The sequence below is a fragment of the Mycobacterium sp. ACS4331 genome (genome assembly GCF_001667265.1).
Taxonomy (GTDB): domain Bacteria; phylum Actinomycetota; class Actinomycetes; order Mycobacteriales; family Mycobacteriaceae; genus Mycobacterium.
Map to the genome: position 1 here is coordinate 1 of NZ_LZHW01000042.1, position 57,139 is coordinate 57,139.

General features: G+C 69.0%; 57 protein-coding genes and 1 pseudogene (1 of these 58 cut by a window edge). 14 read left to right on the top strand and 44 right to left on the bottom strand.

Annotation, left to right across the window (positions count from 1 at the left end):
* From A5727_RS26910 to rimP, 4 genes and pseudogenes are all read right to left on the bottom strand, one after another.
* The coding region (locus A5727_RS26910; RefSeq protein WP_197507637.1) for a translation initiation factor IF-2 N-terminal domain-containing protein at positions 1-367 on the bottom strand (367 nt) is incomplete at its 3' end.
* A 78-nt stretch (positions 368-445) separates the two neighbouring features.
* Positions 446-691 (bottom strand): YlxR family protein, encoded by a 246-nt coding sequence (locus A5727_RS26915; RefSeq protein WP_353612251.1) that lies wholly within the window; start codon positions 689-691, stop codon positions 446-448.
* Positions 692-835: 144 nt separating this feature from the next.
* Positions 836-1,898 (bottom strand): annotated as a pseudogene (gene nusA, locus A5727_RS10340) (transcription termination factor NusA).
* The gene (gene rimP / locus A5727_RS10345) at positions 1,895-2,419 is read right to left on the bottom strand and encodes a ribosome maturation factor RimP (RefSeq protein WP_068248679.1); all 525 of its coding nucleotides are present in this window, start codon (positions 2,417-2,419) and stop codon (positions 1,895-1,897) included. The pseudogene nusA and the gene rimP overlap by 4 nt, the downstream one beginning before the upstream one ends.
* A gap of 172 nt (positions 2,420-2,591) precedes the next feature.
* Between rimP and A5727_RS10350 the strand changes: the two genes are divergently transcribed.
* Both A5727_RS10350 and A5727_RS10355 read left to right on the top strand, forming a co-directional pair.
* A complete protein-coding gene (locus A5727_RS10350) occupies positions 2,592-3,107 on the top strand; it encodes a hypothetical protein (RefSeq protein ID WP_157521322.1) in 516 nt (171 codons plus the stop codon).
* Positions 3,104-3,577 (top strand): ferritin-like domain-containing protein, encoded by a 474-nt coding sequence (locus tag A5727_RS10355; protein ID WP_068248573.1) that lies wholly within the window; start codon positions 3,104-3,106, stop codon positions 3,575-3,577. The genes A5727_RS10350 and A5727_RS10355 overlap by 4 nt, the downstream gene beginning before the upstream one ends.
* Positions 3,578-3,609: 32 nt before the next feature.
* Here the strand turns inward: A5727_RS10355 and A5727_RS10360 are convergent, their stop codons facing one another.
* The 8 genes from A5727_RS10360 to mqo are packed head-to-tail and all read right to left on the bottom strand — an operon-like array spanning position 3,610 to position 14,137.
* Positions 3,610-5,364, bottom strand: coding sequence for a proline--tRNA ligase (locus tag A5727_RS10360; RefSeq protein ID WP_068248574.1), 1,755 nt, complete (start codon positions 5,362-5,364; stop codon positions 3,610-3,612).
* A gap of 28 nt (positions 5,365-5,392) precedes the next feature.
* Positions 5,393-6,970, bottom strand: coding sequence for an MFS transporter (locus A5727_RS10365; protein ID WP_068248576.1), 1,578 nt, complete (start codon positions 6,968-6,970; stop codon positions 5,393-5,395).
* A 59-nt stretch (positions 6,971-7,029) separates the two neighbouring features.
* Positions 7,030-8,247 (bottom strand): uroporphyrinogen-III C-methyltransferase, encoded by a 1,218-nt coding sequence (gene cobA / locus A5727_RS10370; protein ID WP_068248578.1) that lies wholly within the window; start codon positions 8,245-8,247, stop codon positions 7,030-7,032.
* Between the two features lie 9 nt (positions 8,248-8,256).
* Complete coding sequence (locus A5727_RS10375; protein WP_068248580.1) at positions 8,257-9,615, bottom strand: cobyrinic acid a,c-diamide synthase CobB; 1,359 nt, start codon at positions 9,613-9,615, stop codon at positions 8,257-8,259.
* Positions 9,609-10,223: a cob(I)yrinic acid a,c-diamide adenosyltransferase gene (gene cobO / locus A5727_RS10380; protein ID WP_068248582.1), complete on the bottom strand. Its 615-nt coding sequence runs from the start codon at positions 10,221-10,223 to the stop codon at positions 9,609-9,611. Before cobO ends, A5727_RS10375 begins: the two co-directional genes overlap by 7 nt.
* A 25-nt stretch (positions 10,224-10,248) precedes the next feature.
* A complete protein-coding gene (locus tag A5727_RS10385; protein WP_068248585.1) occupies positions 10,249-12,090 on the bottom strand; it encodes a VWA domain-containing protein in 1,842 nt (613 codons plus the stop codon).
* Complete coding sequence (locus A5727_RS10390; protein WP_068248588.1) at positions 12,087-12,554, bottom strand: GNAT family N-acetyltransferase; 468 nt, start codon at positions 12,552-12,554, stop codon at positions 12,087-12,089. The genes A5727_RS10385 and A5727_RS10390 overlap by 4 nt, the downstream gene beginning before the upstream one ends.
* Positions 12,551-14,137 carry a malate dehydrogenase (quinone) gene (gene mqo, locus A5727_RS10395; protein ID WP_068248590.1) on the bottom strand — a complete coding sequence of 529 codons (1,587 nt, stop codon included), beginning with the start codon at positions 14,135-14,137 and terminating at the stop codon, positions 12,551-12,553. Before mqo ends, A5727_RS10390 begins: the two co-directional genes overlap by 4 nt.
* 139 nt (positions 14,138-14,276) lie before the next feature.
* Between mqo and A5727_RS10400 the strand changes: the two genes are divergently transcribed.
* Both A5727_RS10400 and mtr read left to right on the top strand, forming a co-directional pair.
* On the top strand, positions 14,277-15,299 hold the full coding sequence (locus A5727_RS10400) for an alpha/beta hydrolase (RefSeq protein ID WP_068248592.1): 1,023 nt from the start codon (positions 14,277-14,279) through the stop codon (positions 15,297-15,299).
* A 1-nt stretch (position 15,300) separates the two neighbouring features.
* Entirely contained in the window at positions 15,301-16,716 is a 1,416-nt protein-coding gene (gene mtr / locus A5727_RS10405) for a mycothione reductase (protein ID WP_068248595.1), read from the top strand.
* Between the two features lie 3 nt (positions 16,717-16,719).
* Here the strand turns inward: mtr and A5727_RS10410 are convergent, their stop codons facing one another.
* The 10 genes from A5727_RS10410 to A5727_RS10455 form a co-directional block, all read right to left on the bottom strand.
* On the bottom strand, positions 16,720-17,466 hold the full coding sequence (locus tag A5727_RS10410; protein ID WP_068248597.1) for an energy-coupling factor ABC transporter ATP-binding protein: 747 nt from the start codon (positions 17,464-17,466) through the stop codon (positions 16,720-16,722).
* Positions 17,463-18,239 (bottom strand): cobalt ECF transporter T component CbiQ, encoded by a 777-nt coding sequence (gene cbiQ / locus A5727_RS10415; RefSeq protein WP_068248599.1) that lies wholly within the window; start codon positions 18,237-18,239, stop codon positions 17,463-17,465. The genes A5727_RS10410 and cbiQ overlap by 4 nt, the downstream gene beginning before the upstream one ends.
* Positions 18,240-18,242: 3 nt before the next feature.
* The gene (locus A5727_RS10420) at positions 18,243-18,584 is read right to left on the bottom strand and encodes a PDGLE domain-containing protein (RefSeq protein WP_068248601.1); all 342 of its coding nucleotides are present in this window, start codon (positions 18,582-18,584) and stop codon (positions 18,243-18,245) included.
* On the bottom strand, positions 18,581-19,264 hold the full coding sequence (locus A5727_RS10425) for an energy-coupling factor ABC transporter permease (protein WP_068248603.1): 684 nt from the start codon (positions 19,262-19,264) through the stop codon (positions 18,581-18,583). Before A5727_RS10425 ends, A5727_RS10420 begins: the two co-directional genes overlap by 4 nt.
* Before the next feature lie 86 nt (positions 19,265-19,350).
* Positions 19,351-19,671 carry an ArsR/SmtB family transcription factor gene (locus tag A5727_RS10430; RefSeq protein ID WP_068248605.1) on the bottom strand — a complete coding sequence of 107 codons (321 nt, stop codon included), beginning with the start codon at positions 19,669-19,671 and terminating at the stop codon, positions 19,351-19,353.
* A 10-nt stretch (positions 19,672-19,681) separates the two neighbouring features.
* On the bottom strand, positions 19,682-20,416 hold the full coding sequence (locus A5727_RS10435; RefSeq protein ID WP_068248607.1) for a FadR/GntR family transcriptional regulator: 735 nt from the start codon (positions 20,414-20,416) through the stop codon (positions 19,682-19,684).
* Positions 20,417-20,421: 5 nt separating this feature from the next.
* Positions 20,422-21,204, bottom strand: a complete 783-nt coding sequence (locus tag A5727_RS10440) for a 3-oxoacyl-ACP reductase (RefSeq protein WP_231992028.1) — start codon at positions 21,202-21,204, stop codon at positions 20,422-20,424.
* Positions 21,204-22,577, bottom strand: coding sequence for an aldehyde dehydrogenase family protein (locus tag A5727_RS10445; RefSeq protein WP_068248609.1), 1,374 nt, complete (start codon positions 22,575-22,577; stop codon positions 21,204-21,206). The genes A5727_RS10440 and A5727_RS10445 overlap by 1 nt, the downstream gene beginning before the upstream one ends.
* Positions 22,574-23,344, bottom strand: a complete 771-nt coding sequence (locus A5727_RS10450) for a gamma-glutamyl-gamma-aminobutyrate hydrolase family protein (RefSeq protein ID WP_082949729.1) — start codon at positions 23,342-23,344, stop codon at positions 22,574-22,576. Before A5727_RS10450 ends, A5727_RS10445 begins: the two co-directional genes overlap by 4 nt.
* On the bottom strand, positions 23,331-24,695 hold the full coding sequence (locus A5727_RS10455) for a glutamine synthetase family protein (RefSeq protein ID WP_231992029.1): 1,365 nt from the start codon (positions 24,693-24,695) through the stop codon (positions 23,331-23,333). Before A5727_RS10455 ends, A5727_RS10450 begins: the two co-directional genes overlap by 14 nt.
* 193 nt (positions 24,696-24,888) lie before the next feature.
* Here A5727_RS10455 and A5727_RS10460 point away from each other — a divergent pair, with 193 nt between their 5' ends.
* The 3 genes from A5727_RS10460 to ngg all read left to right on the top strand — a co-directional run bounded on the left by A5727_RS10460 (position 24,889) and on the right by ngg (position 30,109).
* Positions 24,889-26,418 (top strand): amino acid permease, encoded by a 1,530-nt coding sequence (locus A5727_RS10460; protein WP_068248687.1) that lies wholly within the window; start codon positions 24,889-24,891, stop codon positions 26,416-26,418.
* Between the two features lie 104 nt (positions 26,419-26,522).
* Positions 26,523-28,337 carry an N-acetylglutaminylglutamine amidotransferase gene (locus A5727_RS10465; RefSeq protein ID WP_068248689.1) on the top strand — a complete coding sequence of 605 codons (1,815 nt, stop codon included), beginning with the start codon at positions 26,523-26,525 and terminating at the stop codon, positions 28,335-28,337.
* The gene (gene ngg, locus A5727_RS10470) at positions 28,334-30,109 is read left to right on the top strand and encodes an N-acetylglutaminylglutamine synthetase (protein ID WP_068248613.1); all 1,776 of its coding nucleotides are present in this window, start codon (positions 28,334-28,336) and stop codon (positions 30,107-30,109) included. Before A5727_RS10465 ends, ngg begins: the two co-directional genes overlap by 4 nt.
* A 1-nt stretch (position 30,110) precedes the next feature.
* On the opposite strand, the gene A5727_RS10475 is transcribed toward ngg, so the two are convergent.
* From A5727_RS10475 to map, 4 genes are all read right to left on the bottom strand, one after another.
* Positions 30,111-30,659, bottom strand: a complete 549-nt coding sequence (locus A5727_RS10475) for an alpha/beta hydrolase (RefSeq protein WP_502687671.1) — start codon at positions 30,657-30,659, stop codon at positions 30,111-30,113.
* Between the two features lie 89 nt (positions 30,660-30,748).
* Positions 30,749-31,399, bottom strand: a complete 651-nt coding sequence (locus A5727_RS10480; protein WP_068248617.1) for a hypothetical protein — start codon at positions 31,397-31,399, stop codon at positions 30,749-30,751.
* A gap of 10 nt (positions 31,400-31,409) precedes the next feature.
* Positions 31,410-32,900 carry a cobyric acid synthase gene (locus tag A5727_RS10485; RefSeq protein WP_068248619.1) on the bottom strand — a complete coding sequence of 497 codons (1,491 nt, stop codon included), beginning with the start codon at positions 32,898-32,900 and terminating at the stop codon, positions 31,410-31,412.
* Positions 32,897-33,754: a type I methionyl aminopeptidase gene (gene map / locus A5727_RS10490; protein ID WP_068248621.1), complete on the bottom strand. Its 858-nt coding sequence runs from the start codon at positions 33,752-33,754 to the stop codon at positions 32,897-32,899. Before map ends, A5727_RS10485 begins: the two co-directional genes overlap by 4 nt.
* Positions 33,755-33,851: 97 nt before the next feature.
* Between map and A5727_RS10495 the strand changes: the two genes are divergently transcribed.
* A complete protein-coding gene (locus tag A5727_RS10495; RefSeq protein ID WP_286150070.1) occupies positions 33,852-34,235 on the top strand; it encodes a PaaI family thioesterase in 384 nt (127 codons plus the stop codon).
* Between the two features lie 3 nt (positions 34,236-34,238).
* Here A5727_RS10495 and A5727_RS10500 read toward each other — a convergent pair whose 3' ends face one another.
* The 6 genes from A5727_RS10500 to dxr all read right to left on the bottom strand — a co-directional run bounded on the left by A5727_RS10500 (position 34,239) and on the right by dxr (position 41,330).
* Complete coding sequence (locus A5727_RS10500) at positions 34,239-34,823, bottom strand: DUF1707 SHOCT-like domain-containing protein (protein ID WP_068248623.1); 585 nt, start codon at positions 34,821-34,823, stop codon at positions 34,239-34,241.
* 54 nt (positions 34,824-34,877) lie between these two features.
* Positions 34,878-36,692 carry a penicillin-binding transpeptidase domain-containing protein gene (locus A5727_RS10505; protein WP_068248625.1) on the bottom strand — a complete coding sequence of 605 codons (1,815 nt, stop codon included), beginning with the start codon at positions 36,690-36,692 and terminating at the stop codon, positions 34,878-34,880.
* 138 nt (positions 36,693-36,830) lie between these two features.
* A complete protein-coding gene (locus A5727_RS10510) occupies positions 36,831-37,685 on the bottom strand; it encodes a GNAT family N-acetyltransferase (RefSeq protein WP_068248627.1) in 855 nt (284 codons plus the stop codon).
* 49 nt (positions 37,686-37,734) lie between these two features.
* The gene (ispG, locus tag A5727_RS10515; RefSeq protein WP_068248630.1) at positions 37,735-38,901 is read right to left on the bottom strand and encodes a flavodoxin-dependent (E)-4-hydroxy-3-methylbut-2-enyl-diphosphate synthase; all 1,167 of its coding nucleotides are present in this window, start codon (positions 38,899-38,901) and stop codon (positions 37,735-37,737) included.
* Between the two features lie 33 nt (positions 38,902-38,934).
* Positions 38,935-40,158: a M50 family metallopeptidase gene (locus A5727_RS10520; protein ID WP_068248631.1), complete on the bottom strand. Its 1,224-nt coding sequence runs from the start codon at positions 40,156-40,158 to the stop codon at positions 38,935-38,937.
* On the bottom strand, positions 40,155-41,330 hold the full coding sequence (dxr, locus tag A5727_RS10525) for a 1-deoxy-D-xylulose-5-phosphate reductoisomerase (protein ID WP_068248633.1): 1,176 nt from the start codon (positions 41,328-41,330) through the stop codon (positions 40,155-40,157). The genes A5727_RS10520 and dxr overlap by 4 nt, the downstream gene beginning before the upstream one ends.
* 102 nt (positions 41,331-41,432) lie before the next feature.
* Between dxr and A5727_RS10530 the strand changes: the two genes are divergently transcribed.
* From A5727_RS10530 to A5727_RS10540, 3 genes are all read left to right on the top strand, one after another.
* A complete protein-coding gene (locus tag A5727_RS10530; protein ID WP_068248635.1) occupies positions 41,433-42,509 on the top strand; it encodes an oxygenase MpaB family protein in 1,077 nt (358 codons plus the stop codon).
* The gene (locus A5727_RS10535; RefSeq protein ID WP_068248637.1) at positions 42,506-43,129 is read left to right on the top strand and encodes a TetR/AcrR family transcriptional regulator; all 624 of its coding nucleotides are present in this window, start codon (positions 42,506-42,508) and stop codon (positions 43,127-43,129) included. The genes A5727_RS10530 and A5727_RS10535 overlap by 4 nt, the downstream gene beginning before the upstream one ends.
* 96 nt (positions 43,130-43,225) lie before the next feature.
* Positions 43,226-43,891, top strand: coding sequence for a fasciclin domain-containing protein (locus A5727_RS10540; RefSeq protein WP_068248639.1), 666 nt, complete (start codon positions 43,226-43,228; stop codon positions 43,889-43,891).
* Positions 43,892-43,909: 18 nt separating this feature from the next.
* Here A5727_RS10540 and A5727_RS10545 read toward each other — a convergent pair whose 3' ends face one another.
* On the bottom strand, positions 43,910-44,281 hold the full coding sequence (locus tag A5727_RS10545) for an SDR family oxidoreductase (RefSeq protein WP_231992025.1): 372 nt from the start codon (positions 44,279-44,281) through the stop codon (positions 43,910-43,912).
* 12 nt (positions 44,282-44,293) lie between these two features.
* A complete protein-coding gene (locus tag A5727_RS10550) occupies positions 44,294-45,109 on the bottom strand; it encodes a MerR family transcriptional regulator (protein WP_082949731.1) in 816 nt (271 codons plus the stop codon).
* Between the two features lie 74 nt (positions 45,110-45,183).
* Here A5727_RS10550 and A5727_RS10555 point away from each other — a divergent pair, with 74 nt between their 5' ends.
* Both A5727_RS10555 and A5727_RS10560 read left to right on the top strand, forming a co-directional pair.
* A complete protein-coding gene (locus tag A5727_RS10555) occupies positions 45,184-46,491 on the top strand; it encodes a cryptochrome/photolyase family protein (protein WP_068248641.1) in 1,308 nt (435 codons plus the stop codon).
* Between the two features lie 34 nt (positions 46,492-46,525).
* On the top strand, positions 46,526-46,780 hold the full coding sequence (locus A5727_RS10560; protein ID WP_068248695.1) for a DUF2631 domain-containing protein: 255 nt from the start codon (positions 46,526-46,528) through the stop codon (positions 46,778-46,780).
* Positions 46,781-46,793: 13 nt separating this feature from the next.
* Here the strand turns inward: A5727_RS10560 and rlmN are convergent, their stop codons facing one another.
* The 5 genes from rlmN to pyrH form a co-directional block, all read right to left on the bottom strand.
* Entirely contained in the window at positions 46,794-47,885 is a 1,092-nt protein-coding gene (rlmN, locus tag A5727_RS10565; protein WP_068248643.1) for a dual-specificity RNA methyltransferase RlmN, read from the bottom strand.
* Positions 47,882-48,751 (bottom strand): LysR family transcriptional regulator, encoded by an 870-nt coding sequence (locus A5727_RS10570; RefSeq protein WP_068248645.1) that lies wholly within the window; start codon positions 48,749-48,751, stop codon positions 47,882-47,884. Before A5727_RS10570 ends, rlmN begins: the two co-directional genes overlap by 4 nt.
* 100 nt (positions 48,752-48,851) lie before the next feature.
* On the bottom strand, positions 48,852-49,718 hold the full coding sequence (locus A5727_RS10575; RefSeq protein ID WP_231992026.1) for a phosphatidate cytidylyltransferase: 867 nt from the start codon (positions 49,716-49,718) through the stop codon (positions 48,852-48,854).
* Between the two features lie 19 nt (positions 49,719-49,737).
* Positions 49,738-50,295, bottom strand: a complete 558-nt coding sequence (gene frr, locus A5727_RS10580) for a ribosome recycling factor (RefSeq protein ID WP_068248647.1) — start codon at positions 50,293-50,295, stop codon at positions 49,738-49,740.
* Between the two features lie 41 nt (positions 50,296-50,336).
* Positions 50,337-51,083, bottom strand: a complete 747-nt coding sequence (gene pyrH, locus A5727_RS10585; RefSeq protein WP_068248648.1) for a UMP kinase — start codon at positions 51,081-51,083, stop codon at positions 50,337-50,339.
* A gap of 138 nt (positions 51,084-51,221) precedes the next feature.
* Between pyrH and A5727_RS10590 the strand changes: the two genes are divergently transcribed.
* Positions 51,222-51,923, top strand: coding sequence for an SDR family oxidoreductase (locus A5727_RS10590; RefSeq protein ID WP_068248650.1), 702 nt, complete (start codon positions 51,222-51,224; stop codon positions 51,921-51,923).
* A gap of 6 nt (positions 51,924-51,929) precedes the next feature.
* Here the strand turns inward: A5727_RS10590 and A5727_RS10595 are convergent, their stop codons facing one another.
* From A5727_RS10595 to A5727_RS10615, 5 genes are all read right to left on the bottom strand, one after another.
* On the bottom strand, positions 51,930-53,897 hold the full coding sequence (locus A5727_RS10595; protein ID WP_068248652.1) for a primary-amine oxidase: 1,968 nt from the start codon (positions 53,895-53,897) through the stop codon (positions 51,930-51,932).
* 115 nt (positions 53,898-54,012) lie between these two features.
* Positions 54,013-55,524, bottom strand: a complete 1,512-nt coding sequence (locus tag A5727_RS10600) for an APC family permease (protein ID WP_068248654.1) — start codon at positions 55,522-55,524, stop codon at positions 54,013-54,015.
* 16 nt (positions 55,525-55,540) lie between these two features.
* On the bottom strand, positions 55,541-56,230 hold the full coding sequence (locus tag A5727_RS10605) for an ABC transporter ATP-binding protein (RefSeq protein ID WP_068248656.1): 690 nt from the start codon (positions 56,228-56,230) through the stop codon (positions 55,541-55,543).
* 4 nt (positions 56,231-56,234) lie between these two features.
* Complete coding sequence (locus tag A5727_RS10610) at positions 56,235-56,801, bottom strand: FtsX-like permease family protein (RefSeq protein WP_068248658.1); 567 nt, start codon at positions 56,799-56,801, stop codon at positions 56,235-56,237.
* A protein-coding gene (locus A5727_RS10615) for an ABC transporter permease (protein ID WP_068248660.1) crosses the window boundary here: on the bottom strand, positions 56,801-57,139 show its 3' portion. The gene runs 840 nt beyond the window's last position; only the last 339 of its 1,179 coding nucleotides appear in the window; the start codon falls outside the window, past its right edge; the stop codon is at positions 56,801-56,803. The genes A5727_RS10610 and A5727_RS10615 overlap by 1 nt, the downstream gene beginning before the upstream one ends.

A 57,139-nucleotide genomic window follows, 5' to 3' on the forward strand; every position in this document is an offset into this window, starting at 1 on the left:
GAGGGGGCGTGGGGGGGGGGGCGGCCGGCTTGGGGGCGCCAGGCTTGGGTCCACCGGGCCTGGGGCCGGGTGCCGCGGGAGCCGCCGCCGCGGGAGCGGACGGGGCGCTGACCTCGGCGGCCGCGGCGGGGGCTGCGGGTGCCGAAGGGGCGCCGTTGCCCGTCGGTGCGGGCGCGGGCTTGGCGGGAGCCTTCTTCTCGGGCTTTCCACCGCCGAACGATTCGCGGAGGCGGCGCGCGACGGGCGCTTCGACCGTCGACGACGCTGATTTGACGAATTCGCCCTGCTCACTCAGCCGGGCGAGTACTTCCTTACTTGTGACACCGAGTTCCTTGGCCAACTCGTGCACGCGGGCCTTACCTGCCACTACATCTCCTCGTCATGAGGCGGCAGCGGAGGTCGGCCGACGCCTCGGGTTTAGCTATGACGCATGGTCATCGGGACTTCACGGTGTGCTCATGTTCTTCGCTACCTGTTCTGTTGCCGCGGTGTAGTGCTCAACCACCGCGGAGGTGTCCGGTGAACCGGCGATGCGCAGCGCTCGGGTGAATGCTCGCCGTCGAAGAGCGTCCTGCAGGCACTGCGGGTTGGGATGCAGCCAAGCACCCCGACCTGGAAGATTACCGGTTCTGTCAACGATCACGACAGCGCCGCTGGGGCGGCCACCGGGATCGCCCGACAGGGCCACCATCCGAAGCAGATCGACGGCCAGCTCTCGCTTCCGGCACCCGATACACGTTCGCACCGGACCTTCGGTGCTTCGGTGCTCCCGTGGGATGGGTGCAGGACTCTCGCGCTGGATCACGGCTCAGTCTACCGTCATCGGCGCCCCGCTCTAAACCAGCGCCACACCGGTGGACCGTGGATCAGCCGGCGGGCGCCGCACCCCCGCCCTCGGGAGCGTCCACCGGCGCATCCGCGTCACTGCGGATGTCGATGCGCCAGCCGGTCAGACGGGCCGCCAACCTCGCGTTCTGCCCCTCCTTGCCGATCGCCAGCGACAGCTGGAAATCCGGCACCACGACGCGGGCCGCGCGGGTGTTGGGGTCGATCACCGTGACCGACACGACTTTCGCGGGCGACAGCGCGTTGGCCACGAACCGCGCCGGGTCCTCGTCGTAGTCGATGATGTCGATCTTCTCGCCGGACAGTTCGCTCATCACGTTGCGCACGCGCTGACCCATCGGCCCGATGCACGCACCCTTGGCGTTGAGCCCCGGCGTCCGGGAGGCCACCGCGATCTTCGACCGGTGCCCGGCCTCGCGGGCCACCGCGACGATGTCGACGGACCCGTCCGCGATCTCGGGCACCTCGAGCGAGAAGAGTTTGCGCACCAGATTGGGGTGGGTGCGGGACAGCCTGATCTGCGGCTCCCGCACTCCCCTGGTCACGCCGAGGACGAAGCAGCGCAGGCGGTCGCCGTGCTCGTAGCTCTCACCGGGAACCTGCTCCGAGGCGGGGATGACTCCTTCGGAGTATTTGGTCTCACTGCCCATCCGCAGCACCACCTCACCGCGTGCGTTGGCCCGCGCGTCGCGCTGGATGACGCCGGCGACGATGTCACCCTCGCGGGCCGAGAACTCGCCGTAGATCTTCTCGTTCTCGGCATCCCGGAACCGCTGCAGCATGACCTGGCGGGCCGTGGTGGCCGCGACGCGGCCGAATCCCTCGGGGGTGTCGTCCCACTCGCTGATCAACCGGCCCTCGTCGTCGTGCTCGCGGGCCATCACCTTGACCTCGCCCGACTTGCGGTCGATCTCGATGGAGGCGTCGGGCTGGTGACCGTCGGTGTGCCGGTATGCGGTCAGCAGTGCCGACTTGATGGTCTCGAGCAGTTCGCCTTCGGGGATGCCCCGATCCACTTCGATGGCGTGCAGTGCGGCCATGTCGATGTTCATAATCCGGCCTCCCTTCGGGTCTGGTCCAGGAATTCCTGCTCCTGCCGGCTTGGCCCGGAGAAGTCAACTTGGACAACGGCTTTGGCAATGTCAGTGAGTGGGATCCGGTGCACCGCCCAATCCCGGCCGGCGCGGATCACCAGGTGCAGAACTCCGTCTGCGACACCCACGATCCGGCCGCTGGCGCGGCCGCCGTCGGCGAGGTCGAGTTCGACCAGTCGACCCTGGGCGCGCCGGTAGTGCTTCTCGTCGGTCAGCGGACGGTCCACGCCCGGTGAGGTGACCTCGAGCACGTACGCGGCGTCCAGACCCGGAACCTCGTCGAGCAGTTGGGCCGCGGACCGGGAGAGGTCGGCGATGGTGTCCAGATCGAGGGGAACGTCGCCGTCGGCGGTGACGATGATCTGCGGCGGGCGCCGGTGGCCGTCGACCACCACGCCCTCGATCTCGTAACCGGCACGCTCGAATTCCGCACTGAGAAGCTCGATCACCTGCGAGGGAGCAGGCAGACCCGCGGGCATCTGCGTCACGGCGAAGCTCCTCATCTTGAGTTGTGCGGTCTCTCGGCGCGTGCGGATGGGGCACGCCACCAGGTACTCACGATACGCCAGGCTCGGAGTGGTTCCCGTCAATCTCCCGCGGCGGCACGCTCCTGCCCCGATCCATCGCCGCGGCCAATGGCAGGATGTGTCCGTGCGCAGGCGTGAGGTGTTGATGTCCGCCGGTCGCGGCGTGGTGGGCCTGGCGTTGCTTTCGGTGACCGCGGCGACGTCTTCGGCCTGCGGTTCAGGCGGTGACGACGAGATCGACCCGCTGCGGGAGCCCTACGAGGCGGCCGTCGCCGACGCCGAGATGGCCCGTTCTGCGGCCACCGCGGCCACCCCGGCGCTCGCCCGGGCATTGACGCAGATCGCCTCGGAGCGCGCGCAGCATGCCCAGGCCCTGGCCGAGGAGCTGGCGCGAGAATCGGGCCGACCCGCGCCGACCACCACGACGACGACCACCACGACGACGGCTGCGGACGCGACGGGATCGGCCCCGCCGCCGTCGCCCGCCGACGTCGCGACGGTGCTGCGTCGCTCCGGTGAGACTGCCGCCGCCGTCGCCGCGTCCCAGTCGGGGTACCGGGCCGGGCTGCTGGCGTCGATCGCCGCAGCGTGCACCGCATCGGTGACCGTGACACTGCCGCAGGAGAAGACCGGCCGATGACCACTGGACAGAACTCCCCCGACGCCGACCGGCCCACCGACCCGGCCGCCGCTGCGCTCTACGACGCCCTGGTCACCGAGCACGCCACGATCTACGGCTACGGCATCGTCTCGGCGCACTCGACCTCCGAGGACAACTACCTGGTGGCCCAGGCCATGGCGAGCCACCGCGAACAGCGTGAGGCGCTGCTGAGGATGCTGGAGCGCCGCTCGGTCACCGCCCCGCTCACGGCCCCCGGTTATGAGCTGCCGATGAAGGTCGACGACCCCGACGATGCCGCCAACCTGGCGCTGCGCATGGAGAACGACGCCGCAGTCGCCTGGCGGGCCGTGGCCGAACAGACCGACGACAGCGAGGAGCGCGCCTACGCGGTGACGGCCCTGACACAGAGCGCGGTGGCCGCCGCGCAGTGGAAACAGGTGCTGAAGATCTGGCCGGTCACGGTGCCGTTCCCCGGCGGCAGCGAGTAGCCGGTACTCACCGCGCGCCGGGTCCGCCCCGCCTAGGTCAGCGCGTCGGCGATCGCCGTCGCCGCGCCGTCGACCGCCAATTCGGTGGTCTCACCGGTGAACCGGTTGCGGAGTTCCAGCACCCCGTTGGCCCACCCGCGGCCCACCACGACGATCCAGGGCACACCGAGCAGTTCGGCGTCCTTGAACTTCACTCCCGGCGAGGCCGTGCGGTCGTCGAGCAGCACATCGAGCCCCAACCGGTCGAGGTCGCGGGCGAGCTCGGCGGCACCGGAGCGGGCCGCGTCGTCCTTGTTGGCGATCACGAGGTGCAGGTCAAAGGGTGACACGCTGGCCGGCCAGCGCAGGCCCAGGTCGTCGTGGTGCTGCTCGGCCAGCACCGCGACCAGCCGCGACACCCCGATCCCGTAGGAGCCCATGGTGAGCCGCACCGGCTTGCCGTCCTCACCGAGGACGTCGGCCGTGAACGCATCGGTGTACTTGCGGCCGAGTTGGAAGATGTGCCCGATCTCGATGCCCCTCGCACTGACCAGTGGGCCCGCACCGTCCGGCGAGGGATCGCCGTCGCGGACCTCGGCGGCCTCGATCGTGCCGTCGGCGGTGAAGTCCCGTCCGGCGACCAGACCCACGACATGCCGGTTCGGCTCGTCGGCGCCCGTGATCCAGGCCGTGCCGTCGACCACCCGCGGGTCGACCAGATAGCGGACTCCGTTGGCCTGCAGGGCTTTCGGACCGACATAACCCTTGACCAGGAACGGGTGCTTGGCGAAATCGGCGTCATCGAGCAGCGCGTACTCGGCCGGTTCCAGCGCGGCGCCCAGGCGCTTGTCGTCGACCTCACGGTCGCCGGGCACGCCGATGGCCAGCAGTTCCCACTCCCCGCCCGGTTCCCGGACTTTGAGCAGCACGTTCTTCAGGGTGTCCGCCGCGGTCACCGTGCGGCCCGCGAACTGCGGGAGGTCCGCGCCGTTGGCCCAATCGACCAGCGTCGCGATGGTCGGAGCGTCCGGGGTGTCGTACACGACGGCCTCGGCCTGACCGTCGATCGGCAGCGCATCGGGCACATGCGTGACGACGGCCTCGACGTTGGCGGCGTAACCCGACTCCAGGCAGCGCACGAAGGTGTCCTCGCCGACCTCACTCTCGGCCAGGAACTCCTCGGAGGCACTGCCGCCCATGGCCCCTGAGACCGCGGAGACGATCACGTAGTTGACGTCCAGGCGCGAGAAGATCTTCTGGTAGGCCTCGCGGTGCGCGTGGTAGGCGTTCTTGAGCCCACCGTCGTCGATGTCGAACGAATACGAGTCCTTCATCAGGAACTCACGACCCCGCAGGATGCCCGCGCGGGGGCGCGCCTCGTCGCGGTACTTGGTCTGGATCTGGAACAGGATCAGCGGGAAGTCCTTGTAGGAGCTGTACTCCCCCTTGACCGTGAGCGTGAACAGCTCCTCGTGCGTGGGCCCGAGCAGGTAGTCGTTGCCGCGGCGGTCCTGCAGGCGGAAGAGGTTGTCGCCGTACTCGGTCCAGCGGTTGGTGGCCTCATACGGCGCGCGGGGCAGCAGCGCCGGGAAGAGGATCTCCTGCGCGCCGATCGCGGCCATCTCCTCGCGGACCACCTGCTCGATCCGGCGCAGGACGCGCAGGCCCAGCGGCAGCCAGCTGTACAGGCCGGGGCCGATCGGGCGGACGTAGCCCGCGCGGATCAGCAGCTTGTGGCTGGGTACTTCGGCATCGGCTGGGTCGTCTCGGAGTGTTCGCAGGAACAGCTCCGACATACGCGTGATCACGGGAGGCCAGCTTACTGCTGGCTGCGAACTACAGTTCGCCCGCGTCCAGGGCGTCCTTGACCTCCTGCGCGTGCGCAACCTGCTTGGCGGTGTAGCCGATGAACAGCGCCGCGCCGCCGACGAGCACCGCGACGGCCGCCACCCACAGCAGGCCGTAGGTGTAGCCGGCGTCCAGGGCCGCCAGTTGCGCATCGTTCATGTTCTTGACCGGGCCGGTGGTGCCGCCCAGATACAGCGTCCGCGAGGTGATGACGGCCTGGATGATGGCCAGCACGACCGGCCCACCGAGGTTCTGCAGCATCAGCGCGATCGCGGTGACGGGACCGATCTCGTCGAAGCCCACCCCGGCGATCGCCGAGACGGTCAGGGGAACGACGATCATGCCGATGCCGAAACCACCGACGACGATCGGGATCACGAGGTTCGGGAAGTACGGGATGCCCGCATTGAGCGTCGACCCGTAGATCATGGCGCCGAGCACCAGGATGCCGCCGCCGATGACCAGCAGGCGCGGCGGGAACAGCGACACCAGGTGCGAGGACAGGCCCAGACCGACGCCCAGGGCGATCACGAACGGGATGAACCCGATGCCCGCCCGCAGCGCGCTGTAGCCCATGATGTCCTGCACGTACAGGCCGATCAGCACGGTCAGCGTGAACATCACGCCGCCGGCCAGGAAGATCGCGGCGAAGGTCGCCAGCCGGTTGCGGTCCCGGAACAGTGCGAACGGCACCACGGGGTTGACCGCCCTGCGCTCGACGAGGACGAACGCGGCGAAGGCCGCCAGGGCCACCGCGCCCGAACCGAGCGTGACCGGGGTGAGCCAGCCGTGCTCGGGCCCATTGGAGAAGCCGAACACCGCGGCCGTGCACCCGAGGGTGGCCAGCAGCGCACCGGCCGCGTCGAGCTTCATCCGCTCGCGGTTCGTCTCACGCAGCGTGTTGTAGGCCAGGTAGATGACGAGCAGGCCGATCGGCACGTTGACCAGGAAGGCCAGCCGCCAGGACACCTCGGTCAGCGCGCCGCCGCGCACGAGGCCCATGACGGAGCCGACGCCGGTCATCGCAGCGAAGACCGCGGTGGCGGCGTTGCGTGCGGGTCCCTTCGGGAATGTCGTGGCCACCAGCGCCAGGCCGGTGGGGCTCGCGATGGCCGCACCGACGCCCTGCAGCAGTCGCGCGATCACCAGCGTGGCCTCGTCCCACGCGACACCGCACAGGATCGAGGCGATGGTGAACAGCGCGACACCGACGATGAAGGTCCGCTTGCGCCCGATCGTGTCGCCGAGGCGGCCGCCGAGCAGCATCAGGCCGCCGAAGGTCAGCACATAGGCGGTGATGACCCAGCTGCGGCCGGCGTCGGAGAGCCCGAGCTCGTCCTGGATCTGGGGCAGGGCGACGATCGCGATGGTGCTGTCCATCGTCGCCAGCAGCTGCATTCCGCCGATCGCGACGACGGCGTAAATGAACCGACGCGACGGCAGCCAGGGCGGCAGTGACCGGCCGGAACGCTCGATCTCCGATGGTTCGACGCGCACCGGAAGTGCGCGGTCATCGGTGGGAGCAGCACCCGACTCTGCCCGCTCTGCATCATTGAGAGCCGTCATAGCGGCCTACCCTACAGTAATATTAAGAGTTGTTTAAGCGACCGAGGTCAGAGCGAGGCCTAACCGAGACCTTCGCCCACGTTAACGACCGGCCCGATCACGATGATCGCCGGCGGCCTGATTCCCTCGGCGCGCACGGTCTCGGCGACATTCCCCAGCATGGCGCGCACATGGCGTTCGGCCGTGGTCGTGCCGTGCTGGATCACGATCACCGGCGTGTCCGCCGGACGGCCGCCCGCAAGCAGCGCCTCAGCGAACAACTCGATGCGTTCCACCGCCATCAACAGCACCAGCGTCCCGCTCAGCGCGGCCAGGGCCGGCCAGTTCACCAGCGACTCGGGGTGATCAGGCGCCAGGTGGCCGCTGACCACCACGAACTCATGGTTGACGCCGCGATGGGTGACGGGCACGCCGGCCATCGCGGGAACGCCGATGGCGCTCGTCACGCCGGGCACCACTGTGACGGGGATCCCAGCCTCGGTGCAGGCGATGACTTCCTCATACCCGCGCGCGAACACGAACGGGTCGCCGCCCTTGAAGCGCACGACGAACTGCCCGGCCTTGGCCCGGTCGACCAGAACGTTGTTGATCGCCTCCTGAGCCATCGCACGGCCGTACGGGATCTTCGCGGCGTCGATGACCTCGACGTGGGCGGGCAGCTCGGCCAGCAGTTCGGCGGGCGCGAGCCGGTCGGCGACGACGACGTCGGCCTGCGACAGCAGTCGGCGGCCGCGGACGGTGACGAGTTCCGGGTCGCCCGGTCCGCCGCCCACCAGCGCCACCGTGCCCTTGAGCGCCGCCGTGCCCGCCTCGTCGCGTCCGGCGCCGATGACCCCACTGGAGAGTGCCTCGTGGATCGCGGTGCGGATCGCGGCCGACCGGCGGTGCTCACCGCTGGCCAGCACTCCCACCGCGAGCCCCTCGTGTTCGAACGTCGCGGGCGTGACGGCGGTGCCCTCGACCGCGATGTCAGCGCGCACGCAGAAGATCTGTCGACTGTCGGCTTCGGCGACGATGGCCGCGTTCACCGCGGCGTCGTCGGTGGCCGCGATGGCATACCAGGCGCCGGCGAGGTCACCCGCGCGGTAGTCCCGCAGCGTCAGCGTCACGCCGGCCATGGCCTCGACCGCTGGGGTGGCGGTGCGGGCGATGACGTGAACGTCGGCTCCGCTGGCGACGAGCAGGCCGAGTCGTCGCTGGGCCACTGTTCCCCCACCGACGACAACGACCTTCTTGCCGGCCAGGCGCAGGCCGACCAGGTAGGCGTTCTCGATCACCCGGCGAGCCTACGATGCCGCCGCGTGTGCGACGAACCGCCGCACCCCCTCGGGCGCCCCGGCCGGATGAGTGTGCAGATACGACGCATGCACCCCGCCCTGCACCGCACCGTCGCCGGCCACGGTGCCGTCGGCCCGCCGGAACCGCCAGGCGGGTGAGTACTCGCGCGCGAACTCGACTGTGGTCCGGTGGAATTCGTGACCGACGACGCGTTCGCCGGCGCGCTGCACCGGTGAGTCCGCCACCGCGACCGCCTCGCGGTAGCCCAGCGTCAGCCGCGAGGTGAACCGCGCCGAACCGTGCAGCACATCACACATCTGGTGCCCGTCGAGGTCGGTCATCAGATAGGTCAGGCCCGCGCATTCGGCGTGGACCGGGACGCGCCGCGCCAGATCCGCGATCTCCGCGCGCAGCGCGGTGTTGGCCGACAACTGCTCCGGGTACTGCTCCGGGAACCCGCCCGGCAGCACCAGTGCCGCAGTCCGTTCGGGCAGTCGGTCGATCAGCGGGTCGAACTCCACGACCTGCGCGCCCGCCGCACGCAGTAGTTCGGCGTGCTCGGCGTAGGCGAAGCTGAAGGCCCGCCCGGCCGCAACGGCGACCACGGGCGAACCGGCCACCGGCGTCCCGACGTCGTCCTCGGGCCGCCACGGAACCGCGCCGCCGGGAGCGGCGGCCAGGGCGGCCACGGCGGCCACGTCGACATGCGTGCCGACCAGATCGGCCATCGCCGCGACGGCGGTGCGGGCCGCCGCGCCGTGCTCGACGGCGGTGATCAGCCCCAGATGCCGCGACGGCACCTCGAGTTCGGCCAGGCGCGGAATCGCGCCCAGCACCGGCACACCGGCGGCCTCGCAGGCCTGGCGCAGCACCTCCTCATGGCGCGCGCTGCCGACGCGATTGAGCACCACACCGCCGAGCCGGGTTCCGGCGTCGAACGTCGAGAAACCGTGCAGCAGAGCCGCAATGCTGTGACTCTGGCCGCGGGCGTCCACCACCAGAAGCACGGGTGCGCGCAACAGCCCGGCCACGTGCGCGGTCGAACCCGTCGCCGGAATGGCGCCTGAAGGCTCGATCCGGCCGTCGAACAGGCCCATCACACCTTCGATCACCGCGATGTCGGCACCGGCGCTGCCGTGCGCGTACAGCGGCGCGATGAGCCGCTCCCCCACCAGCACAGGGTCCAGGTTGCGGCCGGGCCGGCCGGTGGCCAGCGCGTGGTATCCGGGGTCGATGTAGTCCGGACCCACCTTGAATCCGGCGACCCGCTTTCCGGCCCGCACCAGTGCGGCCATCAGACCCGTTGCCACCGTGGTCTTTCCGCTTCCCGAAGCCGGGGCGGCGACGACGACGGCGGGAGTCACCACTCGATGCCCCGCTGCCCCTTGCGGCCGGCGTCCATGGGGTGGCGGACCTTCGTCATCTCCGTGACCAGGTCGGCGGCGTCGATGAGCTCGGCGGGTGCATCCCGGCCGGTGATCACCACGTGCTGGCTGCCGGGCCGGTGCCGAAGCGTCTCCACGACCGCCTCGACGTCGACCCAGCCCCACTTGAGCGGATAGGTGAACTCGTCGAGGACGTAGAAGCCGTGCCGTTCCTCGGCGAGGCGGCGGGTGATCTCGGCCCAGCCTTCGGCCGCGGCCGCGGCGTGGTCGGCCTCGTCCCCCTGTCGGCGCGACCACGACCAGCCCGAACCCATCTTGTGCCATTCGACCGCGCCGCCGGTGCCGTGTTCGTCATGCAGTCGGGCGAGTTCGCGAAAGGCGTTCTCCTCGCCCACCTTCCACTTGGCGCTCTTGACGAACTGGAACACCGCGACGTCCAGTCCCGCGTTCCAGGCGCGCAGCGCCATTCCGAACGCCGCGGTGGACTTCCCCTTTCCGGGACCGGTGTGCACCGCGAGCACGGGCTGATTGCGGCGAGCCCGCGTGCTCAGCCCGTCGTCGGGCACTGCGATCGGACGACCCTGTGGCATGACCTGTGCTCCTGCTCTCGCTCGATCAGGCGGCGCTGCGCACCACGGCCGTCAACGCCTCGGCGCGCAACTGCTCCAAACGCAGCACGGGCGCATCCAGGGCGTCAGCCAGGGAACCGGCCAACCCGAGCCTGATGTAGGACGTCTCACAGTCCACCACGACCGCCGCCGCTCCCTCCGCGACCAGGCGTGCGGCGGCGATTCGGCTGCGACCCAACGGGTCCGGACCGCCGGTGGCCCGTCCGTCGGTCAGCACCACGACCAGCGGTCGGCGAGTGCGGTCCCGCACCTTTTCGCGCCGGACCAGATCCGCGGCGGCCAGCAGGCCCTGCGCCAGAGGCGTCCTGCCCCCGGTGTCGAACCGCGCGAGGCGACGCCCGGCGATGTGCGCCGACGTCGTGGGCGGAAGGAGAAGCTGGGCCTGATCGGCGCGGAAGGTGATGACCGCGACCTTGTCCCGGCGCTGATAGGCGTCGCGCAGCAGCGACAGCGCGGCGCCGCTGACCGCCGACATGCGGTCACGCGCGGCCATCGACCCCGACGCGTCGACGACGAAGATCACCAGGTTGCCCTCGCGCCCCTGCCGGACGGCCAACCGGATGTCGTCGATCTCGGGCCGAAGCCGGCCCGGCTGCCCCGAACGCGCGGCGGTCGCGAGCATCGTCGCGAACAGGTGCAGACCGTCACCGGTGTCGCCCGGGCTGACGCCCACCACGGCACCGGATCGATTGCGGGCCACCGATCGTCGGCCCGGGGCGCCCTCGCCCACGCCGGGTACGCGAAGGGTGCGGGTCCGGAAGGTCGGTGTCGGCGCGGCACTCTGCTGCGCCGGCGCCGGGGCGGGCGAACCCGACGACTGCCCCCCGGATTCCGTCTCGGCCGGCGGCGGCGTGCCGCCACCGGACGGATCTGGATCCGGGTTCGGGTCTGGGTCGGTTTCCGGGTCGGTGTCCTCGTCACCCAGGATCTCGTCGAGCGCGGCGGGATCCAGGCCGGGATCGTCGAACGGGTCACGCCGGCGGCGATGCGGCAGGGCGAGTTCCGCCGCGACTCGGATGTCTTCGGCTCCAACATGTTCGGCGCCGCGCCAGGCGGCGTGTGCGACGGCCGTGCGGGCCACCACCAGGTCGGCCCGCATGCCGTCGACGTCGAAGGCCGCGCACAGCTGCGCGATTCTGCCCAGTTCGTCGTCGCCCAGCACCACGCCCGCCACTCGGCCGCGTGCGGCCGCGATGCGGCGGGCCACGTCGGCGTCGGCGTCGGCGAACCGCGCCGCGAACCCGTGCGGGTCCGCCTCATACGCCAGCCGCGCCCGGATCACCTCGGTGCGCACCGCCACCTCGCGGGAGGCGCGGACGTCGACGGTCAGGCCGAACCGGTCCAGCAGCTGCGGGCGCAGTTCGCCCTCCTCGGGGTTCATCGTGCCGATCAGCACGAACCGCGACTCGTACGAGTGGGAGACCCCGTCGCGCTCGACGTGCACCCGCCCCATCGCCGCGGCGTCCAGCAGCACGTCCACGAGGTGGTCGTGCAGCAGGTTGACCTCGTCGACGTAGAGCACGCCGCGGTGTGCACGGGACAGCAGGCCCGGGGAGAACGCGTGTTCGCCGTCGCGCAGCACCCTCTGCAGATCGAGCGAGCCGACCACCCGATCCTCGGTCGCACCGATCGGGAGTTCCACCAGCCGGGCGTCGTCGATCGAGGCCAGGATGTCGGCCAGGGCGCGGACCGCGGTCGACTTCGCGGTGCCCTTCTCGCCACGGATCAGCACGCCGCCGATCTCGGGACGCACGGCGCAGAGGATCAGCGCGAGCCGCAGCTGGTCGTGGCCGACGATCGCACTGAACGGGAAGTCCGGGTGGCTCACGGTGCCTCCTCGACGCGACCCGGGCGGAGCATGGGCACGTGCGGAATGCCGTCCTCGACGAATTCGTCACCGGCGCGGACGAATCCATGCTGGGCGTACATCGCCTCGAGGTAGGTCTGGGCGTCGATGCGGCACGGGTGATCGCCGACGTCGGCGAGCGCGGCCTGCAAAAGCCTGCTGGTGTGGCCCTGGCCACGGCTGCTCTGCCTGGTGCATACGCGCCCGATCCGGAAGGACTTGTCGCCGCCGGGGTACTCCTCCATCAGGCGCAGCGTCGAGATCACCTGGCCGTCGGGCTGTTCCAGCCAGAAGTGCCGGGTCTCGGCCAGCAGGTCACGCCCGTCCAGCTCCGGATAGGCACACGCCTGTTCGACGACGAAGACTTCGACGCGCAGCTTCAGCAGTTCGTACAGCGTTGCCGCGTCGAGGTCCCGGGCCCAACTTCGGCGCAGCGCAACCGTCACACCACGCCCGCAGGCTCAGGATCGTCGCTGCCCTGCGCCGGCGAGGGTGCATCGGCACCGACCGCGAGCGCCTGGGCACCCGCATCGGCGCCGGCCTCCAGGCCCAGCACACCGGTGCCCCACGACCACACCTCGTCGAACAGCGCCGGGTTCTCCGAGAGTTTGATGCCCAGCGACGGGATCATCTCCTTGAGCCTGGGCTGCCACTGCGCGAACCGGTCGCCGAAGCAGCGCTCCATGACCTCGAGCATCGCGGGCACCGCGGTCGAGGCGCCCGGAGAGGCGCCCAGCAGGCCGGCGATGCTGCCGTCGGCCGCCGAGAGCACGGTGGTGCCGAACTCCAGGGTGCCGCCCTTGCCCTTCGCGGGCTTGATGACCTGCACGCGCTGCCCGGCGACCGACAGTTCCCAGTCGGAGTCCTGCGCACTGGGCGCGAAGACCCGCAGCGCTTCGACCCGGTCGGCCTCCGACATCATGAGCTGGGCGATGAGGTAGTTCACCAGGCTCATCTGCGTCAGGCCGACGCCGACCATCGAGGCGAGGTTGTTCGGCTTGACCGACAGCGGCAGGTCGGTGAAATGGCCCTGCTTCAGGAACTTGGGCGACCATCCGGCAAACGGCCCGAACAGCAGCCACGGCTTGCCGTTGATGATCCGGGTGTCGAGGTGTGGTGCCGACATCGGCGGGGCCCCCAACGGCGGGAAGCCGTAGACCTTGGCCCGGTGACCGGCGGTGACCAGCGGGTTGGAGGTGCGCAGGAACTGCCCGCCGACCGGGAAGCCGCCGTAACCCTTGGCCTCGGCGATCCCCGACTTCTGCAGCAGCGGCAGGGCGTCGCCGCCCGCGCCGACGAACACGAACTTGGCCTCGATGCGGCGCAGCTGGCCGGTGCGGCGATTGCGCACCTTGACCGTCCACGAGCCGTCGGAGTTCTTCGACAGGTCGCGCACCTCATGCCCGAACAGCACCGACGTCCCGTTGCGCACGCCGTACCCGATGAGCTGCTTGGACAGCGCGCCGAAGTCGATGTCGGTGCCGTCGGTGGTCCAGTTCAGGGCGACCGGCTCGGAGAACGTGCGCTGCGCGGCCATGAACGGCAGGCGGCGGGCGAACTCGTCGTTGTCGTTGATGAACTCGGTGGTCGCGAACAGCGGGTTCGAGGCCAGGGCATCACGGCGCTTGCGCAGGTACTCCACCCGGTCGGCACCCTCGACGAACGACACGTGGGGCACCGGGTTGATGAAGCTGCGGGCGTCGGTCAGCACGCCGCTGGTCAGCGCATGCGCCCAGAACTGCCGCGACACCTGGAACTGCTCGTTCACGGTGACGGCCTTGCTGATGTCGATCGAGCCGTCGGCGTTCTCGGGCGTGTAGTTGAGCTCGCACAGCGCCGAGTGCCCGGTGCCCGCGTTGTTCCACGGGTCGCTGCTCTCCGCGGCGGCCCCGTCGAGGCGTTCGATCATGGTGATCGACCAGTTCGGCTCGACCAACCGCAGCAACGCCCCCAGCGTCGCGCTCATGATGCCGGCACCCACCAGCACGACGTCGGTCTTGACTGTCTGACTTGTCTTGGCGTCTGACACCGGTTTGCCGATCCTTTGTTCCGTCGGGTGATCCTTTGTCAAGGTTATCCCGCCCAGTCTGCGAAGAAACCGCCGAGGCCGGTGATATTCGCCCCATCGACGCCGATGCGCGGCCTCGGGACCCGACTAAGGTGAACACGTGACGGCATGGGAGACAGACGTCCTGCCCGGCTACCACCAGCACACTCTCGAACTGGGTGCCGATCCCGACGGCGAGGGTGACCTCTTCGCCACGCTGGTCCGGCGCGGTGCGGCAGCACCGGCGGCGCATGCCGTGCTCGCGGTGCACGGCTACACCGACTACTTCTTCAACACCGAGCTGGCCGAGTGGTTCGGGGCGCGCGGTTTCGCGTTCTACGCCCTGGACCTGCACAAGTGCGGCCGGTCGTGGCGGGAGGGCCAGACCCCGCACTTCACCACCGACCTCGCCCGCTATCACAGCGAACTGCAGGCGGCCCTCGAGATCATCCGGCGCGAGACCGGCGGGGCAGGTGTGTGCGTGTACGGGCACTCCGCGGGCGGGCTGATCGTCACGCTGTGGCTCGACCGCCTCCGGCACCGCGGCCTGACCGCCCCGCTGGGGGTCGACGCCCTGGTCCTCAACAGCCCGTTCTTCGACCTGCACGGCCCGGCGATCCTGCGGTCGGCACCCACCCGGGCCGCCCTGCGCGCACTGGCGAAGGTGCGCAAGACACGCGTGGCACGCAGACCGACACAGGGCGGCTACGGCACCTCCCTGCACCGCGACTACGCCGGCGAATTCGACTACAACCTGGCGTGGAAGCCCGTGGGCGGATTCCCGATCACCTTCGGCTGGATCAACGCGGTGCGTCGCGCGCAGGCCAGACTGCACCGCGGGCTCGACGTCGGGGTGCCCAACCTGATCCTGAGATCCGACCGCAGTGTCCCGGAGTCCCACGGCGATCCCGACGCCATCGCACGCGGGGACGCGGTGCTCGACGTGCGCCAGATCGCGCGGTGGGCTGGGTGCGTGGGCGACCACACCACAGTGGCGCCCATCACCGACGCCAAGCACGACGTCTTCCTGTCGCTGCCCGAACCGCGGGCCCGGGCCTACCTCGAACTCGACGAGTGGCTGCAGCGCAGGGTCGTGACCACCGACCAGACGAGTTCGACCTCCTCCAACCGAAGACAGGGCTGACGTGGACCATTTCGATCTCACCATCATCGGAACCGGCTCGGGCAACAGCATCCTCGACGAGCGCTACGACTCGAAGAGGGTGGCGATCTGTGAGCAGGGCACCTTCGGCGGCACCTGCCTCAACGTGGGGTGCATCCCGACGAAGATGTTCGTCTACGCCGCCGAAGTGGCCGCCACGATCCGGGATTCGGCGCGGTACGGCGTCGACGCCCGCATCGACGACGTGCGCTGGCGCGACATCGTGTCGCGGGTGTTCGGCCGCATCGACCCGATCGCGTTGGGCGGTGAACGGTATCGGCGGTCCTCGCCCAACGTCACGGTGTTCGATTCGCACACCCGGTTCGGCCCCACCCGCTCCGACGGCCGGCACGTGCTGCGCACCGAGGCGGGTGACGAGTTCACCTCGGATCAGGTGGTGATCGCCGCCGGCGCCCGCGCCGTCGTGCCGCAGGCGATCGCCGACTGCGGCGTCGAGTTCCACACCAGCGACACCATCATGCGGATTCCGGACCTGCCGGAGCACCTCGTGATCATCGGCGGCGGATTCGTGGCCGCGGAGTTCGCGCATGTGTTCTCCGCGTTGGGAACCCGGGTGACGCTGGTGCTGCGCGGAGCCACCATGCTGTCCTACTGCGACGACGACATCGGCGAACGGTTCACCGACATCGCAGCGCGCAAGTGGGAACTGCTGATGCACCGCAACGTCACCGGCGGAAGCACCGACGCCAGCGGCACCACGCTGCACCTCGACGACGGCTCGACTCTGCACGCCGACGCGGTCCTGGTCGCGACGGGACGCCGCCCCAACGGCGATCTGCTGGACGCCGGACTGGCCGGGGTCAAGGTCACCGACGCCGGACAGGTCGTCGTCGACGAGTACCAACGCACCACCGCGCGTGGCATTTTCGCACTCGGCGACGTCAGTTCCGACTATCAGCTCAAGCACGTCGCCAACCACGAGGCCCGCGTGGTGCGGCACAACCTGCTGCAGGGCTGGGACGACACCGAGCAGTTGATGCCCGCCGACCACCGGTTCGTGCCGTCGGCTGTCTTCACCGATCCGCAGGTCGCGTGCGTCGGCATGACCGAGAACGAGGCCCGCGCAGCAGGTCTCAACCCCAAGGTGAAGCTTCAGGACTACGGCGATGTGGCCTACGGCTGGGCCATGGAGGACACCACGGGGACGGCCAAGATCGTGGTCAACGCCGACACCGGTGACATCCTGGGCGCGCACATCATGGGTTATCAGGCCTCGACGCTGATCCAGCCGCTGATCCAGGCCATGAGCTTCGGCCTGCGCGGCCAGGACATGGCGCGTGGGCAGTATTGGATCCACCCGGCGCTGCCCGAGGTGATCGAGAACGCGCTGCTGTCCCTGTGCGGTGAACCGTCCTGGCCGCCACCCAAGCGGCACTGAGATTCAGCGCAGCGCCGCCGAGAGGTCGAATCCCCACGGCAGTTCGAGGCGATGTGCGGCCAACAGTGCTGCGTCGCCGAGGATCTGGGACATCGTGCCGTCGGCGACCACCACGCCGTCGTCGATGACGACGGCGCGCTGGCACAGCTGCGCGGCATACGGCAGGTCGTGCGTGACGATCAGCATCGTGGCGGCCAGACCCGAGAGGGTGTGGGCCAGTTCGCGGCGCGCGACCGGGTCGAGGTTGGCCGATGGTTCGTCGAGCACCAGGATTCCGGGCTCACACGCCAGCACCGAGGCCAGCGCGGCCCGCCGCTTCTGCCCCAGCGACAGGTGTGCCGGACTGCGCTCGGCGTGTTCGGTCATCGCGACAAGGTCCAGTGCCGTGGCCACGCGCTGCTCGAGTTCGGCTCCGGCGACGCCGAAGTTGGCCGGCCCGAACGCGACGTCCTGAGCGACGGTGGGCATGAACAGCTGGTCGTCGGGGTCCTGGAACACCAATCCGACACGGCGCCGGACATCGCGAAGGGTGTTGCGCGCCACCGTGATTCCGGCGACCTCCACCGTGCCCGATGTCGCGGTGAGCACACCGTTGAGATGCAGCATCAGCGTGGTCTTGCCCGCGCCGTTGGGGCCGAGCACCGCGACCCGCTCACCGGCGTCGACGGTGAGGTCGACACCGTCGAGCGCGACGTGGCCGTCGGGATAGACGTGCCGCAGTCCGGTCACCCGGACCCCGTCCGGGGTCATCGCAGCCCCCAGGCCGCCGCGGCGACCGCGACGGCGCCCGCGGCGGGCAGCAGAGCGATGACCCATTGATTCGCCGTGGCGCGCGCCCCCGCGCCGACACCGGCCAGATCCGGCACCCGGCCGTCGAAACCGCGCGACAGCATGGCCAGATACACCCGCTCGCCGCGTTCGTAGGAGCGCAGAAACAGCACACCGACGCTTCGGGCGATGGCGCCGGCCTGGTGCAGGGTGCGCGGCGAGTCGCCACGGGAGATCCGCGCCATCCGCATTCGCGCGGCCTCGGCCGCCAGCACGTCGATGTAGCGCAGCATCAGCACGAGCATAGACGTGACCAGGGCGGGCACCCCGAGCCTGCTCAGGGCGTGCGGAAGCTGTCGGGCGGTGGTGGTCGCCGCGACGGTCAGCGCGGCCGCGACACCCAGCGTGCCCTTCACCACGATGCCCCATGCGGCCCACAGGCCCGCCACCGACAGCTGCAGCCCGGCCACCTGCACGCGCTCCCCGCCCTCGGCGAACGGCAGCAGCACGGCCAGCACCACGAACGGGGCTTCGATCAGCATGCGCGGCAGCACCCAGCGCAGCGGGATGTGCGCCCACCGCCACACCGCGACCACGATCAGGGCGTAGAGGGCGTACGGCCAGAACATGTCTCGTGGCGTGGCCACGACGGCCAGCAGGAAGACGACCAGACAGACGATCTTGACTTCGCCGGGCGCGCGATGCACGGGCGAGTGCCCGTCACGGTAGAGCGGATGGGAGTGCCCCGCTCCCACCGGTCAGTCCTTGGTGGCGCGCTGGCGGGCGATCAGCCGGAACGCGCCGAATGCGACGCCGGCCACCACCACGACACCCAGCACGCCGGCGAGGCCACCGCTGTACTCGTGTCCGAAGATCGTGTAGTCGGCCAGCGGCGAGGCCGCCAGGTGATGATCGGTCGCGTGCGCGGCGATGCAGTCGCCGGTCAACTCCTCCGCACCGTCGACCTCGACGACCTCGCATCCGCGCAGCGTGGTCGAGTCCAGACCGTCCGGCGACGAACTGGCGAAGTAGGACACCCCGCCCGCGACCGCGATGACGGCCAGTGCGAAGACGATCCAGAATCGGCGTCCCCCGGTCATGCCGCCACCTCCACTCGGCCGGAGTCACGGCGCAGCAGGTACACCAGGTCGGGCCGCGAACGCGCGACGGCCACCACCGTCAGTGCCGTGATGATGCCCTCACCGATCCCGATCAGCACATGCGTGCCGAGCATGTACCCGAACACCGCCCCGAGCGACGAAGCGCCCGCGCCGCCGAGCGCGTACTGGACCACGAACCCCATTGCCGCGCAGACAGTTCCAACCAGCGCCGCGATGAACGCGATGACCCCGAGGCGACCGGTGCCCGCGTCGCCGCGGCGGCCGAGCACCGACATCAGCAGCACCGCGGTGCCGTATCCCGCGGCAACGCCGATCACGGCCATGTTGGTGATGTTGGTGCCCAGAGCGGTCACACCGCCGTCGGCGAACAGCAGGCTCTGGACCACGAGGACGATCGCGATGCACAGGGCGCCCGTGTAGGGCCCGACCAGGATCGCGGCGAGTGCGCCGCCGAGGAGATGGCCGCTGACGCCGGGCAGGATCGGGAAGTTCACCATCTGGACGGCGAAGATGAACGCCGCAACCAGGCCCGCCAACGGCACGGTGCGCTCGTCGAGTTCGGCACTCGCGCGCCGGGCGCTGAATCCGATCGCCACGACGGCGATGACGCCGAAGATCACCGAGGTGGGGGCGTTGACGATGCCGTCGCTCATATGCATGGCGAGAGTCGATTGGACCACGGAGGAAAGCCTAGGTGCGCGGCGTGTCACCTGTCTAGCTGTTCAGATGTTCATGCGGTGGGAGATCAGCTGTGCCGGGCACCGATCCAGTGCAGCAGGTCGTGCACCGTCTGATCCTCGAGCCGGTAGCAGACCGACCGCCCGACCCGGGTGCTGCTCACCCAGCCCTGCTGCCGCAGCACCCGCAGAGCCTGCGACACCGCGTTCTCGGAGCGGCCCAGCGCGGTGGCCAGATCACTGACGCAGATCCCCGGTGCGCGGTGCAGGCTCAGCAGGATCTCGAGGCGATGCGGGTCCGACAGCAGGTCGAAACGCTGGGCCCACCCGCTCGTGTCGACATCGACGAGCGCCGACGACGCCCGCTCGACCACCGACTGATCCGCCATGGCTTGCAATCTAGTCCAAAAAGCCGTGCAGAAGCGCTGCAGATCCCGCGACATGCGCACGCATCGCCTCGGCCGCGGCGTCGGCGTCACCGGCCAGGATCGCGATCACGATGTCCTGGTGCTGCTCGTCGCTGTGGGTGAGGTTCTGGCGCAGCAGCGGTATCCGGTCGAGCAGGGCATTGAGCCGCATCCGGTTCTCGGCCACCAACGGCACCAGGGACGGGGAACCGGCAGCCTCGGCGATCGCGAGATGCAGTCGGGAGTCCAGCCGCCGGTAGTCCTCCCCGGCGGCGTCGCGGACGTCGGACAGCCTGCTCCACAGGGTTTCGCGCTCGGCCGCGGTCAGCGTGCGCGCCGCGGCCATCCGCGCGCCGCCGACCTCCAGGATCTCCCGCAACCGCAGCGCGTCGTCGATCTCCTCACGGGTGACGCGCTCCCCCGGCCCCGGATGGGCGGGCAGCGGCTGCGCCAGGAATGTGCCGCCATAGCGTCCCCGCCGCGACACCAGATATCCCGCCTCGGCCAGCGACTTGATCGCCTCCCGGACCGTGTCACGGCTGACGCCGAGCCGGGCCGCGAGCTCGCGTTCCGGCGGCAGCGACTCCCCCGGGGCCAGCACCCCGAGCCGGATCGTCTGCAACAGCCTGCCCACGGTGTCCTCGAAGGCGTTGCCGAGCCGGACCGGGCGCAGCAGTGCGTCACCGGCTTCACATCCGGGGACGGTGGGATCGGGCACCGCAGTCATGACACCTACAGCGGGGTGACGTAGTGGCCGCTGATGCCGCCGTCGACCAGGAAGCTCGACGCCGTGATGAACGACGCGTCATCGCTGGCCAGGAAGGCGACCGCCGCCGCGAGTTCCTCGGGTTCGGCGAACCGGCCCACCGGAATGTGCACGAGGCGGCGCGCGGCGCGCTCGGGATCCTTGGCGAACAACTCCTGCAGGAGCGGCGTGTTCACCGGACCCGGGCACAGCGCGTTGACCCGGATCCCCTGGCGCGCGTACTGCACACCGAGTTCACGCGACATCGCCAGCACTCCGCCCTTGGACGCCGTATACGAGATCTGCGAGGTCGCCGAGCCCATCACCGCCACGAACGACGCGGTGTTGATGATCGACCCGCGCCCCTGCGGCACCATGTGCCGCAACGCGGCCCTGCAGCACAGGAACACCGACTTGAGGTTGACGTCCTGCACGCGGTCCCACGCGTCGAGTGCCGTCACCTCGATCAGATCGTCCTCAGGCGGACTGATTCCGGCGTTGTTGAACGCGATGTCCACCGAACCGCAGGTCTGCACCGCGGTGTCGAAGAGCGCGTCGACCGCGGCCTCGTCGGCGACGTCCACGGGAACGAACAGCGCACCGAGCTCCTCGGCCACCGCGCCGCCGGCCTGCGGGTCGATGTCGCCGATCACGATCGTGGCGCCCTCGTCACGCATCCTCCTGGCCGACGCAAGGCCGATGCCGCTGGCACCGCCGGTGACCACGGCCACCTTCCCGGCCAGTCGCTGGGTCAGATCCACCTTCGTCATCATTGCCTCTCCGTGATCGCGAAGAACACATTCTTGGTCTCGGTGAAGTGCTCGGGTGCCTCGGGGCCGAGTTCGCGGCCCAGTCCGGACCGTTTGAAGCCGCCGAACGGTGTCGAGTACCGCACCGACGAGTGGGAGTTGACGCTGAGGTTGCCGGCCTCCACGGCCCGGGACACCCGCAGCGCGCGGGAGAGGTTGTCAGTCCAGATCGACCCGGACAGACCGTATTCGGTGTCGTTGGCCAGGGCGATCGCGTCGGCTTCGTCCTCGAAGGGCAGCACCACCACAACGGGGCCGAAGATCTCTTCGGTGACCGTGCGGTCGGAGCGCTCGGGCGTCAGCACCGTGGGCGGGAACCAGTACCCCGCACCCGAGGGCGCTGATCCGCGGAACGCCACGGGTGCGCCGTCGGGGACGTAGGCGGACACCGACGCCAGGTGCGCCTTGGACACCAGCGGGCCCATTTCGGTCTCCCGCGCGGCGGGGTCTCCGACCACCACGCCGGCGACCGCGGGTTCGAGCAGCTCCATGAATCGGTCGTAGACGCTGCGCTGAACCAGGATTCGACTGCGGGCGCAGCAGTCCTGACCCGCGTTGTCGAACACGCCGTACGGCGCGGTGGCGGCGGCACGGTCGAGGTCGCAGTCGTCGAACACGATGTTGGCGCTCTTGCCGCCGAGTTCGAGGGTGACCCGCTTGACCTGCTGGGCCGCCCCAGCCATGACCCGGGTGCCCACCTCCGTGGACCCGGTGAACACCACCTTGCGGATGTCCGGGTGGGTCACGAACCGTTCGCCCACCACCGAACCCTGCCCGGACAGCACCTGGAACAGATCGGGGTCCAGACCGGCCTCGACCGCCAGTTCCCCGATCCGCAGCGTGGTCAGCGGCGTCCACTCCGCCGGCTTGACCAGCACCGCGTTACCCGCGGCAAGAGCCGGGGCGAAGCCCCATGCCGCGATGGGCATCGGGAAGTTCCACGGCGTGATGACCCCGACCACGCCCAGCGGTTCGTGGAATGTCACGTCGAGGCCGCCGGCCACGGGAATCTGCTTGCCCGACAGCCGTTCCGGGCTGGCCGAATAGTACTGCAGCACGTCGCGGACGTGCCCGGCCTCCCATTCGGCCGCGCCGATCGGGTGCCCCGAATTGGCCACCTCGAGTGCCGCGAGTTCACCGATGTGGGCGTCCACGGCGGCGGCGAAGTCCCGCAGCGCGGCAGCCCGGTCGGCGGGTGCTCGACGGGCCCACCTGCGCTGCGCGTCCCGGGCGCGCGCGACGGCGTCGTCGACGGCTGCCACGTCGAGGCGCTCGACGGTGCGCAGCACCTCCTCGGTCGCCGGGTTGATCACTGGTGTTGCCGCAGAACTCATCTGGTTCCTCTCGCTCTGGTGCCCGCGTAGGCGCGGGCCGCCTCGACCACGCCGGCGAACAACCGCAGGTCGTCCAGACGCTCCTCGGGATGCCACTGCACCGCGACGCAGAACACGTCGGAGGACGGGCCGAACGCCGGATCCAGTTCGATGGCCTCGATGACCCCGTCGTCGTCATGCGCACTGACCACCAGGCCACGGCCGACCTCGGCGATCGCCTGATGGTGGTAGCACTGCGCCTCGGTGGACTCCCCCACCAGCGCCGCGGTTCGAGTACCTGCCACGGTGCGCACCGACGACGTCGTGAACACCGCGTTGCCCAGCTGATGCCGGTCGTGGCCGACGACGTCGGGCAGGTGCTGGTGCAGCGTGCCGCCGAGGGCGACGTTGAGCACCTGGGCGCCGCGACAGATCCCCAGGACCGGGAGTCGGCGCGCGAGGGCGCCACGCAGCAGCGCGAATTCCCACGCGTCACGGTCACGGGCGGGCTCATCGGTTCGGGTGTGCCGCACCTGCCCGTAGGTGGCCGGATCGACGTCGCGTCCGCCCGTCAGCACCAGACCGTCGAGGCCGTCGAGCACCCGCGCGACGATCGCGTCGTCGACCGGTTGCGGCGGCAGCAGCGTGGCGACACCACCGGCCGAGGTGATGCCCTCGAGGTAGATCGCGGGCAGAAAGCTGGCACGCACATCCCACACCCCGGTCTGAGCCTGCTGGAGATAGGTGGTCAGGCCCAACACCGGGCGCGGGGGCTCAGAAGCGTTCAAACCCGCGCACCCTCTCCCAATCGGTCACCGCGGAGTTGAACGCGGCCAGCTCGACGCGGGCGTTGTTGAGGTAGTGCTCGACGACGTCGTCACCGAATGCCGTGCGGGCCACCTCGGACGCGGCGAACAGTTCCGCGGATTCGGCCAGTGTGGTGGGCAGCCGCGGCACATCCGAGACGTAGGCGTTTCCCGCGCACGGGTCCTCCAACTCGAGACCCGCGTCGATCCCGTGCAGTCCACCGGCGATGAGCGCCGCGGTGGCCAGGTAGGGGTTCACGTCACCGCCCGGCGCGCGGCACTCCATCCGCATGCCTGCGCCGTGGCCGACCACACGCAGCGCACAGGTGCGGTTGTCCATCCCCCAGGCGACCGCGGTCGGGGCGAAGCTTCCGTCGGCGAATCGCTTGTAGGAGTTGATGTTCGGCGCGTAGCACAGGGTCAGCTCGCGCAGCGTGGCCAACTGCCCGGCGACGAAGCTGCGGAACATCGCCGACATGCCCAGGGGGTCGTCGGCGTCGGCGAACACGGCCGACGAGTCGTCACCGCGGAACGAGATGTGGATGTGACAGCTGTTTCCCTCTCGCTCATCGTATTTCGCCATGAACGTGAGCGCCTTGCCGTGCTGGTCGGCGATCTCCTTGGCGCCGTTCTTGTAGATCGTGTGGTTGTCACAGGTGACCATGGCCTCGGCATACCGAAAGGCGATCTCCTGCTGGCCGAGGTTGCACTCCCCCTTGACGCCCTCGCAGTACATCCCGGCCCCCTCCATGCCGAGCCGAATGTCCCGCAGCAGCGGTTCCATCCGCGTCGAAGCCAGCACCGCGTAATCGACGTTGTAGTCCGAGGCGGGGGTGAGGCCGCGGTAGCCGGCCTGCCACGCCTGGCGATAGGTGTCGTCGAACACCATGAACTCCAGCTCGGTGCCGACATGGGCGCGCAACCCACGCTCGGCGAGTCGGGCCACCTGAGCGGCCAGGATGCTGCGCGGCGCCTGTGCGACGGGCGTGCCGTCGAGCCAGGACAGGTCGGCGATCACCAACGCGCTTCCCGGCAACCACGGCAGCAGGCGCAACGTGGTGAAGTCGGGGGTCATGACCATGTCGCCGTATCCGGTCTGCCAACTCGAGATCGTGTACCCGTCGACGGTGTTCATCTCCACGTCGACCGCCAGCAGGTAGTTGCAGCACTCGGCGCCGTGCGCGGCGACCTCCTCGACGAACAGGCGCGCCGACACCCGCTTGCCCGTCAGCCGCCCCTGCATGTCGGCGAAGGCCACGATCACGGTGTCGATCTCGCCGGCCGCCACCAACTGTTCGAGTTCGGGCCGCGAGAGCAGACCGCGATTGGTCACACGGGTCACAGGACCTCCTCTGCGATGTGGCGCCGAGTCGACCATTGGGTCGCCGACACTGCTGGTGTCGCAGCCAAGGTTTGCACATCAGTCGCCCCAAAGGTAGGACAACCGACCTTTGTGCCACTTATTCTCACTCCCAGCGGGGGCGCTCAGTCGGGTGGCCCGGTCCCTCGACGAGAAGGAGCGACGCATGGCAGAGGACAAGCTCACGACGTCGGGGGTGACCTACCGGCAGGCGGGCAAGGGGTACTTCGAGAAGCGCCAACTCAAGCGCACCGCCGGATTCTGGGGCCTCTGGGGCATCGGCATCGCGGCCGTCATCTCGGGTGACTTCTCCGGCTGGAACTTCGGCATCGGCGCGGCCGGATGGGGCGGGCTGGGCATCGCCTCGATCCTGATCGTGATCATGTACTTCGGCATGCTCTTCTCGATCGGCGAGATGTCGGCGGCCATGCCCCACACCGGTGGCGCCTACTCGTTCGCACGCGCCGCGATGGGGCCGTGGGGCGGTTTCGTGACCGGCTTCGCCGAGACCATCGAGTACGTGTTCACCACCGCGGTCGTGGTGTTCTTCTCGGCCAGCTACGCCAACGCGGTCACCGGAGATCTGTTCGGGCTCTCGCTGCCGATGTGGCTGTGGTGGATCATCCTGTACGCGCTCTTCGTCGGGCTGAACTCGTGGGGCGCGGAGATCTCGTTCAAGTTCGCCCTCGTCGTCGCCGTCATCTCGATCGGCATCCTGGTGCTGTTCGGGGTGCTCGCACTGGTCAACGGCGCGGTGGACTTCAGCAGGCTGTTCGACATCGCGCCCGATCCGGACGCGGCCGGGTCCAGCACGTTCCTGCCGTTCGGCTGGCTGGCCGTGCTGTATGCGCTGCCGTTCGCGATGTGGTTCTTCCTCGGCATCGAGGAACTGCCGTTGGCCGCCGAGGAGGCCCACGACCCGGCCCGTGACATTCCCCGGGCCGGCCTGTGGGGTCTGGTCTCCCTCGTCGGCTGCGGGGCGATCGTGTTCTTCCTCAACCCCGCGGTGACCGGGTCGGCACTGCTCGGATCGTCCGACGAACCGCTGCTGGACGGCTTCCGGGCGTTCCTGCCGACCGGGTGGGCCGCGGTGTTGTCGGCGTTCGCGCTGATCGGACTGCTGGCCAGCCTGCAGGGCATCATGTACGCCTATGGGCGCAATCTGTACTCGCTGAGCCGCGCCGGCTACTACCCCAAGTCGCTGTCGCTGACCGGGTCCCGGCAGACGCCGTACGTCGCGCTGATCGTCGGGGCCGTCATCGGGTTCGTCGCGCTGCTCATCGTCAATGCCAACGAGGGTGCCGGAGCGGTCGTGCTCAACATCGCGGTGTGGGGCGCGGTGCTGGCCTACATGCTGCAGATGGTGTCGTTCGTGCTGCTGCGCCGGAGATTCCCCAACGCCCGACGGCCCTGGGTCAGCCCCACCGGCAACGCCGGCGCCTGGGTGGCGTTCGTGATCGCGGCCGTCACGTTCGTGGGGGTCCTGATCAACCCCGACTACCGGCCCGCGGTCATCGCCATCGTCGTCTTCTACGTGATCGGGCTGCTGGTCTTCGGTCTCTACGGCAGGCACCGACTGGTGCTCTCCCCCGAGGAGGAGTACGCGGTGACCGGCGGCCTGCACGGCTACGACCCCGAGAAGGAGGGGCTCGGCGGCACCATCGAGGACGAGATCCTCAAGGGCCACACCGACTGACCGACCCCATCCGACCTGCGTATACGCCGGAGATGGTTTGACCGGCTCCGGTCTGGGTACACCCCATCGGCCAAACGAATACGCAGATGACGGGGTCGGAATCGATGTGCGGAGCGACCGGCGAGGTCAGACTCGACGGCAGGACACCTGATGTCGCGGCGGTCGCCGCGATGGCCGAGACGATGCAGGCGCGGGGCCCGGACGGCGCTGGCGTGTGGTCTGCGGGCCGGGTGGCCCTCGGACACCGCAGGCTCAAGATCATCGACCTGACAGAGGCGGGCGGTCAACCCATGGTCGACTCGGACCTGGGGCTGGCGATCGCCTGGAACGGCTGCATCTACAACTACGAGCAGCTGCGCGACCAACTCATCTCCGTGGGCTACCGGTTCTTCTCCCACAGCGACACCGAGGTGCTGCTCAAGGCGTATCACCACTGGGGTGACCGATTCGTCGACCGGCTGTACGGGATGTTCGCGTTCGCCATCGTCGAACGCGACAGCGGTCGGGTGCTGCTGGGCCGAGACCGCCTGGGCATCAAACCGCTGTATGTGACCGAGGACGCGCATCGCGTCCGGTTCGCATCGTCGTTGCCGGCGCTGCTGGCCGGCGGCGGAGTCGACACCCGCATCGATCCCGTCGCGCTGCACCACTACCTGAGCTTCCACTCCGTGGTGCCGCCACCGCTCACCATCCTGCGGGGCGTGAAGAAGGTGCCGCCGGCGACGCTGCTGGCGATCGAACCGGACGGCACCCGTCGCAGCATCACCTACTGGGCACCGGACTTCAGCCGGTCGGCCGATCGGGCCGACTGGACCGAGAAGGACTGGGAGGACGCGGTCCTGGACACCCTGCGCCGTGCCGTCGAACGCCGTCTGGTCGCCGACGTGCCGGTGGGCTGCCTGTTGTCCGGCGGGGTGGACTCCAGCCTCATCGTGGGTCTGCTCGCCGAGGCCGGACAGCATGGCCTGCAGACGTTTTCGATCGGGTTCGAGGCGGTCAACGGTGTCGCCGGCGACGAGTTCAAGTACTCCGACATCATCGCCGAACGATTCGGCACCCACCACCACCAGATCAGGATCGACACCGCGCGGATGCTGCCCGCGCTCGACGGCGCGATCGCGGCGATGAGCGAGCCCATGGTCAGTCATGACTGTGTCGCCTTCTATCTGCTGTCCCAGGAGGTGGCCAAGCACGTCAAGGTGGTGCAGTCCGGACAGGGCGCCGACGAGGTGTTCGCGGGCTACCACTGGTATCCCCCGATGGCCGATCCCGCCGCGGCGTCACTTCCACACGCGGTGTCGCGCTATCGCGGCGCGTTCTTCGACCGCGACCAGGACGCGATGAACGCACTGGTCGCCGGCGCGCCGGGAGACATCGTCGCCGCCGACGACCCCAGCGGCCGGTTCGTCACCGAACATTTCGCGCGCGAGGGCGCCGCCACCGGGGTGGACCGCGCACTGCGTCTCGACACCACGGTGATGCTGGTGGACGACCCGGTCAAGCGCGTCGACAACATGACCATGGCGTGGGGCCTGGAGGGCCGCGTGCCGTTCCTCGACCACGACCTCGTCGAACTGGCCGCCACCTGCCCACCCGAGCTCAAGATCGCCCACGACGGCAAGGGTGTGTTGAAACAGGCCGCCCGCCAGGTCATTCCGGCGGAGGTGATCGACCGGCCCAAGGGATACTTCCCGGTCCCGGCGCTGACCCACCTCGAGGGCCCCTACCTCGACATGGTGCGCGACGCGCTGTACGCACCTGCGGCCAAGGAGCGCGGACTGTTCGCCCCGGAGGCCGTCGACCGACTGCTCGCCGACCCCAACGGCCGGCTGACTCCGTTGCGCGGCAACGAACTCTGGCAGATCGCCCTGCTGGAGCTGTGGCTGCAGCGGCACGGCATCACCGGACCCGCGGCATGAGCGCCCCGCCGGACACCGATCAGGCTCGGGAGCCCATCACACTCGGCCTGCACGACGCCACGCCCGCCCACCTCGTCGAGGAGATGGCCGACGACGTGGTACTCGAACTGGGCTGGGGCCGGCTGATATTCGGCCAGACGTTCGCCGACCCGGCCGTGCTGGCCTCGGTTCTCGCGCACGAGGAGCGCGGGCGACGCGACATCTGCATCTACGCCCGCGAGTCGCATGTGCTGATCGCGCGCGCCCCGCAGGAACTGTTCATCGATCCCAGCCACACGTACCGCCTTCGGTTCAACGAGCCGCACCCCAGCCCGCGCGCGCCAGCCGGGTTCACGGTCCGGACCCTGAGGAGTCCCTCCGACGCCGACGAGATGAACCGCGTCTACGTGCGATGCGGCATGGTTCCCGCGCCCACCGAGGTCATCTGGGACAACCACAACAACGCCGAGGCCGTCGAGTACCTCGTGGCGGTCCGGGACGAGGACGACGCCGTGATCGGCACGGTGACCGGTGTCGACCATCGCCGCCTGTTCTCCGACCCCGAGGACGGCTCGAGCCTGTGGACATTGGCCGTCGACCCCTCGGCGGGACTGCCCGGGGTGGGTGCCGCACTCACCGAGAGCCTCGCCGCGATCTTCCGTGACCGCGGGCGTGCCTACCTGGACCTGTCCGTCGCCCATGACAATTCGGCGGCGATCGCGCTCTACGAGAAGCTCGGCTTCACCCGCGTGCCGGTGCTCGCGGTCAAGCGCAAGAACGCCATCAACGAACCGCTGTTCTCCCCCGCCCCGGAGACCGTGGACGACCTCAACCCGTATGCCCGCATCATCGCCGACGAGGCGCTGCGCCGCGGCATCCGTGTCGAGGTGCTCGACGCCGAGACCGGTGAGATGCGCCTGTCGCACGGCGGGCGCAGCGTCGTCACTCGAGAGTCGCTGTCCGAGTTCACCTCCGCGGTTGCGATGAGCAGATGCGATGACAAACGCCTGACCCGCCGAATCGTCAGCGAGGCAGGGGTCGTGGTCCCACGCGGCCGCCTCGCGACCTTCGACGCCGGGGACCACACGTTCCTCGACGAGGTCGGGGAGGTCGTGGTCAAACCCACCCGCGGCGAACAGGGCAAGGGCATCACAGTCGGCGTGACCGACCATGACTCGCTCGAGGCCGCGCTGGCACGCGCCCGCGAGCAGCATCCCGAGGTCCTCATCGAGCAGCGCGCCTCGGGCGATGACCTGCGGTTGGTGGTGATCGACGGCAAGGTGGTGGCCGCCGCGCTGCGAATGCCCGCCGAGATCACCGGAACCGGCACCCACACGATCGCCGAACTGATCGAGGCGCAGAGCCGCCGGCGCGCCGCGGCCACGGGTGGCGAATCACGGATTCCGATGGACGACGTCACGGCGGAGACGGTCACCGAGGCCGGATGGTCGTTCGACGACGTGCTGCCGGAGGGCACCCACCTGCGTGTGCGTCGCACGGCCAACCTGCATCAGGGCGGCACCATCCACGATGTCACCGAGCAGGTCCACCCCGCCCTGTGCCGGGTGGCCGTGACGGCGGCCGAGGCGATCGGCATCCCGGTGACCGGCATCGACCTGCTGGTCCCCGATGTCGCGGGCGAGGAGTACGTGTTCATCGAGGCCAACGAGCGGCCCGGCTTGGCCAACCACGAACCACAGCCCACCGCGGTGGCGTTCGTCGACTTCCTGTTCCCCGGGCAGCCGGGCATTCCGCAGGCCTGGACCGCCGGGACGGCGCCGTCGGGCAGCTGAGCTACCAGGTGCTGGTGCGCAGCACGATCTCCCCGGCCAGTTGCGCCGTGGACTCGGCGGCGTTGCGCCGGCCCAGCATGTCGACCACTCGGAAGTCGCCGAAGACATACCGCTGACTGGACTGCACCGCCTCACGCGCCGCAGGGGTGCTCACCAGCGCCGTGGTGTTCATCTCGACCGGTGGGCAGGTCTCGTCGAGCACATGGCCGTTGACGTCGGGAGCGCTCGGGTGCCCGCGGTCGACCACCACCAGCGCGGTGAACCGATCGAGGCGGCGGGCGGCCAGTGGCCATGCGAGGTCGGCGCCCGACCGGTCACCGACGAGCACGGCCCACGGCACATCGAGCCAGTCGAGGATGCTGATCACCGACTCCGGCTTGAGCCTGGGGTCTGGACCGATCACCACCGTCCGCAGGGACGCGGTGTGCAGTCGTTGGCACACCCCCTCGTAGGCCGCGGTGGCCTGCCTGGCCGCGCCCAGGAGCACGACCGCGGAGGCGGTCTCGGGGCCCGACACGTCGACCGGGATGGGAAACCCGTCAACGGTCATCGTGGTCGGGGGCACTCGGTCACGCTACAGCTCTCGACCGGCGCCCGCAGTGGTTTTCTGCGGGTTGGCCGAGCACCGGCGGGCTGCCCTCAGAGCACGCGGATACGGTCCACCTGCATGTCGACGACATCGAAAAACGTCTGTGGCAGTTCCGCTTTCACTGGGATCTTCGGATTGGGCGTGGGTGACGCCAGCCCGAACACGGCCATCGAGTCGACGTTGGCGAACACCATGTAGATGCTGTTCTGCTGGCCGCCCAGGGACATCGTCTGCTGATACATCAGCCGACCGTCAGACGACGGCAGCCGGGTGGTGGTCATGGGGATGCCCGGCGAGGACCGGTCGAAGAAGGCCTGAAACGTCGCGCACCGTGCTGCGGTGTCCTCCAACCGCGGCAGGTCCAGGTGCCACGACAACACCGTCATCACGATCCGTGCCCCGTCGTAGATCACGCTGTACTTGGCGGCGCTGCCGGGTCCGCGCTCCGCCGACGCCGCGATCACCTTGGTCAGGCCGTCCGTGCAGCCGGGGGGTTCGGAGAGCATCGGCGGCGGCCCGCCCGCACCGTCCGGTTCACCCGCCTGCTCGACCACACGGTCATAGAGCACGCCGGGCGGGAAGTCCGCGTCGGTCAGCACGGCCCGGTCCAGCTTCGCTCCGGGCCAGGTCGCTGTGCCGTCCACGACCGCCCCGCAGGACGTCAGGACGACAGCCAGCACCACCGCGGCCCACGCCCTCATGCGGCCAAGGCTACCGGCGGATGCGGGTGCTCACGATCGGACGGCGCGGCACACCGGTGCCCAGCAGTCCCAGCACCGCCTCGACGTCACAGTGGTCGGCGAGCAGGTCGGCCATGACGTCGAGCTGCGCGTCGCGCCGGCCGGGAACGTCCGTGTCGGAGGCGACGACGAAACCGTGCCGCCCTGCGGCGGCCGCCGCCTCCCGCAGCCACGCCCGCCGGACGTCGTTGTTGTCGAGCAGTCCATGCCAGTGCGTGCCGGCCACCGCGCCGCGGCGGTGCCCCACCCCCAACCAGTCAGCCTCGGCGCTGCGCACCACCTGGCCGTGGTGGATCTCGTAGCCGGCCAGCGGATATTCATGCAGCAGAAGCGTTTTGACGTCGGCGAACTCGATGTCGAGGTCCAGCAGGCCCAGTCCCGGAACACGGCCGGCACCTGATTCGACGCCGTCGTCGATGGTGCGGGACAGCATCTGGTAGCCCCCGCAGATCCCCAGCACGGCACGGCCCGCCGCGGCGTGCTCGGCGATCACGGCGTCGATGGCGCGCTCCCGCAGCCAGGCCAGGTCCGCCACGGTGGCCCTGCTGCCCGGCACGATCACGGCGTCGGCGTCCGCGGCGTCGGCCGCATCGGACACCCAGCGCACCGACACCCCCGGCTCACACGCGAGTGCCTCGACATCGGTGCTGTTGGAGATCCTCGGCAGTCGCACGGCCGCCACCTGCAGCCGGTCCTGTCCCACTGGTGGCCGTGGAATGCCCACGAGACGGTGCGGCACCACCGACAGCGAGTCCTCGGCGTCGAGCCACAGGTCGTCGGCGTACGGGATGACGCCGTAGGTCGGCCTGCCCGAAAGCTCCTCGAGTTGACGCAGGCCCGGTTCCAGCAGGGCGGGGTCGCCACGGAACTTGTTGACCAGGAAGCCCGCGATGAGCGCCTGATCGGCGGGTTCCAGCACGGCGACGGTGCCGAACAGGTGCGCCAGCAGTCCGCCCCGGTCGATGTCACCGACCACCACGACGGGCAGGTCGGCGGCACGCGCGAGACCCATGTTGGCCAGATCGGTCCGGCGCAGGTTGATCTCGGCGGGCGAGCCCGCGCCCTCGCAGATCACCGCGTCGAATTCGGTTCGCAGGGAGTTCAATTCGTCGACGACGACCGCGGCCAGACGTTCCCGGTGGGTGAAGTAGTCCGCGGCCCGCACCGTGCCGGCGACCGAGCCGCGCACCACAAGCTGTGAGCTGCGGTCGCTTCCGGGTTTGAGCAGCACGGGATTGAACCGGACGCTGGGGGCCAGTCCCGCCGCACGGGCCTGCATGGCCTGGGCCCGGCCGATCTCACCGCCCTCGACGGTGACGGCGGAGTTGTTGGACATGTTCTGCGCCTTGAACGGCGCCACCCGCACACCCCGGCGGGCCAGCAGCCGGCACAGGCCGGCGACCACCATGGACTTCCCGGCATCCGACGTGGTGCCCGCGATGAGCAGGGCCCCGCCGGTCACAACTGGGTGAGGATCTCGGCACCGTCCTCGGTGACCACCAGGGTGTGCTCGAACTGCGCCGTCCACTTCCTGTCGGTGGTGGCCACGGTCCAACCGTCGTCCCAGATCTCGTAGTCCAGCGATCCGAGGTTGATCATCGGCTCGATCGTGAAGGTCATCCCGGGCTCGATGACGGTCTCCACCGCGGGCTGGTCGTAGTGCAGCACCACCAGGCCGTTGTGGAACGTGGTGCCGATGCCGTGCCCGGTGAAATCGCGAACCACGTTGTAGCCGAACCGATTCGCGTACGCCTCGATGACCCGGCCGACGACCGACAGCTGCCGGCCCGGTTTGACGGCCTTGATCGCGCGCATCGTCGCCTCATGCGTTCGCTCGACGAGCAGACGGTGCTCCTCGGAGACGTCCCCGGCCAGGAACGTGGCGTTGGTGTCACCGTGTACGCCGTCCTTGTAGGCCGTCACGTCGATGTTGACGATGTCACCGTCCTCGATCACCGTCGAGTCCGGGATGCCGTGGCAGATGATCTCGTTCAGCGAGGTGCAGCAGGACTTGGGGAAACCCTTGTAGCCCAGCGTCGACGGGTAGGCACCGTGGTCGAGCATGTACTCGTGCGCGACCCGGTCGAGATGATCGGTGGTCACGCCGGGAGCGACGGCCCTTCCCGCCTCGGCGAGCGCACCCGCGGCGATGCGTCCCGCGATCCGCATCTTCTCGATGACCTCAGGGGTCTGAACCCAGGGTTCGCTGCCCTCCTGCACGGTGGGCTGCCACGCGTACTCGGGGCGAGGGATCGACTTGGGCACCGGCAGCGTGGGTGACACGTCGCCGGCGCGGAGCGCGGCACGAACAGGCATGCCTGTAAGGGTAGCCAACTTCTGCGGGCGGTCTCGCCGAGAGAACCACACTCTCCTGACCCGAGAACGCACGTACCACCGCTGTTACCCTGATCCGGTGACCGACACCGTGCATCTGCTCACCCTGCTCGACTACCGCATGGTCTCCGAGACCGACGAGCGCGTGGTGATGGAGATGGACAACCGACCCGACCTGGCGAACGTCCGCGGGGCGCTGCAGGGCGGCCTGGTGGCCACCCTCATCGACATCGCCGGCGGCATCCTGGCCGGCCGCAACGTCGGCGCCGATCAGGACGTCACGACCGCCGACCTGACCATCCATTACGTCGCACCCGTGGTCGAGGGCCCGGCGCGCGCCGAGGCGACCATCGTGCGGGCGGGGCGAAGACTGATCGTGACCGCGGTCGACCTGTTCGACGTGGCGCGAGACCGTCTGGCCGCCCGCGCCACCCTCAGCTTCGCGGTGCTCGACAAGCGCTGAGGATCAGCCGCGGCGCAGGCCGCGCCACGACCTGCGGGGCCCGCGGATGTCGACCGACCCGCACACCACCCTGCCGGACAGCACCACGTGGGGTCGACCCTCGCCGGGGGCGTCGGCGCGGTGGTCATGCGCACTGCCCACCACCACCTCGACGTCATCGATCGACGCGCTGGCCCCGTCGGGCAGGCGAAGGTCCAGCGAACCGAACTTCAGGTCGAGCTCGATGACGACGATCGGGCCCGCGAAGCGCGCCCGGGTCAGGTCGAGGTCGACCGATCCCATCCGCCGGACCAGCGCGAGCCGCGTCGGCACGGTCCACGCACCCTGCCGTTTCAATGAACCCATCACCCCACGCAGCTCGACGCGATCGGTCGCCGAGGAGACGATGGCGCCCGGACCGGGGAGGTCGTCGACCAGGACGTCGAGTTCGGCACGCATCCGCGCCACCGACACCTGAGCGGACCGCTCTTCGAACTCCTCGATGTCGATCAGGCCCAGCGCCACGGCGTTGTGCAGCCGGCGCAGCGTGCCGTTGCGGTCGGCATCCGAGATCCGCAACGCGATGGACGATTCGTCGATTCCGGTCATGGCGGTTTCCAATTTACTCGCCGATCGCGCTCGCACCCTGTGATGCGGACGACGTCAGGCCAGGTAGCCGTCGGGCAGGCTGTCGAACATCAGCTTGGTCATCCGGACCGCGTACTCCGAACTGCCGCCGCCGACGATCAGCGATGCGAAGGCCATATCACCGCGATAGCCCGCGAACCACGCATGCGAGCCGCCGGCGAACTCGGCCTCACCGGTCTTGCCGCGCACATCGCCGTAACCGGCGAGGTCCTTGGCCGTGCCGTTGGTGACCACCATCCGCATCATGGAGCGCAGGCCCTCGAGCGTCTCCGGGTTGGCCTCGGGCCGCTCGCCGGTGATCTCGGTCTGGCGTCCGACGATCAGCTGCGGTACGGGTGCGCGGCCCGAAGCCACCGTCGCGGCGGCCAGTGCCATGCCGAACGGACTGGCGAGCACCTTGCCCTGACCGAACCCGTCCTCGGTGCGCTCAGCCAGGTCGACGGTCGGCGGGACCGAACCGGACACCGTCGCGATGCCGTCGATCATGTAGTCGGGGCCGATGCCGAACTGCGCCGCGGCCTGGTTGAGCGCACGTGGTGGCATCCGGCTCGCGAGTTCGGCGAACGTTGTGTTGCACGAGTTCGCGAACGCCTTGGACAGCGGGACCGTGCCGAGGTCGAAGCGGTCGTAGTTCGGGATCGTCCGATGCCCGATGTCGATCGTGCCGGGGCACCCGAGCAGCGTGTTCGGGGTGGCCATGTTGCGGTCGATGGCCGCACCTGCGGTGACGATCTTGAATGTCGATCCGGGCGGGTAGAGCCCCATCGTGGCGGTGGGCCCGTCGGCGTCGGCCGCCGCGTTCTGCGCCACCGCCAGGATGTCACCCGTCGACGGCCTGATCACGACGAGCATGGCCTTGCGGCCCTGCGCGTTGACGGCGTTCTGAGCGGCATTCTGGACGGCGCGGTCCAGCGTGATCGACACCGACGGCGCGGGGTCCGGCTCGACCTCGTTGAGGACGTCGACGTCGACGCCGTTCTGGTTGACGCTGACCACGCGCCATCCGGCAGCCCCGTCGAGGTCGCCCATCACCGACTTCTTGACCTCGCTGATGATCGCCGGGGCGAAGGTCGGGTCGGTGGGCAGCAGATCCGCCAGCGGGGTCACGATGACGCCGGGCAGATGCGCGATCGCCGGAGCCACCCGGTCGTTGTCGTCCTTGCGCAGCGTCACGAGCTCCATCGGAAGCGCCGTGGCGCTGGCCTGCTCCGCCAACCTCTGGGGGTCGAGGGTGTCGTCGAAGGGCCGCAGCGCGTCGACCACCGAACGCGCCGTGGCCATCAGCGCCGGGCCGGCTTCGCGGGCGTCGATCGAATACCGGTAGAGGTTGCCGGGCACCAGCACGTCGGTGCCGCCGACTTCGTTCACCGAGGCGCGTCGCGGCGGATCGGCGCGCAGTTCCAGGGTCTGGTTCTCCCCCAGCTTCGGGTGCAGACCGGTGGCGGTCCAACGGACCTGCCATCCGCCCTCGTTGCGCACCATGTTCAGCACGCCGTCGTAGGTCCAGGTCCTGTTCTTGGGCAGATGCCAGGTGTAGCGGAAGTTGACCGCGCCGGTGTCCTCGGTGAAGCGCGAGCCGAGGAGCTGGGCGTCGAGGTGCTCGGCCTGCAGGCCCGACCAGGCCGAGTTGAGCGCGGTGCGCGCCTCGTCGGGTCGGTCCGCCAGATCCGCGGCGCCACTGGTGTCCCCCTTGGCCAGTTTGGCGAAGAACTGCTCGGCGACCGGGGCAGGGCCGTCGGGCCGCGGTGTGCACGCGGGCAGCGCCGCCGTCAGCACCGCGACCGCCATCAGTGCTGTTACTCGTGTTGCTCTTGATCGAATTGTGACCATTGAGGCTGATGTTAAGACTCCGCGCGCAGGGAATCGGGCAACGACGCGCAGGTCCGTCCGCCGAGTTGATCGACAGGGTTGCTCACACGCCGAAAACGCGACCCTGGCGCGCAATTCGCGGCGCTCCAGGCCCGCGGGTCAGTCGAGCAGCACCGTGGCGAACGTGCCGACCTGCGTGAAGCCCACACGCTCATAGGCCGCGCGCGCCGAGGTGTTGAAACTGTTGACGTAGAGGCTCGCGGTGCGACCACCCTCGACCACCGCACCGGCCAGTGCGGCCGTGCCGGCCGCGCCCAGTCCGTGTCCGCGGCGTTCGGGATGCACCCAGACCCCCTGGATCTGACCGACCCGCGGCGACTGCGATCCGACCTCGGCCTTGAAGACCACCTCGCCGTGTTCGAATCGGGCCCACGCGCGGCCTGCCGCGATCAGGCTCGCGATGCGGCGCCGGTAGCCCCGCCCGCCGTCGCCGAGGCGGGGGTCGACGCCGACCTCGCCGATGAACATGTCGATCGCGGCCACCAGGTACGCGTCCAATTCATCGATGCGCACCCTGCGGACGGTGGGGTCCGCCGGGATCGCGGGCGGCCCGGACAGCGCCAGCAGCGGCTGCTCCTCACGCACGTCTCGGGCCGGGCCCCACGCGGCGTCGAGGCGCTGCCACATGGGCAGCACCAGCTCGGCCGGGCCGACAAGCGAGGAGCAGCGCCGGGCCGAGCTCATGGCCTTGTCGGCGAAGGCGTTGAGATCGTCGGGCGTGCCCCGAAGCGGAATGATGTTGGCACCGGCGAAGCACAGGGACTCCTCGGGGCTCCGGCGGGTCCACAGCTCACCGCCGATCGCCGTCGGATCGATGCCGTAGTCGGCCACCCTCGCATCGACCATGCACGAGGCCACCGGATCGGCGTCGAGCACCCGTCGCACCGCGGCGGCATCCCGCACCACTGACACCCGTCGTTCGTCGACCAGGCGAAAGAGCGGCGGAGCCGACATGGGCACTCTCTCTGTACGACTGCGGCCCTCCGTGCAGGCCGCACCACCGTCAGCTTACGGTCACGACCGGCGGTCCGCTGGGACTTCCCTCGTCAGCGCGCGCCGAGCCCATCTCCTCGGCGAGTCGCAGCGCCTCCTCGATGAGCGTCTCGACGATCTTGGCTTCGGGCACGGTCTTGATCACCTCGCCCTTGACGAAGATCTGGCCCTTGCCGTTGCCCGACGCGACGCCGAGGTCAGCCTCGCGGGCCTCGCCCGGTCCGTTGACCACACAGCCCATCACCGCGACGCGCAGCGGGACGTCCATACCCTCCAGGCCCGCGGTGACCTCGTTGGCCAGCGTGTAGACGTCGACCTGCGCACGTCCGCACGACGGGCACGACACGATCTCCAGCCCGCGTGGGCGCAGGTTCAGCGACTCCAGGATCTGCGTGCCGACCTTGACCTCTTCGACCGGCGGCGCCGACAACGACACGCGGATCGTGTCGCCGATGCCGCGCGACAGCAGCGCGCCGAACGCCACCGCAGACTTGATGGTGCCCTGGAACGCCGGACCGGCCTCGGTGACACCGAGGTGCAGCGGGTAGTCGCACTGCGCGGCCAGCTGCTCATAGGCGGCGACCATGATCACCGGATCGTTGTGCTTGACGCTGATCTTGATGTCGCCGAAGCCGTGCTCCTCGAACAGCGAGGCCTCCCACAGCGCCGACTCGACCAGGGCCTCCGGGGTGGCCTTGCCGTACTTCTTGAGCAGCCGGGGATCGAGCGAGCCGGCGTTGACGCCGATGCGGATCGGGATGCCCGCGTCACCGGCGGCCTTGGCGACCTCCTTGACCCGGCCGTCGAACTCCTTGATGTTGCCCGGGTTCACCCGCACCGCGGCACAGCCGGCGTCGATCGCGGCGAAGATGTACTTGGGTTGGAAATGGATGTCGGCGATCACCGGGATCTGCGACTTCTTGGCGATCGCCGGCAGCGCGTCGGCATCCTCCTGGCGCGGGCAGGCCACGCGGACGATGTCACAGCCCGATGCGGTCAGCTGCGCGATCTGCTGCAGCGTCGCGTTGATGTCGTGCGTCTTGGTGGTGCACATCGACTGCACCGCGATGGGGTGGTCGCTGCCGACCCCGACGTCGCGGACCATGAGCTGACGGGTCCTGCGGCGGGGCGCCAGGGTGGGCGCGGGCGGCGCCGGCATCCCCAGTCCGATCGACATTCTTGGCTTCCTTCTTCTGCGCTCGTCGGTGCTCTAGAACAGGGTGATCGGGTTGATCACGTCGGCGGTGACGGTCAACAGCATGTAGCCGGTCACGACCACCAAGACTACGTAGGTGGCCGGCATCAGCTTGAGATAGTTCACCGGACCTGCGGGAACGAGGCCCCGCGCCCTGCGGAACATGTTGCGGATCTTCTCGTAGATCGCGATCGCGATGTGCCCACCGTCGAACGGCAGCAGCGGGATCAGGTTGACCACGCCGAGCACGAAGTTCAGCTGGGCCAGGAAGAACCAGAACGCCACCCAGATTCCATGCTCGACGGTCTCGCCGCCGATCCGGGACGCGCCGACGACGCTGATCGGCGTGTCCTGATCACGCTCACCGCCGCCGATCGCCTCGACCAGCGCGCCGACCTTCGTCGGAATGCTGATCAGGGCCTTGCCGAGGTGCACACCCAGCTCACCGGTGAACACAAGGGTGCCGGGAACCGCGGTGAGCGGGTTGTACTGCGTGAACGCCGGGCCGGTGTCGGCACTGCTGACGCCGATCGCACCGACCGTGCTCGGCGCGGTCGCCTCGGCGCTGGTGAAGCGCTGCGTCTGTGTGACGTTGACCGTCGTCTCGATCCGCTGTCCGTCCCGTTCGAGGACCACGGGGACGGGCCCGTCGAGACCTCGGATCACCTCAGCCATCTCCGCGAAGCTTGCGACATCGGTGTCCCCCACCCGCACGATGGCATCGCCGGCTCTGATGCCCGCCAATGCCGCGGGACCGGGTCCCGAGCAGGCGGACAGGTCCGAGTCCTTCGTGAGTTGCGGTGCCACACAGGTGGTCTCGCCCACGATCGCGGTGGTGCTCTGGCTGAGGTTCGGCAGGCCCCAGATGACCGCGACACCGTAGAGGATCACCAGACCGAGCACGAAGTTCATGCCGGGACCGGCGAACAGCACCGCGACGCGCTTCCACACCTTCTGCCTGTACATCGCGTATCGGCGGTCCTCCGGCGCGATCTCGTCGGCCGCGGTCATCCCCGCGATGTCGCAGAAGCCGCCCAACGGAATCGCCTTGATGCCGTACTCGGTCTCACCGAGCCGGTTGGGCCTGCGGGTGGACCACAGGGTGGGGCCGAAGCCGACGAAGTAGCGGCGCACCTTCATGCCGGTGGCGCGGGCCACCCACATGTGGCCGCACTCATGCAGCGCCACCGAGAACAGAATGGCCAGCGCAAACAGCGCAACACCGAGTACGTACATCATCGGGCCGACGAAACCTCCTGTGCGAACGCGTTCTGTGCTCGCTCCCGGGCCCAGCGCTGCGCGTCAAGTACGTCATCAACGGTAGCTGGTGCGGCCGCCCACTGTTCGGCGGCGTGCAGCACTTCACCCACAGTTCGCACGATGGCCGGGAACGAGATGCGGCCGGCGAGGAACGCTTCCGCGGCCTCCTCGTTGGCCGCGTTGTACACCGCGGTCATGCAGCCGCCGATCCGGCCGGCATGCCGGGCCAGGTCGACCGCGGGGAACACCTCGTTGTCCAGCGGTTCGAAATCCCACCGCGACGCGGTCGAGAAGTCGCACGCCAGCGCGGCGCCGGCGACCCGGTCAGGCCAGCCCAGCGCCAGCGAGATCGGCAGTTTCATATCGGGCGGACTGGCTTGGGCGATGGTCGACCCGTCGGTGAACGTCACCATCGAGTGCACGATCGACTGCGGGTGCACCACGACGTCGATGCGGTCGTAGTCGACCCCGAAGAGCAGGTGCGTCTCGATGAGTTCGAGACCCTTGTTGACCAGCGACGCCGAGTTCAGGGTGTTCATCGGCCCCATCGACCAGGTCGGGTGCGCGCCGGCCTGCTCGGGTGTGACGGATTCAAGGTCGACCGCTGACCATCCGCGGAACGGTCCTCCCGACGCCGTCAGCACCAGCTTGGCCACCTCCTCGCCAGAACCCGAGCGCAGGCACTGGGCCAGGGCCGAGTGCTCCGAGTCGACGGGCACGATCTGGCCCGGGGCGGCCGCCGCGAGCACCAGCGGACCGCCGGCCACCAGCGACTCCTTGTTGGCCAGCGCGAGGCAGGCGTCGTGCTCGAGCGCGGCCAGGGTGGGCTTGAGCCCCAGCGCGCCGACCAATGCGTTGAGGACGACGTCCACACCGGTCTTCTCGGCGGTCTCCGCCACGATCCGGGTCGCGGCCTCCGGGCCGACGAAGGGAACGTCGCCGAGGGTCGCCGCGGCGCGCTCGTCGGCGACGGCGATGTTCGTCACGCCGGTGGCGGCCCGCTGAGCAGCCAGAACATCCGGATTTCCGCCACCGGCGGCCAGTCCGACGATCTCGAACCGGTCCGGGTTGGCGGCGATCACCTCCAGGGCCTGGGTGCCGATCGACCCGGTGCTGCCGAGGATCAGGACCTTCCGACGCTCATCTGCCACCCAACCATTGTGCCGCCTGTGGTGCGCACCTCCCGCATCGAGAACCCCGCGACTTTCCTACAGGGTGTTGGAATTTCCGACGCATTGTAGGAATATCGGTTCATGAACATCCGCGAATGGCTGACGCCGCCGGTCACCGAACCGGCGCAGGACTACGGCTTCTTCGGGCCCGATTCGGTGACCTGGAAGGTGTGGAGCTTCCCCACGTCGTTGACGATCGGCTTCCAGCGCGCCGTCGTCATCGAGGAACTCGACCCCGCGCTCGTCGCGGCGGTCGACAAGACCCACGACATCTACCGCCGCCCCCGCACCCGGTACGACCGCACGCTGCGCTACTTCGCCATGGTCGCCTTCGGCGACAGCGCATCGACCGCCAAGGCCGCCGATGTGCTGGTCAAGGTGCACTCCAAGGCCGTGGGCACCGACCCCGTGACTGGCGCGCGCTACGACGCCAACGACCCGCACTCCCAACTGTGGATCCACCTCACGGCGTGGCACTCGATCCTCAAGGCCTACGAGCAGTACGGCCCGGGCCGGCTTTCGGAGGCCGAGGAGAACCAGTATTGGGCCGAGTGCGCGCGGGCCGCCGAACTGCAGACCTGCGACCCCGACGACGTGCCCCGCACCCGCGCGGGCGTGCTGGCCTACTTCGAGAGCATGCGGCCCCAGTTGATCGGCTCCGACATCGCCCGACAGGCCATGAACCACCTGCTGCAGGCCGACGTGATGCTGCCTGACATGCCGCGCATACTGCGGCCCGCCACCCGGGTCGTCAGCGCGGTCCTGCGCCGCGGGACACTGGCCACCATGCCGGTGTGGATGCGCGAGATGTCGGGCCTGCCGACCTCCCGCGTGCTCGACGCCGCCGTGGTGGTACCCCTGCGCGTGTCGTTCGCGGCGGTGGCGGCCAGCACGCGCCTGCAACTGATGCTTCTTCGGGTGCTGTCCCCGACCACCGTCGAGGTGGCCGCACCCGTGCTGCGCGGGGTTCCGGCGATCGACCCCGTCACCACCACACCGCACGACGCGCAGCGGGCCCTGGGTCTCGATCGCCCGAGCGAGGCGCACCTCGCCCTGCGCACCCGCCAGCACAACCGCGTCTTCGGCCAGCACCTGCCGCCCAGCGATGAGGGCCTGATCGAATCCCAGACGATTCTGGGCAGGGTGGGCGCCACATGAGTCTGCGCCGAGCCGGCGCGCGGGCCGAGCACCTGGGCCCGCAGCGTCGCCGCCCGCAGGTTCTGGACACGGCGCTCGACATCGCCGCCGAGGAGGGTCTGACACAGGTCACCTTCGCCAACATCGCCGCCCGGATGGGCGTCAGCCGCCCGGTGGTCTACGACTGCTACCGGACCCGCGGCGACATCCTGGCGGCGCTGCTGGAACGCGAAACCGAGGTGTCGCTGAGCCGGCTCACCGCGATCCTGCCGCCGCTGAAGACCGGCTCGGTGGAGGAGATGTTCGTCGAGGGCTTCCGGTCACTGCTCAGCGACGTCCAAGAGCGCCCCGCCTCGTGGCGCATCATCTTCACCGACGACCCGGATCCGGCTCTGACCGAAGCAATTTCGGGAGGACGACGGCACCTGACCGAACACACCGCGGCTGTCATGCGCCCGCTGTTCGAGCGTTGGCAGGTCGCCGATCTCGATCGAGTGCTGCCGGTGCTGACCGAGGTGTTCCTCGGCATCTGCGAGACCTCGGTCGCGACCATGCTCGCCCCGGAATCCACTTGGGCGCCCGACGAACTCGCCGACATCGTCGGCCGTGCGGCGTATCGAGCGCTGCGGGCCAGGAGTTGATGACGCGATTGTGACGCCTGTCACAGCGACCACTCCGAGGCGGCGGTGGCCCCGAATGCCGGGTGTAGTGCACATCTGACAAAGGAGTCCGCACCCATGAACACGTTCAAGTCGGTCACGCTCAGCATCGCCGCCGTCGCCGCCCTCGGGCTGTCGGCCTGTTCCAGCGACAACTCAAGCTCCGAAGCCGACGCCACCACCTCGATGGCCGAGGTCACCTCGATGTCGGTCTCGCCGATGAAGACCACCGCCACCGCGGATCCCGCGGGCGGACTCATCGGCACCGGTTGCGCGGCCTACGCCCAGCAGGTGCCGTCCGGTCCGGGATCGGTCGACGGCATGGCGAAGGACCCCGTCACCGTCGCGGCATCGAACAACCCGATGCTCAAGACCCTGACGCAGGCGCTTTCGGGCCAGTTGAACCCGAAGGTCAACCTGGTCGAGACGCTCGACAGCGGCGAGTTCACGGTGTTCGCACCGACTGACGACGCCTTCGCCAAACTCGACCCCGCCACGATCGACACCCTCAAGACGGACTCCGACCTGCTGACGTCGATCCTGACCTACCACGTGGTGCCCGGTCAGGCCGGCCCGGACAAGGTGGCCGGCGAACACGTCACCGTCCAGGGTGCGCCCGTGACCGTGACGGGCGCCGGCGACGGGCTGAAGGTCAACGACGCCGGATTGGTCTGCGGCGGCGTGAAGACCGCCAACGCGACGGTGTACATGATCGACACCGTGCTGATGCCCCCGGCGGCCTGATCCGGTTCCCTGCGACGTTCACACGGTGCGTACGGTGCCGCCGTCGACGATGATGTCGGCACCGACCACCGAGGCCGCCGCGTCGGACGCCAGAAAGGCCACCACGTCGGCGATCTCGCTGGGCCGGGCCGGCCGGCCCAGCGGGATCCCGCCGAGCGCATTCATGAGGGACTCGAGCGCGATGAGCGCGTCGGCGGCCTCAGTCTGGATGAATCCCGGCGACACGGTGTTCACCCGAACCCCTTTGGGCGCCAACTCCACCGACAGGCCCTTGCTGTAGGCACGCAACGCGGCCTTGGCCGCCGCGTAGCCGAGTGTGCCGTCGTACAACGGCATCCGACTCTGAATCGAACCGATGTGGATGATCACCCCGGAGCCCGCCTCCACCATCGGCCAGGACGCTCATGCGTCCGCCCTGAACACCGGCCAGCACAGTTCGGTCTCCCACTGGTTCAGATCGTCTGTGTCCCAGTGGAACCGGTGATAGTACTCGCGCAGCGGTGCTGCGACACCGATCTCGTGGCGGGTGGCGTAAGCGCCCAGTTCGCTGTACGACACATCGGCATCGTCGTGGCGGCCATGGTGGGTCAGCACCACGAGATCGACGGCCGGCAGCACCGCGGCGCGGATCCGGCCACCCGGATCTGCGGCCACGTCATCGTCGACCGGGACGAACACCGTCGCTTCACCTCGATCCCGTTCGAAGAGTTCGGAGCCGAACAGTGCGCCCGGCACACCGCGGTCGGGAGCGTTCCCTCTGGCGGCGCGCAGTTCCTCCATCGCGCCCTCCCACCACGTCGTCAGCTCCTCTCGGTCGACCGTGGCGGTGATCAGCCACACCGGAGTCGGTGGTGCCGTGCGGTGCCGGATCTTCGAGGACGCGGGCGGCCGCTCCAGAATCGCCCGCAGCGACTCCACGGCACGTGCGGTGGCGGCCAGCTGCGTTTCGAGCCTGACCAGATGCGCGGCGATCAGCGAGTTCCGCTGTTCGGGGGCCGAGGCCAGCACCGCTCGGATGTCGGGGATCGGCATGTCGAGTTCACGCAGACGCCGAACCACGACGGCCGTCGCCGCCTGCTCCGGAAGGTAGTACCGGTAACCGGTCTCGGGATCGATCCGGTCCGGCACGACGAGTCCGACCTCGTGGTAGTGGCGCAGGGTCTTGACCGTCAGTTGCGTCATCCGGGAGAAGTCGCCGATCGGCAGGAGTGTCGTCACGAGAGAAGTGTGGAGTCTCCCCCAACGGGAGGGTCAAGTTTCGCCGATGACGGCACCGGGCAGATGCTGTAACCATGGCAGCAGCGACGCGTGTCCTGTGGTTCCGCCGCGATCTGCGGATCCACGACCACCCGGCCCTGCTCGCGGCCGCCGCCGTCGGCGCGGAGGTGCTCGCCTGCTACGTCCTGGACCCGCGACTGACGGCCACCGCGGGCCCGAGGCGACTGCAGTTCCTCTACGACTCGCTGCGGGAGCTTCACGACGCGCTCGACGGGCGGCTGCTGGTGACCAGGGGCCGCGCCGAAACGCGAATCCCCCACCTGGCCAAGGCGGTTGGCGCCGAATCTGTGCACATCTCGGCGGACTGCACACCCTTCGGCATCCGTCGCGACGACGCGGTCCGGGCCGCACTCGGGGACATCCCGCTGGAGGCGACGGGCTCGCCCTACCTGGTCTCCCCCGGCCGCGTGACCAAGGACGACGGCTCGGTCTACAAGGTCTTCACCCCCTACCACCGGCGCTGGCTCGAGCACGGCTGGCGCGCTCCCGCGACGTCGACGGCCGCCTCAGCCCGTTTCCTGTCCCCGGATGCCGTCGGCGAGAAGCCTCAACAGATCCCCGACCCCGGAACCGAGCTCAGCCTGCCCGCTGGAGAACGGGCCGCCCGCGCGCGCTGGCGCGACTTCGTCGCCGACGGTCTCGCCGACTATGCCGCAACACGGGATCGGCCCGATCTGGACGCCACCAGCCGCATGTCGGCCCACCTGCATTTCGGCACCATCCATCCGCGCACCATGGCCGCCGACCTGACCGGCCGCGGCGACGGGCCGCGCGCGTACCTGCGAGAGCTGGCGTTCCGCGACTTCTACGCCACGGTGCTCAAGCAGTGGCCGCGCAGTGCGTGGTGGAACTTCAACTCCGCCTTCGACGCCATGCAGGTCGATGACGGCAACGACGCCGAAGAAGCGTATGCGGCGTGGAAGGCCGGGCGCACGGGATTTCCCATCGTCGACGCGGGCATGCGCCAACTGGCCGAGACCGGATTCATGCACAACCGGGTCCGGATGATCACCGCGTCATTCCTGGTCAAGGACCTGCACCTGCCGTGGCAGTGGGGCGCGCGCTGGTTCCTCGAGCAGCTGCTGGACGCCGACGTGGCCAGCAACCAGCACGGCTGGCAGTGGGCCGCGGGCACCGGCACCGACGCCGCACCGTACTTCCGGGTGTTCAACCCCGACGCCCAACGCGCCAAGTTCGACCCCACCGGTGATTACGTGCGGCGCTGGGTGCCCGAGATCGACACCGACGACTATCCGGCCCCCATCGTCGACCACGGCCAGGAGCGTCGCGAGGCGCTGCGCCGCTACGGGGAGATCAGCTGAGAACGCGCCGGGGCCGTATGCCAGAATGTCGGGCATGGTCAGCACCGAAGTTGAGCGCTACAACGACGTCGATCCGGCCGACGTGCCATCGGCCAAGTGGGGCTGGAGCAGGGTCAATCACCGGACGTGGCACATCACCGGCCTGGTGATCGGGTTCTTCCTGCTCGCGATGCTGCGCGGCAACCACACCGGCAGGGTCGAGGACATCTTCCTGGTGTCGTTCGCGATTCTGGTGTTCGGTGTCGTGATCCGCGACATCTGGGGCCGCAGGCGCGGTTGGCTGCGCTGACGCGCGGCCCCTTCTAACCTTCGGCCGCCAACTGGCCGCACGCGGCCGCGATCTCCTGCCCGCGCGTGTCCCGCACGGTGCACGACACCCCCTTGGCGCGCACGCGGCGGACGAACTCCCGCTCGACGGGCTTGGGGCTGGCATCCCACTGACTGCCCGGGGTCGGGTTCAGCGGGATCAGGTTCACGTGCACGAGCGGCCCGAAGACCGCATGCAGTTTCCTGCCCAGCAGGTCCGCCCGCCAGGGCTGATCGTTGACGTCCCGGATCAGGGCGTACTCGATCGAGACCCGGCGTCCCGTCACATCGGCGTAGTACCGCGCGGCCGCCAGCGCCTCATCCACGGTCCAGCGGTTGTTCACGGGCACCAGGGTGTCGCGCAGTTCGTCGTCGGGTGTGTGCAGCGACAACGCCAGCGTCACCCCGAGGTTCTCATCGGCCAGTCGACGAATGGCCGGCGCCAGGCCCACGGTCGACACCGTCACCGACCGCGCGGAGATCCCGAAGCCGTTGGGCGGCGCCTCGATGATGCGGCGGACGGCGGCCAGCACCCGGTTGTAGTTGGCGAGCGGCTCGCCCATGCCCATGAACACGATGTTGGACAGCCGGCCGTCGAACTCGTCGCGCATCGTGGCGGCCGCACTGCGCACCTGCTCGACGATCTCGGCGGTCGAGAGGTTGCGCGTCAGCCCGCCCTGTCCCGTCGCGCAGAACGGACAGGCCATACCGCAGCCGGCCTGTGAGGAGATGCACACCGTCGCGCGATCCGGGTAACGCATCAGCACGGACTCGAACGTGGTGCCGTCTCCGGCCCGCCACAACGTCTTTCGGGTCTCCCCGGCGTCGCACTGGATCTGGCGCAGCGGTGTCAGCAGCGTCGGGAACAGAGCCTCGGCCACCTGCTCACGCACCGCGGCGGGCAGGTCCGTCATCTCCCGGGGGTCGGCGATCAACCGCCCGTAGTACTGGTTGGCCAACTGCTTGGCGCGGAACGCGGGCAGGCCCAGTTCGGCTACGGCCTCGGCCCGACCGCGCTCATCGAGGTCGGCGAAATGCCGGGGCGGCAGTGCCCGGCGCGGAGCTTCGAAGACCAGTTCCTGTTTCATGCGGACACCTTCGCGACGACCTCGGCGTTGAGCAGTTCGCGCACGGCGGCCTCGACGGTCTCGAGCAGGCTCGGGTCAACCCCGGGCCGGCCCCGCACGAACACCGAGGCCCGGTTGGCCTCGGGCAGACCCTCGGCCACACACAGGCCGTCGGGCAGTCGCCCGATCACGGGCATCAGGGCCACCCCCAGTCCGGAGCGCACGGCCGAAGCCAGCCCGGAGAGGTCCGAGCACTCCGCGACGATCGCATAGGACGTGCCGATCGTGTCGAGGGCCGCGAAGGTCGGCTCCCGCAGCGTGCACGGTTCCGAGTAGACGACAAGGGGCAGCGGGCCCGTCTCCGGGACGGTGAACCCGCGCGCCGAGATCCAGCGCAGCGGCGCCAGGCCCGATGCGTTCGAGCGGTCCCAGCCGGCCCCGTCGAGCAGCACCGCCAGGTCGACGGTTCCGTGCTCGATGGCGTCGGCGAGCGTGACGTTGCGATCGAGCCGGAACCGAACGCGCCACGCGGGAAGCCGTTCACTGAGCGCATCGGTCAGGCCCGGCAGCATCACGTCGGCACCGTGTTCGGTGGCGCCGATCGTCAGCACCTTCTCCTGGGTCGCGCCGAGATCCGCCAGCGCCGCGTCGTGGGCGGCCAGGATGCGGCGTGCGTGCACGACGACCCGGTGGCCGACCTCGGTGAACACCGTCCCTCGGCCGGACCGCTCGACGATGGGCGCCCCGACGACCCCCTCGATGCGGCGGACATGCTGGCTCACCGCCGATTGAGTCAGGTGCAGGACGGCGGCGGCGCGGTGGAATCCTCCACAGTCGGCCACCGCGACGACGCTGCGCAGCGGGGCGATGTCGAGGACCTCAGGCATTGCGACAACGGTACTCTGATCAGCAGATTCGATCAATTCTGCTGGACTTCGTCACCGATGCGCCCGCAACCGATCAGAGATGATGATCAATGGTGATCGGTCACACCAGAAGCGTCAGGACGATCCAGGTCGCGGTCGCCGACGGCAGGATCGAGTCGATGCGGTCCATGATGCCGCCGTGACCGGGAAGCAGCGTGCCCATGTCCTTGATGCCCAAGTCGCGTTTGACCTGGGACTCGACCAGGTCGCCGAGTGTGCCCGTGATCACCAGGAAGATGCCGAGCGGGATGCCGACCCAGGCGGGCTTGTCCAGCAGGAAGGCGACCGCCACCACCGCCATCGCGGTGCCGCACACCAACGATCCCGCGAAGCCCTCCCAGGACTTCTTCGGGCTGATCGCCGGCACCATGGTGTGCCTGCCGAACAGCACCCCGGCGGCGTAGCCGCCGATGTCGGAGAACACCACGGGCAGCAGCAGGCAGAAGACCCGCGCCCAACCGTCCTCGGGATAGATCAGCAGCACACCGAACGCCCCGAACAGCGGAATCCAGGCGGCCAGGAAGACCGTGACCGAGACGTCGCGCAGGTAATTCTCGGGTGCGCTCTTGAGCCCCTGGGACAGCAGCCGCCAGACGAGGCAGACCAGGACCGTCCCGCCGAATCCGCCGAGCGCACCGGCCACGCCGAAGGGCCAGGTCAGCCAGATCATCGCCTGGCCGCCGACCAGCAGGGGCACGATGGGGATGGAGTAGCCGCCGTCGCGGAGTCGGCGCACCACCTCATGGGTGGCGATCGCGATGGCCACCGCGACGACGCCGATCCAGACGTAGGGCGCCAGAAGCAGGATTGCGATCAGGCCGCCGCCGAGGGCGGCTCCGACGGCGATGGCCGCCGGCAGGTTGCGGCCGGCACGGGACGCCTTGGGTGACGGCTCGGTGGACGACTGACCGGTGTCGGTTTCAGCCACGGGAATGGTTGCTGGAGGGTCAGACCTCCAGCAGTTCACCTTCCTTGTGCTTGACCAGTTCATCGATCTGGCTGACGTACTGCGCCGTGCTCTTGTCCAGATCCTTCTCAGCCCGGCCGACCTCGTCCTCGCCCGCTTCGCCGTCCTTCTTGATCCTGCCCAGCTCCTCCATGGCCTTGCGGCGGATGTTGCGCACCGCGACCCTGGCGTCCTCACCCTTGCCCTTGGCCTGCTTGACCAGTTCCCGCCGGCGCTCTTCGGTCAGCTGCGGGATGGCGATCCGGATGACGCTGCCGTCGTTGGACGGGTTCACCCCCAGGTCGGAGTTGCGGATCGCGTCCTCGATGCTGCGCAGCTGCGACGCCTCGTAGGGCTTGATCACCACGAGCCGGGGCTCGGGAACGTTGATGCTCGACAGCTGGGTGATGGGCGTCATCGAACCGTAGTAGTCGATGTTGATGCGGGAGAACATGCCCGGATTCGCGCGGCCGGTCCGAATGGACGCAAGGTCATCCCTCGCGACCGCCACGGCCTTCTCCATCTTCTCCTCGGCATCGAACAGTGCCTCGTCGATCACCGTCTCTTCTCCCGTCGTTCCGCTGCCCGCCCGGCGTCCACCTAGGTGGTGACCAGTGTTCCGATCTTCTCACCTGCGACTGCCCGGGCGATATTGCCGTCGGTCAACAGATTGAACACCAGGATCGGCATGCCATTGTCCATGCACAGACTAAACGCGGTGGCATCAGCCACCCGCAGACCGCGGTCGATGACCTCACGGTGGGTGATCGCGGTCAACAGCTGCGCCTCGGGGTTGGTCCGGGGGTCATCGGTGTACACCCCGTCGACCGCCTTGGCCATCAGAACCACCTCGGCACCGATCTCCAGCGCGCGCTGCGCCGCCGTCGTGTCGGTGGAGAAGTACGGCAGGCCCATACCTGCGCCGAAGATGACCACGCGCCCCTTCTCGAGGTGCCGAACCGCCCGCAACGGGAGGTAGGGCTCGGCGACCTGGCCCATCGTGATCGCGGTCTGCACCCGGGTGTCGATGCCCTCCTTCTGCAGGAAGTCCTGCAACGCAAGGCTGTTCATCACCGTGCCGAGCATGCCCATGTAGTCGCTGCGCGTGCGCTCCATGCCGCGCTGCTGCAGCTGGGCGCCGCGGAAGAAGTTTCCGCCGCCGATGACCACCGCGACTTGGGCGCCGCTGCGCACCACCTCGGCGATCTGACGCGCCACCAGTGCGACCACATCCGGGTCCAGGCCCACCTGGCCGCCGCCGAACATCTCACCACCGAGCTTGAGCAGCACCCGCGAGTACTTGGGGCGCAGTGCTGATGTGTTGCCGGTGGTGCTGGGCTCCCCCATGGGACTCGGCCTCCTCGCATGACAGTGCCATCCGGCCATCCGTTGTCCGCTGAACGGCCTCAACCATCCTGCCTCATCGGCGTCGGAAAATTGGGCGCGGGGCGGAATGGGTCGGCCCCGCGTGGCGTTCGTCTCCCTATGGACCTCTCCGCTTCGACAGCATTGATCACCGGCGCCAACCGCGGCTTGGGCGCTGCGTTCGCCCGCGACCTCGTCGCCAGGGGCGCCCGGGTGTACGGCGGTGCCCGCAACCCGGACTCCGTGACGATCGACGGCGTGATCCCGGTGCGCGTCGACACCACCGATCCGTCCTCGATCGCGGCGGCCGCAGCCCAGGCGGGTGACGTCACCCTCCTGGTCAACAACGCCGGCATCGCCCGCGACGTCGATCTGCTCACCGGCGACCTCGCGGACGCGCGCGCCGAACTCGAGACCAACTACTTCGGCACGCTGGAGATGATCCGCGCGTTCGTGCCCGTCCTCGAATCCAACGGCGGGGGCGCGATCCTCAATGTGCTGTCGGTGCTGTCCTGGCTGAGCTCGCCCGACACCGGCGGCTACTGCGCGGCCAAGTCGGCGGAGTGGTCGATGACCAACTCCGTGCGCGCGCAGTTGGCCGGCCGCGGCATCGCGGTGACCGCCCTGCACGTGGGACTCATGGCCACCGACATGGCTGCCAACTTCGATCAGCCCAAATCGGATCCCGCCGAGGTCGCACGTCTTGCCCTCGACGGCGTGGCCGCCGGCGAATATGAGGTGCTGGCCGACGACATGAGCCGCCACGTGCGGGCGAATCTGTCCTCCGGGGTCGCCGCCCTCTACCCCAGCCTGGTCGGCTGAACGCACTCAGTTCGCATGGCACCCCTTCGGCGGTGACGGCGGAAGGTCCAGCGCGGGGTTGCCGTCGAAGAAGCCGACGGGCTTGAGCTTGAATCCGGTGTAGTGGCACGGCATGACGGGCCAGTCCTCCGGGCACACCACGTGATGGGCGCCCACGGTGTACCAGAGCACCAGATCGGTGTTCTCCAGCGGTGCGTCGTCAGCGACATACTGCGGCAGGCCCTGCGCCTCGGCACACTGGTACATGTAGTCGCCCGCGGCGTAGCGCTCGGCGGCGTCGTACTTCGTCACCCACAGGTTGTGCTGCACGAACCGCGCGCGGTCGTAGATGACCGAGCCCTCCTGAACCATCACCGGGACGATGTCCTTGGGCATCAGCTTGTAACCGACCGGACTGCCGAATTCGTTGAGGCTGTTGGGGTTGACCACCTTCCAGTACCTCCCGGTGGTGTGCTCCCAGTCCCGCGCACCCTCGGCCTCCGACGCCACCAGCGTGTCGCGGGTGATCCATGCGTTGTGGTGCGGGTTCAGCTCGGGGTCTGGTTCGGGGATCGAATCCACTTCGTAGACACTGTTTCCCGGGCCGTCGACGTTCATGTCGAGCCGGAAGTTGAAGAAGTGCTGATGGTTTGGACCGTACATGCCCGGCGCGACCATCTTGCCCCACCGCGGCGTCTCACCGTCGGCGACGGCCCCGGTGGTCAGCACGCCCGTCAGCTTCACCTCGACCTCGATCGAGGCGTCGTTGTAGAAGTACCAGAAGAAGCCGTACTCGTAGTTGCCGACGGTGCAGATCATCGAGATCACCAGCCGCCGCGACCGCCTCACCTCGACCTCGCCCGTGCGGAAGTCGGTGTGCTTCCAGGAGATTCCGAAGTCCTCCTCGTGCATACAGATCGCATTGGGGATGGTGACGGCGTTACCGTCGGAATCGTTGACCGTGCCGTCGAAGTAGAAGATCTCACCGAGGCAGTCACAGCCGAGTCGAAGCGGGTTGGCCGAGAAGCCCATCCCCACCTCGCCCATGTCGAACACATTCTTGTTCCAGTGGGTGGGCGCCGAATCCCCGTAGGGCACCACCATCTCCGACAGCGCACCGCGGTACATGATGGGACGCACCCGGCCCCGGTCGGTGTAGCTCACATCGTGGATCGTCAGGCCCTCCCGCGGGTTGAACCCGATCCGCAGCGACCACTTCTGCCAGGTGACGTTCCAGCCGTCCACCGAGAAGCTGGGCCCGTCGGGCTGGACGATCTCGATGGGCTTGACGTCGTCGCGGAATTCCGTGAACGCGGGCCGGTTGTCCGCGTCGAACATGAACCCCCCGGTGTAGTTGCCGGCCTTGGTCGGCAACGGGACGGCGCCGTGGTCCTCGATGTCGAGCACCGTCATCGTGTCGAGGTCGAACCTCACGATCAGGCCCTCGACCGGTCGGGCGTAGCCGTTCTCCGAGGGCGCAGACCGGATGAACGTGAGCGGACGGCACACCAGAGGTGAGTTCTCGTAGTCGTCCTGCGGGCCGTAGTAGCCCGCGGGCCACGGGTCGATCATCGCGAGGCTGAAGTCGGTGACGCCGCGTCGCAGCAGAGCCTCCTGCCACCGGGGATCCTCCCGAACCTTCTCCTCGACGCCGGTCATGTGCTCGACGAGATAGGACGGGAATCGGCCCGGCACGGCCTTCCAGGAGTCGACGGTGCCGGCGGGCACGTCGACGACCGCCTCGTAGATCGTCTTGGCGTCGTACATCGTCAGAAACGCCCGTCTGGGTACGGGAAGCTCCGGATCGAACGTCAGCGTCGCGGTCTTCTCCGGTTCAGCCAACTGGATCATCACGAACTTCAATGTCGGCGTGCTGTACTGAGATTCCGTGACAATCCGGGCCGCCGCCTCAATCTCGGCCCCCGTCAGTGGGTCCAGCGGATGGGGCGTTGCGGCGGTGTCCTCGACCTTCGCGATCGTGCTGTCCATCGTCATTGGAAAATGCGCCTCCTGATGTGGTTCGACTGAAATATGGTCGGACGAACCGGTTTCACGCGGCGCCGCGTGCGATGTCCGCCAGGTAAACTCCGCACTCCCCCGTTATCCTGACTCATTTCGCCGCCTCCCCCTCGCCCTTCTCGAGATCGAAGACCGCCAGGTGCGCCAACGCGTCCTCCTCGGAGACCTTGTGTGCCGAGCGCCTGCCGAAGACGTAGACCGTGAGGCCGAGCGCGAACATGCCCAGGCTGATGCTGCCGACCCACGTCATCCACGTGGCCGACGGCACGTCGATCCACGGCGTGACGAACGAATAGTAGATGCCGCCGACCGTCCCCAGCGAGCCGACGATGACGGTGGCCCACACCCCGACCATGCCGCCGGGGATGCGCCAGAACTGCTCGCTCGCATACCGATCCGCGTACTTCTTCCGGGCGACGATGACGGGGATCAGAAAGAAGAATCCAGACAGCAGCCAGACCGTGCTCAGTCCGCCCTGCAGGTAGATCGTGACGTTGGCCATGCTGCTCTGGGAGTAGAGCCCGACCAGGATCAGTGACGAGATCACGCCCTGGATCAGGACGGCCGTCACCGGGTTGCGGGTGCGCGGGTTGAGGTGGGTGAAGATGCGCGGCAGGTGCCGTTCGAGGCCCGAGACGAAGATCAACCGCGAGTAGGCCACCTGGTAGGTCATCAGCGCCACGACGATGATGAACGCCAGGACAACGGCACAGATCTCCATCAGTCCGGGGAATCCCGCGACATCGAGCATCCCGATCACGCCGGTCACGGGGTCGATCTCGTCCCCGGGCAGCGCCATCATGGTGCCCAGTGTGGTCAGCAGATAGATCGCGACCAGCGCGGCCGATCCCCACAGAATCATCTTCGGTCCGCTTCTGCGCACCGACAGGAACTCCGCGCCCATGTTGTACGGCGTCTCCACCCCGAGCAGGTACAGCAGGACTGTGCCGTAGAGGAAGCCCGCCACGGCGAAGTTGGGGATCGTCGCCTCGGCCCAACTGAACGGCGTGGCCGAACCGTGGTTGACGGCGAACAGCAGGCCCGCGATGAAGATCGTCAGCGTCAGGATGCCGTAGACGACGAAGACGATGTTCATGATGCGTTGGTTGGCGGCCAGTTTCGCCAGTGCCAGACCGATGACGGCCCACAGGATCACCAACTGCAGGATGATGCTGGTCATCAGCCCCAGTTCGGCGTGGAAGGCCAGCAGCAGGAACTGCAGCACCACCGCCGGTGAGGAGGCCGCGTTGAGGATCACCGGCACCCACGACAGGTAACCGCCGATGAAGCCCCAGGTTTCGCCCATGGTGCGGGTGGCCCAGATGTACACCCCACCCTGTCCCGGCCAGAGGTTGCCCAACTCGACGACCGCCATACCGGCGGGGACCAGGAAGGTCAGGATGCCCAGCACCCACATCGGGATCGCGGTCCAGCCGCCCCCGGCCATCACCGAGGACCCGGTGATCCAACAGATGATGAACACGTAGGCCGCGGTGAGCCCGAACGTCGTCATGACCTTGGGCAGGATCTGTTCCGGCACCAGTTCGGTGGTCATGAGCTTGTCCCGGCCGGACGGTGCCACGGCCTCCAGTTCCTGTGTCATACACGCCTCCCGCTCATCAGACGATCTGTCCGTCGGTCATTCGGACTACACGGGTCGCTTCGTCGGCCACCGTGGGATCATGGGTGCTCGCGACCACGGTGACGCCGAGCGTCGAACACAGGTCGCGCAGCATGCGCACCACCGTCTCCCCCGTACGGTGGTCGAGGTTGGCCGTCGGTTCGTCGGCCAGAACAAGGGTCGGGTTCGAGATCAGTGAGCGCGCAATCGCCGTGCGCTGCTGCTCGCCACCGGACATCCTGGTGGGCTGATGGTGGATCCGGTGGCCCAAACCGACGAGTTCCAGAAGTTCGATCGCCCGCTGGCGCAGCGCCTTTCGGTCGTAGGGCTCGAACATCAGCGGGAGTTCGACATTCTCCACCGCCGACAGGAACGGGATCAGGTTGTAACTCTGGAAGATGAATCCGATGGTGTCGTGCCGCAGTGCGGCGTACTGGCTCTCGGTCAGCGCGGCGGTGTCACGCCCGGCGATCTTCACGGTGCCCTTGGTGGGCCGGTCCAGGCCGCCGATGATGTTCAGAAGCGTGGACTTGCCGCTTCCGCTCGGACCCATGAGGCACACGAACTCCCCCGGCATCACCTGCAGCTCAGCGGCTTTGAGGGCTTTGACGACCTCGTCGCCCAGTCTGTGCAGTTTCCACACGTCGTTGATCTCGATGACGGGTGTGCGGTCCACCTGTGCGGTCATGCGGTCAGCCTCCTGACGACAGCGATCGGATCGGGGGACGCGACGCCGCCCTCCACGTGGGCACGAAACTGGTCGCCACGGCGGCCAGCATGCTGACCACGACCGCGATGGCCGCACCCGCCGCCAGTCCGCCGCCGGACACGCCACCGGCGGCCACCCCGGTCAGGTGCAGCACGGTTCCGGTCACGACGGCGAGCGCACTGCCGGTCACCGCCCCCGCGGCGGCCGCCAGCACCGGTTCGACCAGCAGCGCCGCCACGACTGGGGCGCGTGGAATGCCGTTGGCGCCCAACACACCCAGTTCCCTGGTCCGGTGCGCGACGGTCCGGGTGGTCGCGACCGCGACCTCGACGACGCCCACCAGCAGCACCGTGACCGCGATCAGGACCACGGCGCGGCGCACCTCCTCGACGTGGCCCAGGGTCGCCGACTGCGCGGCGATGCCCGGCGACATCCCGAAGACCAGCGCCACCAGAAAGGCCCCGGTGGCCGTCGTGACGATCGGCAGCACCATCTCCTTGAGGCGCCGCCTGGTCGCCAGCCAACCGTAGGACAGCCCGAAGCGCAGCATCAGCGGTCTCCCAACAGGTCCACGGGGCGCTGCTGCAGCAGGCGGTGCACGGGAACCAGCGCGCCCACGATGGCCATCGCCGGCAGGAACGCGGCGACCAACGCGGCGGCCTGCAGCCACGCCGTCACGGTTGCGATCTGCGGAATCGTCACCGCCACAGCGACTCCTGCGCCGAGCACGCCCACAAGATAGGCCGCGAGGAACACCAGTGCCGACTCGACCAGGAAGAAGTACAGCACCTCGTCGGCCAGTCCGATGCTGGACATGATGCCGAACTCACGCCGCCGCTCGGCGACGGCGGCCAGGAACGACGACACCGCGATCACGAATCCGAGACC

Bases quoted from the DNA above. Each gene is read 5' to 3' on its own strand.
- A5727_RS26915 (WP_353612251.1), bottom strand. From the start codon at position 691: ATGGTGGCCCTGTCGGGCGATCCCGGTGGCCGCCCCAGCGGCGCTGTC.
- rimP (WP_068248679.1), bottom strand. From the start codon at position 2,419: ATGCCCGCGGGTCTGCCTGCTCCCTCGCAGGTGATCGAGCTTCTCAGT.
- A5727_RS10355 (WP_068248573.1), top strand. From the start codon at position 3,104: ATGACCACTGGACAGAACTCCCCCGACGCCGACCGGCCCACCGACCCG.
- A5727_RS10365 (WP_068248576.1), bottom strand. From the start codon at position 6,970: ATGACGGCTCTCAATGATGCAGAGCGGGCAGAGTCGGGTGCTGCTCCC.
- cobO (WP_068248582.1), bottom strand. From the start codon at position 10,223: ATGCCACAGGGTCGTCCGATCGCAGTGCCCGACGACGGGCTGAGCACG.
- A5727_RS10410 (WP_068248597.1), bottom strand. From the start codon at position 17,466: ATGACCCCGGACGGGGTCCGGGTGACCGGACTGCGGCACGTCTATCCC.
- A5727_RS10420 (WP_068248601.1), bottom strand. From the start codon at position 18,584: ATGACCGGGGGACGCCGATTCTGGATCGTCTTCGCACTGGCCGTCATC.
- A5727_RS10425 (WP_068248603.1), bottom strand. From the start codon at position 19,264: ATGCATATGAGCGACGGCATCGTCAACGCCCCCACCTCGGTGATCTTC.
- A5727_RS10430 (WP_068248605.1), bottom strand. From the start codon at position 19,671: ATGGCGGATCAGTCGGTGGTCGAGCGGGCGTCGTCGGCGCTCGTCGAT.
- A5727_RS10435 (WP_068248607.1), bottom strand. From the start codon at position 20,416: ATGACTGCGGTGCCCGATCCCACCGTCCCCGGATGTGAAGCCGGTGAC.
- A5727_RS10440 (WP_231992028.1), bottom strand. From the start codon at position 21,204: ATGACGAAGGTGGATCTGACCCAGCGACTGGCCGGGAAGGTGGCCGTG.
- A5727_RS10445 (WP_068248609.1), bottom strand. From the start codon at position 22,577: ATGAGTTCTGCGGCAACACCAGTGATCAACCCGGCGACCGAGGAGGTG.
- A5727_RS10460 (WP_068248687.1), top strand. From the start codon at position 24,889: ATGGCAGAGGACAAGCTCACGACGTCGGGGGTGACCTACCGGCAGGCG.
- A5727_RS10465 (WP_068248689.1), top strand. From the start codon at position 26,523: ATGTGCGGAGCGACCGGCGAGGTCAGACTCGACGGCAGGACACCTGAT.
- ngg (WP_068248613.1), top strand. From the start codon at position 28,334: ATGAGCGCCCCGCCGGACACCGATCAGGCTCGGGAGCCCATCACACTC.
- A5727_RS10475 (WP_502687671.1), bottom strand. From the start codon at position 30,659: ATGACCGTTGACGGGTTTCCCATCCCGGTCGACGTGTCGGGCCCCGAG.
- A5727_RS10480 (WP_068248617.1), bottom strand. From the start codon at position 31,399: ATGAGGGCGTGGGCCGCGGTGGTGCTGGCTGTCGTCCTGACGTCCTGC.
- map (WP_068248621.1), bottom strand. From the start codon at position 33,754: ATGCCTGTTCGTGCCGCGCTCCGCGCCGGCGACGTGTCACCCACGCTG.
- A5727_RS10500 (WP_068248623.1), bottom strand. From the start codon at position 34,823: ATGACCGGAATCGACGAATCGTCCATCGCGTTGCGGATCTCGGATGCC.
- A5727_RS10505 (WP_068248625.1), bottom strand. From the start codon at position 36,692: ATGGTCACAATTCGATCAAGAGCAACACGAGTAACAGCACTGATGGCG.
- A5727_RS10510 (WP_068248627.1), bottom strand. From the start codon at position 37,685: ATGTCGGCTCCGCCGCTCTTTCGCCTGGTCGACGAACGACGGGTGTCA.
- ispG (WP_068248630.1), bottom strand. From the start codon at position 38,901: ATGTCGATCGGACTGGGGATGCCGGCGCCGCCCGCGCCCACCCTGGCG.
- A5727_RS10520 (WP_068248631.1), bottom strand. From the start codon at position 40,158: ATGATGTACGTACTCGGTGTTGCGCTGTTTGCGCTGGCCATTCTGTTC.
- A5727_RS10530 (WP_068248635.1), top strand. From the start codon at position 41,433: ATGAACATCCGCGAATGGCTGACGCCGCCGGTCACCGAACCGGCGCAG.
- A5727_RS10535 (WP_068248637.1), top strand. From the start codon at position 42,506: ATGAGTCTGCGCCGAGCCGGCGCGCGGGCCGAGCACCTGGGCCCGCAG.
- A5727_RS10540 (WP_068248639.1), top strand. From the start codon at position 43,226: ATGAACACGTTCAAGTCGGTCACGCTCAGCATCGCCGCCGTCGCCGCC.
- A5727_RS10545 (WP_231992025.1), bottom strand. From the start codon at position 44,281: ATGGTGGAGGCGGGCTCCGGGGTGATCATCCACATCGGTTCGATTCAG.
- A5727_RS10555 (WP_068248641.1), top strand. From the start codon at position 45,184: ATGGCAGCAGCGACGCGTGTCCTGTGGTTCCGCCGCGATCTGCGGATC.
- A5727_RS10560 (WP_068248695.1), top strand. From the start codon at position 46,526: ATGGTCAGCACCGAAGTTGAGCGCTACAACGACGTCGATCCGGCCGAC.
- rlmN (WP_068248643.1), bottom strand. From the start codon at position 47,885: ATGAAACAGGAACTGGTCTTCGAAGCTCCGCGCCGGGCACTGCCGCCC.
- A5727_RS10570 (WP_068248645.1), bottom strand. From the start codon at position 48,751: ATGCCTGAGGTCCTCGACATCGCCCCGCTGCGCAGCGTCGTCGCGGTG.
- pyrH (WP_068248648.1), bottom strand. From the start codon at position 51,083: ATGGGGGAGCCCAGCACCACCGGCAACACATCAGCACTGCGCCCCAAG.
- A5727_RS10590 (WP_068248650.1), top strand. From the start codon at position 51,222: ATGGACCTCTCCGCTTCGACAGCATTGATCACCGGCGCCAACCGCGGC.
- A5727_RS10595 (WP_068248652.1), bottom strand. From the start codon at position 53,897: ATGACGATGGACAGCACGATCGCGAAGGTCGAGGACACCGCCGCAACG.
- A5727_RS10600 (WP_068248654.1), bottom strand. From the start codon at position 55,524: ATGACACAGGAACTGGAGGCCGTGGCACCGTCCGGCCGGGACAAGCTC.
- A5727_RS10605 (WP_068248656.1), bottom strand. From the start codon at position 56,230: ATGACCGCACAGGTGGACCGCACACCCGTCATCGAGATCAACGACGTG.
- A5727_RS10610 (WP_068248658.1), bottom strand. From the start codon at position 56,801: ATGCTGCGCTTCGGGCTGTCCTACGGTTGGCTGGCGACCAGGCGGCGC.